This window comes from Nocardioides piscis (assembly GCF_011300215.1).
Lineage (GTDB): Bacteria > Actinomycetota > Actinomycetes > Propionibacteriales > Nocardioidaceae > Nocardioides > Nocardioides piscis.
The window spans coordinates 452,624-507,929 of the sequence record NZ_CP049866.1 but is presented as its reverse complement, the minus strand read 5'-3'; the positions used below and the strand labels follow the sequence as shown (position 1 = coordinate 507,929).

At 69.8% G+C, this 55,306-nt stretch carries 58 protein-coding genes and 3 tRNA genes (2 of these 61 cut by a window edge); 44 read left to right on the top strand and 17 right to left on the bottom strand.

All coding sequences use genetic code 11. The features are described 5' to 3' along the window. Positions 1 to 52 carry the end of an o-succinylbenzoate synthase gene (locus tag G7071_RS02615; RefSeq protein WP_246210607.1) on the top strand. Its footprint begins 821 nt before the window's first position, so the window shows 52 of its 873 coding nt (coding positions 822-873); its start codon lies beyond the left edge, outside the window; its stop codon occupies positions 50 to 52. Then, positions 49 to 1,671, top strand: coding sequence for a 2-succinyl-5-enolpyruvyl-6-hydroxy-3-cyclohexene-1-carboxylic-acid synthase (gene menD / locus G7071_RS02610; RefSeq protein WP_166314578.1), 1,623 nt, complete (start codon positions 49 to 51; stop codon positions 1,669 to 1,671). Before G7071_RS02615 ends, menD begins: the two co-directional genes overlap by 4 nt. Here the strand turns inward: menD and G7071_RS02605 are convergent. Together G7071_RS02605 and G7071_RS02600 are read right to left on the bottom strand one after the other, a co-directional pair. Continuing rightward, positions 1,646 to 3,283 (bottom strand): hypothetical protein, encoded by a 1,638-nt coding sequence (locus G7071_RS02605; RefSeq protein ID WP_166314575.1) that lies wholly within the window; start codon positions 3,281 to 3,283, stop codon positions 1,646 to 1,648. The two genes, menD and G7071_RS02605, sit on opposite strands and share 26 nt — an antisense overlap. A 153-nt stretch (positions 3,284 to 3,436) precedes the next feature. After that, on the bottom strand, positions 3,437 to 4,648 hold the full coding sequence (locus G7071_RS02600) for a glycoside hydrolase family 16 protein (protein WP_166314572.1): 1,212 nt from the start codon (positions 4,646 to 4,648) through the stop codon (positions 3,437 to 3,439). Positions 4,649 to 4,789: 141 nt separating this feature from the next. Here G7071_RS02600 and G7071_RS18945 point away from each other — a divergent pair, with 141 nt between their 5' ends. Continuing rightward, complete coding sequence (locus G7071_RS18945; RefSeq protein ID WP_246210326.1) at positions 4,790 to 5,194, top strand: MBL fold metallo-hydrolase; 405 nt, start codon at positions 4,790 to 4,792, stop codon at positions 5,192 to 5,194. Between the two features lie 233 nt (positions 5,195 to 5,427). On the opposite strand, the gene G7071_RS02590 is transcribed toward G7071_RS18945, so the two are convergent. Both G7071_RS02590 and G7071_RS02585 read right to left on the bottom strand, forming a co-directional pair. After that, the gene (locus tag G7071_RS02590) at positions 5,428 to 6,696 is read right to left on the bottom strand and encodes an isochorismate synthase (protein ID WP_246210325.1); all 1,269 of its coding nucleotides are present in this window, start codon (positions 6,694 to 6,696) and stop codon (positions 5,428 to 5,430) included. A gap of 53 nt (positions 6,697 to 6,749) precedes the next feature. Then, positions 6,750 to 7,766: a L,D-transpeptidase family protein gene (locus G7071_RS02585; protein ID WP_246210324.1), complete on the bottom strand. Its 1,017-nt coding sequence runs from the start codon at positions 7,764 to 7,766 to the stop codon at positions 6,750 to 6,752. 83 nt (positions 7,767 to 7,849) lie between these two features. Between G7071_RS02585 and G7071_RS02580 the strand changes: the two genes are divergently transcribed. The 20 genes from G7071_RS02580 (at position 7,850) to G7071_RS02490 (ending at position 28,693) form a co-directional block, all read left to right on the top strand. Next, positions 7,850 to 8,539, top strand: coding sequence for a demethylmenaquinone methyltransferase (locus G7071_RS02580; RefSeq protein WP_166314566.1), 690 nt, complete (start codon positions 7,850 to 7,852; stop codon positions 8,537 to 8,539). A 133-nt stretch (positions 8,540 to 8,672) separates the two neighbouring features. After that, positions 8,673 to 9,032 carry an NADH-quinone oxidoreductase subunit A gene (locus G7071_RS02575; protein ID WP_166314563.1) on the top strand — a complete coding sequence of 120 codons (360 nt, stop codon included), beginning with the start codon at positions 8,673 to 8,675 and terminating at the stop codon, positions 9,030 to 9,032. 11 nt (positions 9,033 to 9,043) lie between these two features. Next, on the top strand, positions 9,044 to 9,598 hold the full coding sequence (locus G7071_RS02570) for a NuoB/complex I 20 kDa subunit family protein (protein ID WP_166314560.1): 555 nt from the start codon (positions 9,044 to 9,046) through the stop codon (positions 9,596 to 9,598). Continuing rightward, the gene (locus tag G7071_RS02565) at positions 9,595 to 10,374 is read left to right on the top strand and encodes an NADH-quinone oxidoreductase subunit C (RefSeq protein ID WP_166314557.1); all 780 of its coding nucleotides are present in this window, start codon (positions 9,595 to 9,597) and stop codon (positions 10,372 to 10,374) included. Before G7071_RS02570 ends, G7071_RS02565 begins: the two co-directional genes overlap by 4 nt. Continuing rightward, positions 10,374 to 11,723, top strand: a complete 1,350-nt coding sequence (locus G7071_RS02560) for an NADH-quinone oxidoreductase subunit D (RefSeq protein ID WP_166314554.1) — start codon at positions 10,374 to 10,376, stop codon at positions 11,721 to 11,723. Before G7071_RS02565 ends, G7071_RS02560 begins: the two co-directional genes overlap by 1 nt. Before the next feature lie 53 nt (positions 11,724 to 11,776). Then, positions 11,777 to 12,622, top strand: a complete 846-nt coding sequence (nuoE, locus tag G7071_RS02555; RefSeq protein WP_166314551.1) for an NADH-quinone oxidoreductase subunit NuoE — start codon at positions 11,777 to 11,779, stop codon at positions 12,620 to 12,622. A gap of 53 nt (positions 12,623 to 12,675) precedes the next feature. Beyond that, on the top strand, positions 12,676 to 13,995 hold the full coding sequence (nuoF, locus tag G7071_RS02550) for an NADH-quinone oxidoreductase subunit NuoF (protein WP_166314548.1): 1,320 nt from the start codon (positions 12,676 to 12,678) through the stop codon (positions 13,993 to 13,995). Next, the gene (locus G7071_RS02545) at positions 13,992 to 15,677 is read left to right on the top strand and encodes an NADH-quinone oxidoreductase subunit G (protein WP_246210323.1); all 1,686 of its coding nucleotides are present in this window, start codon (positions 13,992 to 13,994) and stop codon (positions 15,675 to 15,677) included. Before nuoF ends, G7071_RS02545 begins: the two co-directional genes overlap by 4 nt. 23 nt (positions 15,678 to 15,700) lie before the next feature. Next, positions 15,701 to 16,408 carry a hypothetical protein gene (locus G7071_RS18940; protein ID WP_246210322.1) on the top strand — a complete coding sequence of 236 codons (708 nt, stop codon included), beginning with the start codon at positions 15,701 to 15,703 and terminating at the stop codon, positions 16,406 to 16,408. Further along, positions 16,408 to 17,853, top strand: a complete 1,446-nt coding sequence (gene nuoH / locus G7071_RS02540) for an NADH-quinone oxidoreductase subunit NuoH (RefSeq protein ID WP_166314545.1) — start codon at positions 16,408 to 16,410, stop codon at positions 17,851 to 17,853. Before G7071_RS18940 ends, nuoH begins: the two co-directional genes overlap by 1 nt. Further along, positions 17,853 to 18,407, top strand: coding sequence for an NADH-quinone oxidoreductase subunit NuoI (gene nuoI / locus G7071_RS02535; protein WP_166314542.1), 555 nt, complete (start codon positions 17,853 to 17,855; stop codon positions 18,405 to 18,407). Before nuoH ends, nuoI begins: the two co-directional genes overlap by 1 nt. Before the next feature lie 23 nt (positions 18,408 to 18,430). After that, positions 18,431 to 19,216 (top strand): NADH-quinone oxidoreductase subunit J, encoded by a 786-nt coding sequence (locus G7071_RS02530; RefSeq protein WP_166320888.1) that lies wholly within the window; start codon positions 18,431 to 18,433, stop codon positions 19,214 to 19,216. Further along, positions 19,213 to 19,506, top strand: a complete 294-nt coding sequence (gene nuoK, locus G7071_RS02525; protein WP_166314539.1) for an NADH-quinone oxidoreductase subunit NuoK — start codon at positions 19,213 to 19,215, stop codon at positions 19,504 to 19,506. The genes G7071_RS02530 and nuoK overlap by 4 nt, the downstream gene beginning before the upstream one ends. Before the next feature lie 64 nt (positions 19,507 to 19,570). Next, positions 19,571 to 21,481 carry an NADH-quinone oxidoreductase subunit L gene (nuoL, locus tag G7071_RS02520; protein ID WP_246210606.1) on the top strand — a complete coding sequence of 637 codons (1,911 nt, stop codon included), beginning with the start codon at positions 19,571 to 19,573 and terminating at the stop codon, positions 21,479 to 21,481. After that, positions 21,478 to 23,094 carry an NADH-quinone oxidoreductase subunit M gene (locus tag G7071_RS02515; RefSeq protein ID WP_166314533.1) on the top strand — a complete coding sequence of 539 codons (1,617 nt, stop codon included), beginning with the start codon at positions 21,478 to 21,480 and terminating at the stop codon, positions 23,092 to 23,094. Before nuoL ends, G7071_RS02515 begins: the two co-directional genes overlap by 4 nt. Next, on the top strand, positions 23,091 to 24,683 hold the full coding sequence (gene nuoN, locus G7071_RS02510; protein WP_166314530.1) for an NADH-quinone oxidoreductase subunit NuoN: 1,593 nt from the start codon (positions 23,091 to 23,093) through the stop codon (positions 24,681 to 24,683). Before G7071_RS02515 ends, nuoN begins: the two co-directional genes overlap by 4 nt. Further along, positions 24,680 to 25,687 (top strand): polyprenyl synthetase family protein, encoded by a 1,008-nt coding sequence (locus tag G7071_RS02505; protein WP_425489409.1) that lies wholly within the window; start codon positions 24,680 to 24,682, stop codon positions 25,685 to 25,687. The genes nuoN and G7071_RS02505 overlap by 4 nt, the downstream gene beginning before the upstream one ends. Before the next feature lie 154 nt (positions 25,688 to 25,841). Continuing rightward, positions 25,842 to 26,216 carry a YciI family protein gene (locus G7071_RS02500; RefSeq protein WP_166314527.1) on the top strand — a complete coding sequence of 125 codons (375 nt, stop codon included), beginning with the start codon at positions 25,842 to 25,844 and terminating at the stop codon, positions 26,214 to 26,216. Between the two features lie 23 nt (positions 26,217 to 26,239). Then, a complete protein-coding gene (locus tag G7071_RS02495) occupies positions 26,240 to 27,532 on the top strand; it encodes an RNA polymerase sigma factor (protein ID WP_166314523.1) in 1,293 nt (430 codons plus the stop codon). A 102-nt stretch (positions 27,533 to 27,634) separates the two neighbouring features. Next, a complete protein-coding gene (locus tag G7071_RS02490; RefSeq protein ID WP_166314520.1) occupies positions 27,635 to 28,693 on the top strand; it encodes a hypothetical protein in 1,059 nt (352 codons plus the stop codon). 22 nt (positions 28,694 to 28,715) lie between these two features. Here the strand turns inward: G7071_RS02490 and G7071_RS02485 are convergent, their stop codons facing one another. Together G7071_RS02485 and rarD are read right to left on the bottom strand one after the other, a co-directional pair. Further along, complete coding sequence (locus tag G7071_RS02485) at positions 28,716 to 29,012, bottom strand: DUF4193 domain-containing protein (RefSeq protein ID WP_166314517.1); 297 nt, start codon at positions 29,010 to 29,012, stop codon at positions 28,716 to 28,718. A gap of 93 nt (positions 29,013 to 29,105) precedes the next feature. Next, the gene (gene rarD, locus G7071_RS02480; protein WP_166314514.1) at positions 29,106 to 30,014 is read right to left on the bottom strand and encodes an EamA family transporter RarD; all 909 of its coding nucleotides are present in this window, start codon (positions 30,012 to 30,014) and stop codon (positions 29,106 to 29,108) included. Positions 30,015 to 30,143: 129 nt separating this feature from the next. Here rarD and G7071_RS02475 point away from each other — a divergent pair, with 129 nt between their 5' ends. Beyond that, a complete protein-coding gene (locus G7071_RS02475) occupies positions 30,144 to 30,569 on the top strand; it encodes a hypothetical protein (RefSeq protein WP_166314511.1) in 426 nt (141 codons plus the stop codon). Positions 30,570 to 30,582: 13 nt separating this feature from the next. Here G7071_RS02475 and G7071_RS02470 read toward each other — a convergent pair whose 3' ends face one another. Then, a complete protein-coding gene (locus tag G7071_RS02470) occupies positions 30,583 to 31,680 on the bottom strand; it encodes a 2-oxoacid:ferredoxin oxidoreductase subunit beta (protein ID WP_166314508.1) in 1,098 nt (365 codons plus the stop codon). After that, on the bottom strand, positions 31,677 to 33,602 hold the full coding sequence (locus G7071_RS02465) for a 2-oxoacid:acceptor oxidoreductase subunit alpha (protein WP_166314505.1): 1,926 nt from the start codon (positions 33,600 to 33,602) through the stop codon (positions 31,677 to 31,679). Before G7071_RS02465 ends, G7071_RS02470 begins: the two co-directional genes overlap by 4 nt. A 275-nt stretch (positions 33,603 to 33,877) precedes the next feature. Between G7071_RS02465 and G7071_RS02460 the strand changes: the two genes are divergently transcribed. From G7071_RS02460 to G7071_RS19915, 3 genes are read left to right on the top strand one after another with little or no spacing between them, the layout of a single operon-like run. Then, positions 33,878 to 34,933 carry a sulfate ABC transporter substrate-binding protein gene (locus G7071_RS02460; RefSeq protein WP_166314502.1) on the top strand — a complete coding sequence of 352 codons (1,056 nt, stop codon included), beginning with the start codon at positions 33,878 to 33,880 and terminating at the stop codon, positions 34,931 to 34,933. Between the two features lie 3 nt (positions 34,934 to 34,936). Continuing rightward, a complete protein-coding gene (gene cysT, locus G7071_RS02455; RefSeq protein ID WP_166314499.1) occupies positions 34,937 to 35,815 on the top strand; it encodes a sulfate ABC transporter permease subunit CysT in 879 nt (292 codons plus the stop codon). Beyond that, entirely contained in the window at positions 35,808 to 37,613 is a 1,806-nt protein-coding gene (locus tag G7071_RS19915; RefSeq protein ID WP_246210321.1) for a TOBE-like domain-containing protein, read from the top strand. Before cysT ends, G7071_RS19915 begins: the two co-directional genes overlap by 8 nt. A 14-nt stretch (positions 37,614 to 37,627) precedes the next feature. On the opposite strand, the gene G7071_RS02440 is transcribed toward G7071_RS19915, so the two are convergent. Further along, positions 37,628 to 38,119 (bottom strand): YajQ family cyclic di-GMP-binding protein, encoded by a 492-nt coding sequence (locus G7071_RS02440; RefSeq protein WP_166314493.1) that lies wholly within the window; start codon positions 38,117 to 38,119, stop codon positions 37,628 to 37,630. A gap of 103 nt (positions 38,120 to 38,222) precedes the next feature. On the opposite strand from G7071_RS02440, the gene G7071_RS02435 reads away from it, so the two are divergent. Then, positions 38,223 to 38,308 (top strand) — tRNA-Tyr (locus G7071_RS02435). A 322-nt stretch (positions 38,309 to 38,630) separates the two neighbouring features. Here the strand turns inward: G7071_RS02435 and G7071_RS02430 are convergent. Beyond that, entirely contained in the window at positions 38,631 to 38,777 is a 147-nt protein-coding gene (locus tag G7071_RS02430) for a hypothetical protein (protein WP_166314490.1), read from the bottom strand. A gap of 148 nt (positions 38,778 to 38,925) precedes the next feature. Between G7071_RS02430 and G7071_RS02425 the strand changes: the two genes are divergently transcribed. Then, positions 38,926 to 39,186: a hypothetical protein gene (locus tag G7071_RS02425; RefSeq protein ID WP_166314487.1), complete on the top strand. Its 261-nt coding sequence runs from the start codon at positions 38,926 to 38,928 to the stop codon at positions 39,184 to 39,186. A gap of 86 nt (positions 39,187 to 39,272) precedes the next feature. Then, the gene (locus G7071_RS02420) at positions 39,273 to 39,986 is read left to right on the top strand and encodes a hypothetical protein (protein WP_166314484.1); all 714 of its coding nucleotides are present in this window, start codon (positions 39,273 to 39,275) and stop codon (positions 39,984 to 39,986) included. Positions 39,987 to 40,123: 137 nt separating this feature from the next. Here the strand turns inward: G7071_RS02420 and G7071_RS02415 are convergent, their stop codons facing one another. The 3 genes from G7071_RS02415 to G7071_RS02405 all read right to left on the bottom strand — a co-directional run bounded on the left by G7071_RS02415 (position 40,124) and on the right by G7071_RS02405 (position 43,388). Continuing rightward, positions 40,124 to 41,053, bottom strand: a complete 930-nt coding sequence (locus G7071_RS02415) for a metallophosphoesterase (RefSeq protein WP_166314481.1) — start codon at positions 41,051 to 41,053, stop codon at positions 40,124 to 40,126. 275 nt (positions 41,054 to 41,328) lie between these two features. After that, positions 41,329 to 42,537 carry a fumarylacetoacetase gene (gene fahA / locus G7071_RS02410; RefSeq protein ID WP_166314479.1) on the bottom strand — a complete coding sequence of 403 codons (1,209 nt, stop codon included), beginning with the start codon at positions 42,535 to 42,537 and terminating at the stop codon, positions 41,329 to 41,331. Beyond that, a complete protein-coding gene (locus G7071_RS02405) occupies positions 42,537 to 43,388 on the bottom strand; it encodes a hypothetical protein (protein ID WP_246210320.1) in 852 nt (283 codons plus the stop codon). The genes fahA and G7071_RS02405 overlap by 1 nt, the downstream gene beginning before the upstream one ends. 66 nt (positions 43,389 to 43,454) lie before the next feature. On the opposite strand from G7071_RS02405, the gene G7071_RS02400 reads away from it, so the two are divergent. Further along, entirely contained in the window at positions 43,455 to 44,849 is a 1,395-nt protein-coding gene (locus G7071_RS02400) for a homogentisate 1,2-dioxygenase (protein WP_246210319.1), read from the top strand. Here G7071_RS02400 and nemA read toward each other — a convergent pair. Then, the gene (gene nemA / locus G7071_RS02395; protein WP_166314476.1) at positions 44,831 to 45,919 is read right to left on the bottom strand and encodes an N-ethylmaleimide reductase; all 1,089 of its coding nucleotides are present in this window, start codon (positions 45,917 to 45,919) and stop codon (positions 44,831 to 44,833) included. The two genes, G7071_RS02400 and nemA, sit on opposite strands and share 19 nt — an antisense overlap. A gap of 38 nt (positions 45,920 to 45,957) precedes the next feature. Beyond that, on the bottom strand, positions 45,958 to 47,082 hold the full coding sequence (locus G7071_RS02390; RefSeq protein WP_166314442.1) for a glycosyltransferase: 1,125 nt from the start codon (positions 47,080 to 47,082) through the stop codon (positions 45,958 to 45,960). A gap of 101 nt (positions 47,083 to 47,183) precedes the next feature. Between G7071_RS02390 and G7071_RS02385 the strand changes: the two genes are divergently transcribed. Both G7071_RS02385 and G7071_RS02380 read left to right on the top strand, forming a co-directional pair. Then, complete coding sequence (locus G7071_RS02385; protein WP_166314439.1) at positions 47,184 to 48,170, top strand: pirin family protein; 987 nt, start codon at positions 47,184 to 47,186, stop codon at positions 48,168 to 48,170. After that, on the top strand, positions 48,167 to 49,162 hold the full coding sequence (locus tag G7071_RS02380) for an NAD-dependent epimerase/dehydratase family protein (protein WP_166314436.1): 996 nt from the start codon (positions 48,167 to 48,169) through the stop codon (positions 49,160 to 49,162). Before G7071_RS02385 ends, G7071_RS02380 begins: the two co-directional genes overlap by 4 nt. A 54-nt stretch (positions 49,163 to 49,216) precedes the next feature. Here G7071_RS02380 and G7071_RS02375 read toward each other — a convergent pair whose 3' ends face one another. Continuing rightward, complete coding sequence (locus G7071_RS02375; protein WP_166314433.1) at positions 49,217 to 49,786, bottom strand: TerD family protein; 570 nt, start codon at positions 49,784 to 49,786, stop codon at positions 49,217 to 49,219. Between the two features lie 191 nt (positions 49,787 to 49,977). Between G7071_RS02375 and G7071_RS02370 the strand changes: the two genes are divergently transcribed. From G7071_RS02370 to G7071_RS02360, 3 genes are read left to right on the top strand one after another with little or no spacing between them, the layout of a single operon-like run. Beyond that, positions 49,978 to 50,490 (top strand): DNA-3-methyladenine glycosylase I, encoded by a 513-nt coding sequence (locus tag G7071_RS02370; protein WP_246210318.1) that lies wholly within the window; start codon positions 49,978 to 49,980, stop codon positions 50,488 to 50,490. After that, positions 50,469 to 50,825 carry a CidA/LrgA family protein gene (locus G7071_RS02365; RefSeq protein WP_246210317.1) on the top strand — a complete coding sequence of 119 codons (357 nt, stop codon included), beginning with the start codon at positions 50,469 to 50,471 and terminating at the stop codon, positions 50,823 to 50,825. Before G7071_RS02370 ends, G7071_RS02365 begins: the two co-directional genes overlap by 22 nt. After that, positions 50,822 to 51,535 (top strand): LrgB family protein, encoded by a 714-nt coding sequence (locus G7071_RS02360; protein WP_166314430.1) that lies wholly within the window; start codon positions 50,822 to 50,824, stop codon positions 51,533 to 51,535. Before G7071_RS02365 ends, G7071_RS02360 begins: the two co-directional genes overlap by 4 nt. Here the strand turns inward: G7071_RS02360 and G7071_RS02355 are convergent. After that, positions 51,516 to 51,890, bottom strand: coding sequence for a hypothetical protein (locus G7071_RS02355; protein ID WP_166314427.1), 375 nt, complete (start codon positions 51,888 to 51,890; stop codon positions 51,516 to 51,518). The genes G7071_RS02360 and G7071_RS02355 overlap by 20 nt on opposite strands. A gap of 91 nt (positions 51,891 to 51,981) precedes the next feature. Here G7071_RS02355 and G7071_RS02350 point away from each other — a divergent pair, with 91 nt between their 5' ends. The 8 genes from G7071_RS02350 to G7071_RS02315 form a co-directional block, all read left to right on the top strand. Continuing rightward, a complete protein-coding gene (locus tag G7071_RS02350; protein ID WP_166314424.1) occupies positions 51,982 to 53,391 on the top strand; it encodes an amidase in 1,410 nt (469 codons plus the stop codon). Positions 53,392 to 53,451: 60 nt separating this feature from the next. Beyond that, positions 53,452 to 53,524 (top strand) — tRNA-Thr (locus G7071_RS02345). A 44-nt stretch (positions 53,525 to 53,568) separates the two neighbouring features. Beyond that, positions 53,569 to 53,645, top strand: a tRNA-Met gene (locus G7071_RS02340). A 39-nt stretch (positions 53,646 to 53,684) separates the two neighbouring features. Further along, positions 53,685 to 53,855, top strand: coding sequence for a 50S ribosomal protein L33 (gene rpmG / locus G7071_RS02335; protein WP_056887613.1), 171 nt, complete (start codon positions 53,685 to 53,687; stop codon positions 53,853 to 53,855). Between the two features lie 65 nt (positions 53,856 to 53,920). Continuing rightward, positions 53,921 to 54,064 carry a hypothetical protein gene (locus tag G7071_RS02330; RefSeq protein ID WP_166314421.1) on the top strand — a complete coding sequence of 48 codons (144 nt, stop codon included), beginning with the start codon at positions 53,921 to 53,923 and terminating at the stop codon, positions 54,062 to 54,064. Continuing rightward, positions 54,040 to 54,321: an FAS1-like dehydratase domain-containing protein gene (locus G7071_RS02325; protein ID WP_166314418.1), complete on the top strand. Its 282-nt coding sequence runs from the start codon at positions 54,040 to 54,042 to the stop codon at positions 54,319 to 54,321. Before G7071_RS02330 ends, G7071_RS02325 begins: the two co-directional genes overlap by 25 nt. After that, positions 54,318 to 54,722 (top strand): MaoC/PaaZ C-terminal domain-containing protein, encoded by a 405-nt coding sequence (locus G7071_RS02320; protein ID WP_166314415.1) that lies wholly within the window; start codon positions 54,318 to 54,320, stop codon positions 54,720 to 54,722. Before G7071_RS02325 ends, G7071_RS02320 begins: the two co-directional genes overlap by 4 nt. Then, a protein-coding gene (locus tag G7071_RS02315) for a UDP-N-acetylmuramate dehydrogenase (protein WP_166314412.1) crosses the window boundary here: on the top strand, positions 54,715 to 55,306 show its 5' portion. Its footprint extends 455 nt past the window's final position; 592 of the gene's 1,047 nt are visible here — the first part of the coding sequence; the start codon lies at positions 54,715 to 54,717; its stop codon lies off the right edge, out of view. The genes G7071_RS02320 and G7071_RS02315 overlap by 8 nt, the downstream gene beginning before the upstream one ends.

The following is a 55,306-nucleotide window of genomic DNA, read 5'->3' as shown; positions in this document are numbered from 1 at the left end:
GTACCGGGTGGCGCACTGGCAACAGCGACTGGCAGGAGTGAGGCAGGCATGAACGATGCGACGAGCCTGGCGCGCGAGGTGGTCTCGTCGCTCGCCGGCGCCGGCGTCACCGAGGTCGTCCTCGCCCCCGGCTCACGCAACGCGCCGCTGGCCTTTGCGTTGTATGACGCGGCGCAGTCGGGCCTGGTCCGACTGCACACCCGCATCGACGAGCGCACGGCCGGCTTCCTCGCCCTCGGCCTGGCCAAGGTGTCGCGGCGCCCGGCGGCCGTGGTCTGCACGTCGGGGACGGCGGTGGCCAACCTCCACCCGGCCGTGATGGAGGCGGCCCATGCCGACCTGGGGCTCGTCGTCGTGACGGCCGACCGGCCGATCCGGCTTCGCGGGACCGGGGCCAGCCAGACCACCGACCAGCTCGGCGTCTTCGAGCCGCACGTGGCGACCCTCGACCTGGCGACAGTCGTGGACGAGGTCGGTGCCGACCTCCGAGCGTGGTTGGCCGGTGGCGGGCCGAGGCACCTCAACATCTGCTTCGACGACCCTCTGGTGCCCGCGGACCGGTGGCAGGCGGTGGCGGCCACCGCGCCGCCGGCCAGCACGGAGCGACCGGCCCCCGCGCCGCACGTCGTGTCGACGGGTCCGCGCACCGTGGTGGTGGCAGGCGACGACGCCGGTCCCCGTGCACGGGTCCTCGCCGAGGCAGCCGGGTGGCCGTTGCTGGCCGAACCGACCAGCGGATCGCGGACCGGTGACCACGCGATCCGCAGCTATCGACTGCTGCTCGAGGGCGATCTGGGCGCCCGGGTCGAGCGGGTGGTGGTCCTGGGCCACCCGACGCTGTCCCGGCCGGTGGGGCGGCTCCTGGCTCGCGGGGACGTCGAGGTGGTGAGCGTGCGCCCGGCCGGCTTCTGGGCCGATCGACCCTTCCCCGTCGACGTGGAGGTCAGTGCCCACGACGGCGTCCACGTGCAGGGTCTCGACGACCGCGCCTGGTTGGACGAGTGGCGCGACCACGACCGGGAGGTCTGCCGGCGCCTGGATGCCCTGCTCGCGGCCGAGCCCGACCTCACGCCCCACGAGGTAGCGGGCGCAGTGAGCCGGGCGGTGCCACCCGGTGGCCTGCTGTGGGTGGGTGCCTCCAGCCCGATCCGCGACCTCGACCTGATGGCCGCCCGCTACCGCGTGGGGATGCGCCGCCTGGTCATCGCCAACCGGGGCCTGGCGGGGATCGACGGCACCGTCTCGAGCGCGATCGGTGCTTCCCTGGGACGACCGCAGAGCAGCCGCGCCCTGGCCCTGATGGGCGACGTGACGTTCGTGCACGACCTGACCGGCCTCGTCCTCGGCCCCCGCGAGGCCCGACCGGACCTCACGATCGTGGTCGTCAACGACGACGGCGGGGCGATCTTCGCCTCGCTCGAGCAGGGCGCCGAGGACTATGCCGACCGCTACGACACCCTCTTCGGCACCCCGCACGGGGTCGACCTGGCCAGCCTGTGCGCGGCCACTCGCACCCCACACCTGCGCGTCGACAGCCTGCCGGCGCTCGAGCAGGCGCTCGCCTCGCCCAACGGTGGGATCGAGGTGATCGAGGTCGGCTGCCGCCGCGACAACCGGCGTGACCTCGACGCCCGCATCCGGGCCCTCAGCGACCGACCGGGACCTCGCTGAAGCTCGACCCCAGGAGCTGGGGGGGCCCCTGCTCGGGCAGGTGGACGACCCCGACCGCGAGGTTGCGCAGGGCAAGCACCCCACCGCGGCTGGCTCGATACTTCGCGTATGGCGGCGCCCAGCCCACCCTCAGGTCCGGCCGCCCGACGAGCCGGGTGGTCACGTCGAGGACGACCAGGGCCAGCGCGCCGTCTGCGATCGAGACGACTCTGCTCACGTTGGTTCGTCCCGCCGGCTCGACCGTGACCGAGGCGCTGCGGAACATGGCCCTCGCGCCGAGGTCGGCGATGTTCTCGCGCCACTTCCGCGAGCCGCTGTCGAGGTCGAGCCGGTCGTCGCGCTCACCCGAGGTGAGGTAGTCGCGCCACGCCACGGTCGCGGCCGCGGCTGCGTCGCTGTCGCCCGCCTGCCGCGGACGTCCTGCGGCCGGCAGCACCCCGTCGGGCAGCTCGGTCAGCGCGGAGCCGCCCGCCCGCAGCCAAGGAGACATGACCGACTCGCGGGTGAACAGGTCGATGCGGGTCTGGCCGGACGCCCTCGAAGCCACGAGCGACCACATGGGGTAGGCCTCGAAGCGAGGGGAGTAGGCCGTGAGTCCCCGGTGGTTCGGAACGGCCTGGCGGCCCAGTCCGGTCAGTCGGGCGACGCGGGTGCCGAAGCGGTCGCTCTCCAGCGCCGGTCCCTGGTCGGCGAGCCGCCACCTGCCCTCGCGATAGTGAGGCGGGCTCGCGGCCTTGACGGCGCGAGCCAGCCGCGCACGGTAGGACGCGAACAGCTCCGGCACCTCGGTGTCGGCGAGCGCCACCTTCGAGGTCGCCAGGGCGCCTGCTGCGCGCTGCGCCGGCAGCAGGTCCGCCGGTGTGCAGCCCGAGAGCGTGAGGGCGAGGACGGTGACCACGATCCCGGAGCGGGTCAGCTTGCGCGAGCCCCCGACCGGGCGCTGGTGGTTGGGCACGAAGGCGGCGATCCGCTCGGCGGCCGACGGCAGCCCGGAGGTGTGCGACCCGGTGTGCGAGCCACGACGGCGACGGGGACGTGTCGGACGGGAACGGAGGAGGACCTCGACGGCGACGAGCAGGAGCAGGACGCCGACGGCGAGGCCGCCGAGCGCCGTGCGGAACAGGCCCGGCCGGGTCACCGCGAACGAGACGGTCGTCGGTCCCTCGCCTGCGAGGGGGGCGATCACCCACTGGGCCGCTGCGGCATCCCGGACGAGGGTGAGCTCGGCCGTCTCCGGTCCGCTCAGCGAGTGGGTCCAGAAGTCGGCCGACGCCGGGTCGACGGGCGGGCCCGACCCCAGCTCCTCGGAGCGGACGCCGGTGCTGGTGACGCTGTCCAGGCGCAGGCGGGAGGAGTCGCCCACGAAGTCCGCCACGTCGACCGGGTGGGCGGTGGCGACGAAGACGCCCTCGGGTGCCGAGGCGCGCAACGTGATCGAGACGCCCTCGTACGCCAGGAGCTCCGGAGCGGTCAGGACGGGCCGGCCGTCCCCACCGATCCGGGCGGGCTCGGTGACGATGGTGTCGTCAGAGCCGACGAGTCCGGCCACGACTGCTGCACCCAGCATGACCAGGAGCCCGAGGACGGCCAGGGCAGCGGCGCCCCATCGCACCAGCCTCGTCAGCCTCCCACGTCCCCGCACCCCGGGATTATCCATCCCTCTGCCGGGGGCGACACATCGCCAGCCGCGGGAAATGAGCGACGCGCCGCCCCGCCGAAGCGGGACGGCGCGTCGCCGTACGAATGACTGGTCAGCCGAGGCTGATCAGGCCTGCCAGACGCGGACCCAGTCCACTGCCATGGTCTGCGGCAGCTTGGAGTCACCGCCCTGCGAGATCTCGTAGTCCGAGGCCAGCAGGCTCAGGATCGGGAACTGCTGCTGGCCGGAGACGCCGACCTTGGTGCGCCAGGTCTCCTGGCCGTCGATGCGGAAGATGTAGGCGCTGGGCGTCCACTCCACCGAGAACACGTGGTAGTTCTTCGACCAGCCGTCCCTGCGGTTCTTCAGGAACGACTTCGAGTCCTTGATCCACGAGCCGGTCTTGACGGCCGCGCCCGAGGAGTTCTGGGAATAGATGAACGACGTCAGGCCGCCCTCGGGGTGCTTGTCACCGAAGTACTCGATGATGTCGATCTCGGCGCCGGTGTCCTTCGGGTTGTTCGAGGACTTGTTGGTGACGCCGGTCGGCTGCATCCAGAAGCCGCCGTGCTGGCCGCGGCTCTTGTGCATCTTGATGCGAGCGGCCGCGAAGCCGTACTTGAAGGAGAAGCTGCCCTCGGTGCCGATGTGGCCGAGGAGACGGTAGGCGTAGCTGCCGGTCGACTTGCCGTCCTTCTTGGCCACGCACTTCTCGTTGAGACGCGCGGGGTCCTTGATGACGCTGAGCTTGACGGTTCCGCCACCGACCGAGACGGCCTTGGCGTCGCCGCGCGAGCACTCACGCAGGCTGGTGGGCTCGTAGCCGGTGCTGCGGTGGATCCAGGCGGGGTTCAACGTCGAGGAGGAGAACTCGTCGGTCCAGGTGGCATCGAGCCACTTCGACGTGCTGACGGGCTTGCTCTTGACGGGCGCGGCGCCCTTGAACTTCCCCGCGGTGACGCGGTACTTGAGCGGCTTGCCGCCCTTGGAGATCGGGGCGCCGAACTCGGCCAGACCCTTCTTGGTCAGCTTGGTCTTGCCGGCGGTCTTCCACGTCTTGCCCTTCTGCACCTGCAGGACGACCGGGCGACCCGCCTTGGCGGGCTTGATCTTGGCGACCAGCGCGGCCTTGGCAGAGCTGGCGCTGGCAGGCTTCTTGCCCTGCTGCACGATCTGCGGCAGCGCCGAGAGCTTGGCCTTGCTCTTGGCCTTCCGGGCGAGCTGCTGGTTGCTGGTCGGGCTCTGGGCCGCGTCGGCGGACGTGGTGACCGAGACCATCAACAGCGACGTGGGCATGAGCAGCGCGGCGAGGCTTCCGGCCAGTGCGCGATGAGACATGAATTCTCTCTTCGTCTTGGGTGCAGGGCTGACCCAGGCATCCGCCCGGGCCGTTCAAACACCATAACGGCCGTGGACGAAGGGGATCGCCACTATGACAAACCAGCAGGCGGTTTGGTTGTCGCGACCTAGGTTTGTCCCATGAGGCTCATCAAGCACGGACACGCCTGCGTCCGGATCGAGCACGCCGGTGCCGTCGTCGTCCTCGACCCCGGGGCGTTCACCGAGGCCGACGCGGTCGACGGGGCGACGGCCGTGCTGATCACCCACGAGCACGCCGACCACTACGACGTCGACCACCTCCGCGCGACCCGGTGCCCGATCCACACCATCGAGGCCGTCGCCGCACACATCCGGCGCGACGCCCCGGACCTGGTCGAGCGGGTGCAGGTCGTGGTCCCCGGTCAGGTGTTCGACGTCGGTGTCGCGGTCGAGGTCGTGGGCGAGAAGCACGCGGTGATCCACCCCGACCTGCCCCACTTCGACAACAGTGGATTCCTGCTGACCGTCGACGGCCGCCGCATCTATCACCCGGGGACGCGCTGACGCTGCCGCCGGCCGACGTCGACATACTGCTGGCGCCCGTGAGTGCGCCGTGGCTCAAGGTGAGTGAGGCGGTGGACTTCGTCCGGGCCGTCGGAGCCCGCGCAACCTGGGCATCCACGACAAGATCTACACCGAGGTGGCGCTGGGCATCGTCGACACCCACATGGGTCGGCTGCTTCCGGCCGAGCAGGAGTTCTTCCGGCGCGCGGACGGCGACGAGCTCCAGGTCTAGGTCAGTCGCTCAGCGCGTCGCGGACCGGCACGAGCTTGGCCTGCGACTCGGCCAGCTCCGACTCCGGGTCGGAGTCTGCGACGATCCCGCAGCCGGCGAACAGGCGGACCGTGCTGCCCTCGATCTCCGCGGAGCGCAGCGCGATGCCCCACTCGCCGTCACCCGCAGCGTCGATCCAGCCCACCGGGCCGGCGTAGCGGCCGCGGTCCATGCCCTCGATGGCGGCGATCAGCTCGACGGCCCGCGCCGTCGGCGTCCCACCGACTGCCGCGGACGGATGCAGGGCCTCGGCCAGCTGCAGCGACGAGACGGTCGCGGCATCGTGGACGACGCCCGCGACGTCGGTGGCGAGGTGCATCACGTTGGGCAGGTGGAGCACGAACGGCACCTCGGGCACGTTCATCGACGAGCAGTGTGGTTCAAGAGCGTCGGCGACCGAGCGGACGGCGTATTCGTGCTCCTCGAGGTCCTTCGACGACCTGGCGAGCGTGCCTGCGAGCGCGGCGTCGCGTTCTTCGTCGCCCGTACGGCGGATCGTGCCTGCCAGCACCCGCGAGGTCACCAGACCGCGTTCGCGTCGCACGAGCATCTCGGGCGTGGCGCCGAACAGCCCGTCGACGTTGAAGGTCCAGCACATCGAGTAGTCGCGGGCGAGCTGGCGCAGCGGCCAGCGCACGTCCACCGGCTCGGTGGCAGTGGCGATCAGGCTGCGTGCGAGGACCACCTTCTCGAGCTCGCCGGCGTTGATCCGAGCGACGGCGTCGGCCACCACCGACATCCAGTGCTCGCCGCTGAGGGAACCGTCGGCGAACGTGACGCCGACGGGCGCCGCGGGTGCTGGCGCAGGGGTCAGGTCGGGCAGGTCCGCCCCCACTGTCGTCACCCAGGCGCGGTCGCCCCGGCGGCCGACGACGACCTGGGGCACGACGAGGACCGAGGAGCCCGGTTCGTCGGCGAAGCCGAACGAGCCGAAGGCGACGAGGCCGGTCCCCGGCTCGTTGACGGCGTCGTGGACCTCGGCGCGGGCGCTGACCTCCGACCACCACTTGTCAGCGTCCCGGAACCGCGCAGTGCCGGAGGTGCGCAGCACTGCGGCGACCCCCCAGCCGACCAGGCCCTCGTCACGCCGCAGCCACGTGACAGGCGCCTGGCCGGTCAACGGATCGGGCAGCAGGTCGAGCATCGAGGACCCCGCGAGGTCGACCCCTGTCGTCCGCACCACGAGGGGACCTGGTGCGGTCGTCGCGGGGATGTCAGCCGGGCTCGTCACGTCCGGGAGCCTACGCCCGCGGTCCCGACGCTCCCCAACGGAGGCCATGCCCGTCAGGAGCGGTAGACGATCACCTTGTCCCCCAGCCGCACCCGGTCGAAGAGTCGCCGGATGCCGGCGTAGTCGCGCACGTTGACGCAGCCGTGGGACGCGCCGTTGTAGCCGGTGGCAGCGAAGTCGGGGGAGTAGTGGACGGCCTGGCCGCCGGAGAAGAACATCGCGAAGGGCATCGGGGTGTTGTAGAGGCTCGAGACGTGGTCGCGGGACTTGCGGAAGACGGTGAAGGCACCCTCGCGGGTCGGCAGCTCGTCGGAGCCGAAGCGGACGTCGAAGTCGCTCAGCACCCGGCCGTCCACCACCCACCGCAGCGAGCGCGAGGTCTTGTCCACGCACATCGCCCGCCCGGTGAGGCAGCGCCGGTCGAGCGACGGACCGGCAGGCTCGATGTTGAACAGCTCGACCTTGGTGGGCCGACGCGTCATGGCCGCCAGTCGATCGAGCGTCCGGCGATCTGCCTCGCCGGTGACGGGGATCCGTCGCCGCGCCTGGAAGCCGGACACCGCCTTGACCGTCCGGGCGTCGAACACCGCGGTGACGTTGCCCGAATACCACTTCAGCTGCTTGAGCCGGGCCTGCAGGCGCCTGACCGCGAGTCCGCGATCGCCCGCCCGGAGGATGGCGGGGCCGGGCTCATAGACGTTGTGCAGGGCTTCGTGGGTGGGCGCGGTCGTGGCCTTCACGAGCCGACGCCAGGTCGATCGGTCGACCACGCCGGTGACGTCCAGCTTGCGTCGGGCCTGGAAGGTGCGCACTCCGGAGCGGGTCTCGGCGTCGAAGCGGCTGGTGACGATCTCCGAGTGCAGGCCGAGCTGGTGCAGCCGGCTCTGGAGGACGCGAACCTTCCACCCGGTGTCGCCGAGGCGCAGGGGCGTGGATGACGCCTGCTTGACGGCTGCTGGGGCGGCGCCAGCGGCGGCAGACGCAGGGCTCGTCGCCGAGAGCTGGCCTCCGGCCATCGGCAGGGCCAGGAGCAGGGCGATGAACAGTGAGACGGGACGAGGCGAGCGCATGCGTACTCCGGGGTTGATGAGGTTGACAATCCTAAGGACGCCCACCGGCATCGCGAAGTTGTCACGGCACTACGCTCACTCAGGTGGCCCGCGCCGAACTCGACAAGCAGCCGACCGACGTCCGACGGATGTTCGACGCCGTGGCCAAGCGCTACGACGTCACCAACGACGTGCTCTCCCTCGGCCAGGACCGGCGGTGGCGACGTGACGTGATCGAGGCAGTCGCCCCGGCGTACGGCGATCGCGTGCTCGACCTCGCGGCCGGCACCGGCACGTCGAGCAAGCCGTTCGCCGACCGCGGCGCGATGGTCGTCCCGTGCGACTTCTCCATCGGGATGCTCACGGTCGGCAAGCGTGCCCGGCCCGAGCTGCCGTTCACGGCCGGCGACGGGACCAGGCTGCCCTTCGCCGACGACACCTTCGACGCGGTGACCATCTCCTTCGGCCTGCGCAACATCGTCGACCCCCTCCAGGGGCTGCGAGAGATGCGACGGGTCACGCGCCCGGGCGGCCGCCTGGTGGTGTGCGAGTTCAGCCACCCGACCTGGCGGCCCTTCCGCACCGTCTACATGGAATACCTGATGAAGGCGCTGCCGGCGATCTCGCGCACGGTCTCCTCCTCGCCGGATGCCTATGTCTATCTCGCCGAGTCGATCCGAGCCTGGCCCGATCAGGAGGGTCTCGCAGCCTTGGTCGCCGAGGCCGGCTGGAGCGCACCGCAGTGGCGCAACCTCTCGGGTGGAGTCGTGGCGCTGCACCGGGCGACGGCCTGACAGGGGTCCTCGGATGTCCACCACCCCCGGACGTGACGCACACCATGGCGCGCCATAGACTGTGCGCTGCGCCACTCGTGAACTAGTTCACAAAGTCACGTGGCTGCGGTGAGGCGAGAGGAAGGAACGCAGGATGGAGCTCTACACGCCGGTGCTGGCGTTGGCCCTCCTGGCGGCCCTGTTCGCGGTTGGCTCCGTGATCATGAGCGCCGCCGTTGGCCCCAAGCGCTACAACCGGGCACGGCTCGACTCCTACGAGTGCGGCATCGACCCGACGCCGCAGCCCGTCGGTGGCGGCCGGTTCCCGGTGAAGTACTACATCACCGCGATGCTCTTCATCGTCTTCGACATCGAGATCATCTTCCTCTATCCGTGGGCCGTGCACTTCGACGCGATGAAGCTGTTCGGGCTCGTCGAGATGGTCATCTTCATCGCCACCCTCTTCGTCGCCTACGCATACGTCTGGCGCCGCGGCGGCCTCGAATGGGACTGAGGAACTAAGTCATGGGTATTGAAGAGAAGCTTCCGAGCGGCGTCCTGCTGACCACGGTCGAGGGCGTCGCCGGCTACATGCGCAAGGCGTCGTTCTGGCCGGCCACCTTCGGCCTGGCCTGCTGCGCCATCGAGATGATGACCACCGGCGGCCCGAAGTACGACCTCGCTCGTTTCGGGATGGAGGTCTTCCGCGCCAGCCCGCGGCAGGCCGACCTGATGATCGTCGCGGGCCGGGTCAGCAACAAGATGGCCCCGGTCCTGCGCCAGATCTATGACCAGATGGCCGAGCCCAAGTGGGTGCTCGCCATGGGCGTGTGTGCCAGCAGCGGCGGGATGTTCAACAACTACGCCATCGTCCAGGGCGTCGACCACATCGTCCCGGTCGACATCTACCTCCCCGGCTGCCCGCCGCGTCCGGAGATGCTGATCGACGCGATCCTCAAGCTGCACGACCAGGTCCAGAACACCAAGCTCGGCAGCAACCGCCTGGCGGAGATCGAGGAGCGCGAGAGCAACGCGCTCCGGGCGCTGCCGACCTCGCACATGAAGGGACTGCTCCGATGAGTCCGACCGGACAGGACAAGGGGCGTCCGAACGAGGGTGGAGCGGACGCGGTGCCGACCGACGCCCCCCACACCCACACCCAGGACCCGTCACACGACCTGGTCGCCGGTGACCAGCAGATCCAGCGCGCAGTCGGCAACCGTCGAGGCATGTTCGGCGCCAAGGGAACGGGCGACACCTCGGGCTACGGCGGACTGGTCACGCCGATCGTCTATCCCGGCGGCGCGCAGCGTCCCTACGGCGGCTGGTTCGACGAGGTCGCGGACGCCCTGGCCGAGCGCCTGCGGGCCACCGACCTCGAGTCGGCGGTCGAGAGCGTGGTGATCCATCGCGGCGAGATCACCTTCCACGTACGCCGAGAGGACCTCCCGTTCGTGGCCCAGATGCTCCGCGACGACGCGGCGCTCCGCTTCGAGTTCTGCTCCGGCGTGAGCGGGGTCCACTACCCCGAGGACGCCGGGCGCGAGCTGCACGCGGTCTACCACCTGCTCTCGATGACCCACAACCGCCGGATCCGGCTCGAGGTCACCTGCCCCGACGCCGACCCGCACATCCCCAGCCTCGTCAGCATCTATCCCACCGCCGACTGGCACGAGCGCGAGACGTGGGACATGTTCGGCATCCAGTTCGACGGCCACCCCGCCCTGACCCGCATCCTGATGCCGGACGACTGGCCGGGGCACCCGCAGCGCAAGGACTACCCCCTCGGCGGCATCCCCGTCGAATACAAGGGTGGCAGCATCCCGCCGCCCGACCAGCGGAGGTCATACAGCTGATGACGCAGGACACGACTAACCCCGACCCGTACGGCGCTGCGAGCGAGACCAGCCAGGGCAAGGTCTTCACCGTCACCGGCCAGGACTGGGACTCCATCACCCAAGGCCTCGGCGACTCCGCCGAGGAGCGGGTCGTGGTCAACATGGGCCCACAGCACCCCTCGACCCACGGCGTGCTGCGCCTCATCCTCGAGCTGGAGGGGGAGACGGTCACCGAGGCCCGCTGCGGCATCGGCTATCTCCACACCGGCATCGAGAAGAACATGGAATACCGCTCCTGGGTGCAGGGGGTGACGTTCTGCACGCGGATGGACTACCTCTCGCCGTTCTTCAACGAGGCGACGTACTCCCTCGGCGTGGAGCGCCTGCTCGACATCGAGGACGACATCCCGGAGAAGGCGCAGGTCATGCGCGTGCTCCTGATGGAGCTCAACCGCATCTCCTCCCACCTGGTCTGCATCGCCACCGGCGGCATGGAGATCGGCGCACTGACCGTGATGACGGTCGGGTTCCGCGAGCGCGAGCTGGTGCTCGACCTGTTCGAGCTGATCACCGGCCTGCGGATGAACCACGCCTTCATCCGTCCCGGCGGCGTCGCCCAGGACCTGCCCCCGGGTGCGCTCGACGAGATCCGCGACTTCGTCGCCCTGATGCGCAAGCGACTGCCCGAATACGCGGCGCTCTGCAACGCCAACCACATCTTCAAGGCCCGCCTGGAGGGCGTCGGTCACCTCGACATCGCCGGCTGCCTGGCCCTGGGCCTGAGCGGCCCGCCGCTGCGTGCCACCGGCTATGCCTGGGACCTGCGCAAGACCGAGCCCTACTGCGGCTACGAGGACTACGACTTCGACGTCCAGACCTGGGACACCGCCGACGCCTACGGTCGTTTCCGCGTTCGCCTCAACGAGATGGACGAGTCGCTGCGGATCATCGAGCAGGCCGCCGACCGGCTGGCCGGTCTCGAGGGCGCGCCGGTGATGGTCGCCGACAAGAAGATCGCGTGGCCCAGCCAGCTCTCCATCGGTGCCGACGGCATGGGCAACTCCCTCGACCACATCCGCCACATCATGGGTGAGTCCATGGAGGCCCTGATCCACCACTTCAAGCTGGTCACCGAGGGCTTCCGGGTGCCGGCAGGGCAGGCCTACGTCCCGATCGAGTCGCCGCGCGGCGAGCTCGGCGCGCACGTCGTCTCCGACGGCGGCACCCGCCCCTTCCGCGCCCACTTCCGCGACCCGTCCTTCACCAACCTCCAGGCCACCAGTGTGATGAGCGAGGGCGGCATGGTCGCCGACGTCATCGTCGCCATCGCCTCGATCGACCCCGTGATGGGAGGTGTCGACCGATGAGCCCGACAGAGCCGAGCGAGGCACGAGCGAGCGACCGAGGGATCGAATCCAACATGACGGACCCCAGCGACGTGCCCGCGGTCGACCCCGGCATGACCGTCAGCTCGGCCCCCTACGCCGCGCCGGCCCCGGACCGCTTCGTCGACAACGACGAGGCGATCACCGCCGAGACGTATGCCGAGCTGCGGGCCATCGCCGCGCGCTATCCCGAGGCCCGTTCGGGCCTGCTCCCGATGCTGCACCTCGTCCAGTCGGTCGAGGGCCGGGTCACCCCCGAGGGGATCGAGGCCTGTGCCTCCATCCTGGGCATCTCCGCCGCAGAGGTGAGCGGGGTGGCGACCTTCTACACGATGTACAAGCGCAAGCCGGTCGGCGACCACCTCGTCGGCGTGTGCACCAACACCCTGTGCGCCGTCATGGGCGGCGACCTGATCTTCGAGCGTCTCAAGCAGCACCTCGACGTCGGCAACGACGAGACCAGCGAGGACGGCAAGATCACCCTCGAGCACATCGAGTGCAACGCCGCCTGCGACTACGCGCCGGTGATGATGGTCAACTGGGAGTTCATGGACAACCAGACGCCCGACTCGGCCGTCGAGGTCGTCGACGACCTCCGCGCCGGCAAGGACGTGCACTCCACCCGCGGTCCTCGCCTGTGCACCTGGAGGGAGGCCGAGCGCGTGCTGGCCGGCTTCTCCGACGACCTCGCCGACGAGGGCCCGGCCGCCGGGCACGCCTCTCTGGTCGGCCTGGAGATCGCGCGCGAGAAGGGCTGGACGGCGCCCCCCGCCAAGGCCTCCGGTGCGACCGAGCGCCCCGAGAGCAAGGCGGAGGCCGTCGAGGAGGCCGACACCGCTCGCGCCGAGACCGAGACCGTCGTGGAGGAAGCCCGTGACTGAGTTTCGTGACGCTCGCTTCGCTCGCTCCTCAACCACCGACCAGGGGACACTTCGTGACTGACACCTTGACCCCCGTCCTGACCGACAACTGGGGCGACGAGCGGGCCTGGACGTTGGCGGCCTACGAGGCGCGCGGCGGGTACGACGCGATGAAGAAGGCGCTGGCGCCTGAATACGGCGGCCCGGACGCCCTTGTCCAGGCGGTCAAGGACTCCGGCCTGCGCGGTCGCGGCGGCGCCGGGTTCCCCACCGGCATGAAGTGGGGCTTCATCCCCCAGGACAACCCCAAGCCCAAGTACCTCGTCGTCAACGCCGACGAGTCCGAGCCGGGAACCTGCAAGGACATCCCGCTGATGATGGCCAGCCCGCACACGCTGCTCGAGGGCGTCATCATCAGCTCCTTCGCCATCCGGGCCAACCACGCGTTCATCTACGTCCGCGGTGAGGTGCTCCACGTCATCCGGCGGCTGCAGCGCGCCGTGCAGGAGGCCTATCTCGCCGGTCACCTCGGCAAGGACATCAACGGTTCCGGCTACGACCTCGACGTCGTCGTCCACGCCGGCGCCGGCGCCTACATCTGCGGCGAGGAGACGGCCCTGCTCGAGGGCCTGGAAGGCCGTCGTGGCCAGCCGCGCCTGCGCCCGCCGTTCCCCGCCGTCGCTGGTCTCTACGCCAGCCCGACGGTGATCAACAACGTCGAGTCGATCGCCTCGGTGCCGAGCATCGTGGCCAACGGCGCAGACTGGTTCGCCTCGATGGGCACCGAGAAGTCCAAGGGCTACGGCATCTTCAGCCTGTCCGGGCACGTCAACAAGCCGGGGCAGTACGAAGCGCCGCTCGGCATCACCCTGCGTGAGCTGATCGACCTCGCCGGCGGCGTCCGCAAGGGCCACCAGCTGAAGTTCTGGACCCCGGGCGGCTCGAGCACGCCGCTGCTGACGGCCGAGCACCTCGACGTGCCCCTCGACTTCGAGGGCGTCGGGGCCGCAGGCTCGATGCTCGGCACGCGCGCTCTCCAGATCTTCGACGAGACCACCTGCGTGGTGCGGGCGGTGCTGCGCTGGACCGAGTTCTACAAGCACGAGTCCTGTGGCAAGTGCACACCGTGTCGCGAGGGCACGTGGTGGCTGGCGCAGACCCTGGCCAGCCTCGAGAAGGGGCAGGGCAGCGAGTCGGACCTCGACCTGCTGCTCGACCAGTGCGACAACATCCTCGGTCGCTCCTTCTGCGCCCTCGGTGACGGAGCCACGAGCCCGATCTCCAGCTCGATCCAGTACTTCCGCGACGAATACCTCGCGCACCTCGAGCACGGCGGGTGCCCCTTCGACCCGACCGCCTCGACCACGTTCGCCAGTGAGGGAGCTTCCGCATGACGACCTCTCCCGAGAAGGTCGGCCAGTCCTCAGACCTGGTCACCGTGACCATCGACGGTGTCCAGGTCACCGTCCCCAAGGACACGCTGGTCATCCGGGCCGCCGAACAGGTCGGCGTGCAGATCCCACGCTTCTGCGACCACCCGCTGCTCGCGCCGGTCGGCGCCTGCCGCCAGTGCCTCGTCGAGGTCCCCGACGCCGGGAACGGCAAGCCGCTGCCGAAGCCGCAGGCCTCCTGCACGCTGCCGGTCACCGAGGGCATGGTCGTCGAGACCCAGGTGACGAGCAAGGTCGCGGACAAGGCTCAGCAGGGCCAGATGGAGTTCCTGCTCATCAACCACCCGCTCGACTGCCCGGTCTGCGACAAGGGCGGCGAGTGTCCTCTGCAGAACCAGGCGATGTCCAACGGCCGGGGCGAGACCCGCTTCGAGGGCGTCAAGCGGACCTTCCCCAAGCCGATCAACCTCTCGGCGCAGGTCCTCCTCGATCGCGAGCGCTGCATCGTGTGCCAGCGCTGCACCCGCTTCTCGGCCGAGATCGCCGGTGACCCGTTCATCGCGCTCGTGGAGCGCGGGGCCCAGCAGCAGATCGGCATCGCCGACGACGCCCCCTTCCTGTCCTACTTCTCCGGCAACACCATCCAGATCTGCCCGGTGGGTGCCTTGACCAGCGCCGACTACCGCTTCCGCTCGCGGCCGTTCGACCTGGTCTCCGCTGACGGGGTGGCTGAGCACGACTCGTGCGGCGCCGCGATCCGCGTCGACCACCGACGTGGCAAGGTGATGCGCCGCCTCGCCGGCAACGACCCCGAGGTCAACGAGGAGTGGATCAGCGACAAGGACCGCTTCGCCTTCCACTACGCCCGCCAGGCCGACCGCATCACGCACCCGATGGTCCGCGACCGTGCCGAGGACGGTGGCACCGGAGAGCTCCGGCCGGCCTCCTGGCCCGAGGCGTTCGCAGTCGCGGCCCGCGGGCTGCGCGCTGCCGGCGCCGCCGCCGTGCTCACCGGCGGGCGGGTCACCGCGGAGGACGCCTACGCCTACTCCAAGTTCGCCCGGGTGGCCCTCGGCACCAACGACATCGACTTCCGAGCGCGGCCGCACAGTGCCGAGGAGGCCGACTTCCTCGCCTCGTTCGTGGCGCTCAGCAACGAGGTCGACTATGCCGACCTCGAGACCGCCTCGGTGGTCGTCCTGGCCGGACTCGAGCCCGAGGACGAGGCCGCGACGATCTTCCTGCGGCTTCGCAAGGCGATCAAGGCGAAGACCCAGGTCGTGGCCGTCGCGCCCTTCCTCACGCGCGGCCTGGCCAAGCTGGACGCACGGGTCATCGCGACTGCTCCGGGCGCCGAGGCCGACGCGCTGAAGGCTCTCGCCGAGGACGGACTGACCGCCCTCGACACCGGCGGCGTCATCCTCGTGGGCGAGCGCCTCGCCACGAGCCACGGCGCGCTCACGGCGGCCCGCGACCTGGCCAAGGTCACCGGCGCCCGACTCGCCTGGGTGCCACGCAGGGCCGGCGACCGGGGTGCGGTCGAGGCCGGCTGCCTGCCCAACCTCCTTCCCGGTGGTCGCCCGGCCACCGACGCGCAGGCTCGCGTCGACGCGGCCGCCGCCTGGGGGCGCAGTCCCTGCCCGACGCCGCCGGCCGCGACGGCGACGCGATCGTCGCAGCGCTGACCAAGGGTGACCTCGCCGGACTGGTGATCGGCGGCGTCGATCCCGACGACACCAGCGACCCGGCCGCCACCCGTGCCGCGCTTGCGGCGGCGCGGTTCGTCGTCAGCCTCGAGCAGCGCATGACCGACGTGGCTGCCCAGGCCGACGTGGTGTTCCCCGTGGCGCCCGTCGCCGACAAGGCCGGGACGTTCCTCACCTGGGAGGGCCGCCCGCGTCCCTTCGAGGCCGTCTTCAGCAACCCCGCGTCCCTGCCCGACCTGCGGGTCCTGGCTGGGATCGCGCAGGAGCTGGGCACCCCGCTCGGCTTCCGCACGGTCCACGAGGTGCGCGCCGAGATGGAGTCGATGGGCGCCTGGGACGGCGACCGACCGGAGCCGACGCTCGGCAAGGAGCCGAAGGCTGCTCGCGCCAAGGCCGGCGCGTTCGCGCTGTCGACGTGGAAGCAGCTGCTCGACCTCGGGTCGATGCAGGACGGCGAGCCGCACCTCGCGGCCACGGCACGCCCTGCCGTCGCGAAGATCAACCAGGCGGCATACGACTCGCTGTTCGGGATGCACGCCGGTGCCCCGCTGGTCTCCCTGACCGGTGACCGGGGCTCGGTCACCCTCCCCGTCGAGGTCGCCGACCTGCCGGACGGCGTGGTGTGGGTCCCGGCCAACTCCTTCGGTCGGGGTGTGCTGGCCGACGTGTCGTCACCTCGCGGCCACGTCTCGCTGAAGGGTGTGAACTGATGACGAGCCAGCTGACGACCCTCGCCACCGCGGTGGCGGCAGAGGACGGGAGGCTCTCCGTCTTCGGCCAGGACCCCTGGTGGCTGATCCTGATCAAGGCCGTCGTGATCTTCATCGTCCTGGTGCTGCTGACGCTGTTCAACATCTGGCTCGAGCGCCGGGTCGTGGCACGCATGCAGCACCGCATCGGCCCCAACGTGAACGGACCCTTCGGGCTCCTCCAGTCACTGGCCGACGGCGTGAAGCTGGCGCTGAAGGAGGACCTCATCCCCAAGGCCGCCGACAAGGTGGTCTTCCTGATCGCCCCGGTGCTGGCGGTCGTGCCTGCCTTCGTGACCTTCGCGGTGATCCCCTTCGGACCAGAGGTGGGTCTGCCGTTCACCGACCGCACGACCCCGCTCCAGCTCACCGACATGCCGGTGGCCGTGCTCTTCGTGATGGCGATCGCCTCGATCGGCATCTACGGCATCGTCCTGGGCGGCTGGTCCAGCGGCTCGACCTACAGCCTGCTCGGCGGACTGCGCTCGAGCGCCCAGATGATCTCCTACGAGGTCGCCATGGGCCTGGCCCTGGTCGCGGTCTTCCTCTATGCCGGCTCCATGTCCACCTCGGAGATCGTGGCGGCGCAGAACCCCGGCCAGGACTACTGGTTCAACGTCGTCCCGGTCCCCACCTGGTATGCCGTGATCCTGTTCCCGTCGTTCCTCGTCTACGTGATCGCCATGGTGGGCGAGACCAACCGTGCGCCCTTCGACCTTCCCGAGGCAGAGGGTGAGCTCGTCGGTGGCTTCCACACCGAATACTCCAGCCTCAAGTTCGCCCTGTTCTTCCTGGCCGAATACATCAACATGGCGACCGTCTCCGCTCTCGCGACGACGCTCTTCCTCGGCGGTTGGCACGCCCCCTGGCCGATCAGCTTCTTCTGGGAGGGCGCCGACTCCGGCTACTGGCCGGTGCTGTGGTTCTTCGCCAAGATGTTCGTCTTCATCTTCTTCTTCATCTGGCTCCGCGGCTCGCTGCCGCGTCTGCGCTACGACCAGTTCATGGCGTTCGGCTGGAAGTGGCTGATCCCGGGCTCGCTGGTGTGGATCGTGCTGGTCGCGAGCATCCGTCTCGTCACCCTGGAGGGCGGCGTGGACAGGACCTACATGTATGCCGCCGCAGGGATCATGCTGGCGCTGGTCGTGCTCCTGTTCTTCATCGGCGACGGCGAAGGCGCCAGCGACACCGACCGGGGTCTCGCAACGACCGACGGCGAGCACGACCTGGCCGGTGACGGGGTGGCCGCCGACGACTTCGCCGGTGGCTTCCCGACGCCGCCGATGCCCACCGGGGGCGCCGTGCGAGGTGCGGCCGCACCGTTGACGTTTGCCGACCGCACCAGTCGCACGGTGGCCGGCAGTGCCGCCGACTCCACCACCACGCGCTCGGACGAGGAGAAGTGATGGCTGAATCAGAGAACCGCAAGGAGCGCTTCTGGGATCCGGTCGCCGGGTTCGGGGTCACGTTCCGCACCATGTTCAAGAAGGTGGTGACCGAGCAGTACCCCTTCGAGAAGACGCCGACGGCTCCGCGCTTCCACGGCCGCCACCAGCTCAACCGCTGGCCCGACGGCCTCGAGAAGTGCATCGGCTGCGAGCTGTGCGCCTGGGCCTGTCCTGCCGACGCGATTTATGTCGAGGGCGGCAACAACACCGAGGACGAGCGGTTCAGCCCCGGTGAGCGCTTCGGCCGCGTCTACCAGATCAACTACCTGCGCTGCATCCTCTGCGGCCTGTGCATCGAGGCCTGCCCGACGCGCGCGCTGACGATGACCAACGAGTACGAGCTGGCCGACACCACCCGGGCCGACCTGATCTATGAGAAGTCCGACCTGCTGGCGCCGCTCCTGCCCGGCATGGAGCAGCCTCCGCACCCGATGCGGCTGGGTGCGGACGAGGGCGACTACTACCGCGGCGCCTACTCCGCGCCGGCCCCGTCCGAGAGGGGCCCGAAGTGACCTTCTGGATCCTGGCCCCCCTGATGGTCGCCGCTGCGCTCGGCATCTTGTTCGTGCGCAAGGCCGTCCACGCGGCGCTGCTGCTGGCAGTCGTCATGATCAGTCTCGCGGTGCTCTACGCCGTCCTCGAGGCGCCGTTCCTGTTCGCGGTCCAGATCATCGTCTACACCGGCGCCATCTTGATGCTGTTCCTGTTCGTGCTGATGCTCGTCGGCGTCGACTCCTCCGACTCTGTGGTGGAGACCATCCGCGGCCAGCGGGTGCTCGCGGTGCTGCTGGGCCTGTTGTTCGGTGCGGTGCTGGTGGTCGGCTTCGCCCAGATCTCGCTGGGCACTGCGGTCGGGCTCGAGGAGGCCAACACGGGTGGCAACGTCGAGCAGCTGGCCAACATCCTGTTCTCCCGCTACGTCTTCGCCTTCGAGGCGACCAGCGCCCTGCTGATCACCGCGGCGATGGGCGCGATGGTGCTCGCACACCGCGAGCGGCTCACCCCCAAGCCGACGCAGGCCTCCATGGCAGCCCAGCGGATGCGTGACTTCGCCGAGAGTGGCAAGCACCTCGGCCCGCTGCCCGCGCCGGGTGTCTATGCCCGCCACAACGCGGTCGACACCCCTGCCCTGCTGCCCGACGGCAGCCCGTCGGAGGCCTCGATCAACCGGGTGCTGGCTGCGCGCGGCACCGTGCGCTCCGCGCCGGCGCTCGCCGACGACATCGACGTCGTGCAGCGCCAGCTCGGGATCGACGCAGGCAAGCGGCCCGAGACCTCCGGCAAGTCCGGTGCCGCCGCTTCCGAGGAGGACCAGAAGTGACGCAGTACGTCGTCTTGTCAGCGATCCTCTTCACGATCGGCTGCGTCGGGGTCCTCACCCGCCGCAACGCCATCGTGGTCTTCATGTGCATCGAGCTGATGCTCAACGCCTGCAACCTCGCGCTCGTCGCGTTCGCCAAGCAGCACGGCAACCTCGACGGCCAGATCGCCGCCTTCTTCGTGATGGTGGTCGCTGCTGCCGAGGTCGTCATCGGGTTGGCCATCATCATGACCATCTTCCGGACCCGACGGTCCGCCTCCGTCGACGACGCCAGTCTGCTGAAGTACTGAGGGGCCTGACGTGACTCTGCAAGCAATAGTGCGCGCCTCGAGCGAGGGCGCCGCCGAGATCCCTGTGATCCACCCCGGTGCGGCCGAGGGGGTCTTCTCCTGGCTGTGGCTGATCATCGCGCTGCCGCTGGCGGGTGCCGTGGTCCTGCTGCTGGGAGGTGCCCTGGCCAAGGGCGCCCTCGACCGGCTCGGCCACTGGATCGGTGTCGCCACGGCTGTCGGATCCTTCGTGCTGAGCGTGATCTTGTTCGTGGCCCTGCTCGGACGCGGCGAGGAGGAGCGGCAGATCGGCCAGCACCTCTTCACGTGGTTCGAGGTCGGTGACCTCAGCGTCGGGATGGACCTGCTCTACGACCCGCTCTCCGCGCTCTTCCTGCTGCTCATCACCGGCGTCGGCTCGCTGATCCACGTCTACTCGGTGGGCTACATGGAGCACGACGCCCGGCGCCGGCGGTTCTTCGGCTATCTCAACCTCTTCGTCGCCGCGATGCTGGTGCTCGTCCTCGGCGCCAACTACCTCGTGGTGTTCCTCGGCTGGGAGGGCGTCGGTCTGGCGTCCTACCTGCTGATCGGGTTCTGGCAGCACAAGCACTCGGCAGCGGCCGCGGCCAAGAAGGCGTTCGTCATCAACCGGGTCGGTGACATCGGCCTCTCCCTGGCGATCGCGCTGATGTTCACCACCTTCCACACCACCGACTTCGCGGCGATCAGCGAGCAGGCCTCGGGCGCCTCGCAGTCGACGCTCAACGCGCTCGGCCTGCTGCTGCTCCTCGGTGCGTGCGGCAAGTCCGCGCAGGTGCCGCTGCAGGCCTGGCTCCTCGACGCCATGGAGGGCCCGACCCCCGTCTCGGCCCTGATCCACGCCGCGACCATGGTCACCGCGGGCGTCTACCTCGTGGTCCGTTCCAACTTCATCTATGAGCTCACCCCGGTCGCGCAGACCGTGGTGGTCATCGTCGCCACCGTCACGTTGCTGTGGGGTGCTGTCCTCGGTTGCGCCAAGGACGACATCAAGAAGGCGCTGGCCGGCTCGACGATGAGCCAGATCGGCTACATGATGCTCGCGGCGGGCCTCGGGACGGCGGGCTACGCCTTCGCGATCTTCCACCTGCTCACGCACGGCTTCTTCAAGGCCAACATGTTCCTCGGCGCCGGCTCGGTCATGCACGGCATGGACGACGACGTCGACATGCGCCACTACGGCGGCCTGCGCACCTACATGCCCGTCACGTTCCTGACGTTCGCGATGGGCTCCCTCGCGATCATCGGCTTCCCGGGCTTCTCCGGCTTCTGGTCCAAGGACAAGATCATCGAGACGGCCCTGGCCGAGAACCTCGTGGTCGGGCTGTGCGCCCTGCTGGGCGCGGGCATCACCGGCTTCTACATGACCCGGCTGATGCTGATGACCTTCTTCGGCCAGAAGCGCTGGGCCAAGGACGTCCACCCGCACGAGTCACCCAGCGTGATGACCATCCCGCTGGTCGTGCTGGCCGCCTTGTCGGTGCTCGGTGGCGTGCTGCTGCTGGGCGACTGGATCGTGGAGTTCCTCGCGCCGGTCACCGGGGTGGCCGAGCACCACGAGCCGCCGCTGCCGGCGATCGTGATCACGATGATCATCGTCGCGGTCGTGGCCCTGGGTGTCGCCGCCGCGTGGTTCCTGGTCGGCAGGCGCGAGATCCCCCGCGAAGCGCCTCGCGAGGTCTCCTTCGCGACGCGCGCGGCTCGCGCCGACCTGTATGGCGACGCCATCAACGAGGGCCTGGTGGTGCAGCCCGGACGACGGCTCACCACGGGACTGGCCACCTTCGACCGGTCCGGCGTCGACGGTGTCGTCGAGGGCGGCTCCGCGGGCGTCGGTGCGATGTCCGGCGTCCTGCGCCGGGTGCAGAACGGTTTCGTCCGCTCCTATGCCCTTTCCCTGCTCGGCGGCGCGCTCCTCGTCGTCCTGGCCCTGCTGGCGGTGAATCTCACGTGAACGACCTCCCTGTCCTCTCCGTACTGATCGCGATCCCCCTTGTCGGCGCGATCCTGACGGCCTTCCTGCCCGCAGGGATGGCCCGGCTGGTGGGCCTCGGCTTCGCGGGTGCCGCGTTGCTCTGGGCCGCGGCGGCGGCGCTGTCGTCATACACCCTCGACGGGGGCATGCAGCTCACCGAGACGCACGCCTGGATCGAGGCGCTCGGAGTCCACTACGCCCTGGGCCTCGACGGTCTCGGCCTGCTGATGGTGCTGCTGACGACCGTCCTGGTGCCGATCGTGCTGGTGGCGTCGTGGCACGAGGCCGACGAGGCTGGCAACGGCGGCAGCCGCAGCTTCGTGGCTTGGGTCCTCGCGCTCGAGGCGATGTCGCTCGCGGTCTTCACCGCCACCGACGTGTTCTTGTTCTACGTCGTCTTCGAGGCGACGCTGATCCCCGCCTACTTCCTGATCGGCGGCTTCGGCCGCTCGGGGCGCGGCCGCGCGGCGACCAAGTTCCTGATCTACCAGCTGGCCGGCGGGCTCGTCATGCTCGCCTCGGTCATCGGCCTCTATGTCGTCTCGGCCAACCAGGGCAACCCGTCGTTCCTGCTCTCCGACCTGGCTGCGCTCGACATCGACCCGGTCACCCAGCGCTGGTTGTTCCTCGGCTTCTTCATCGCCTTCGCGATCAAGGCACCGATGTTCCCGGTGCACACCTGGCTGGCCGACACCACCGAGAAGGCGACCACCGGCACGTCCGTGCTCCTGGTCTGCGTGCTCGACAAGATCGGCACGTTCGGCATGCTGCGCTTCTGCCTCGGGCTCCTGCCCGACGCCTCCCAGTGGGCCACGCCGTTCGTCGTGGTGCTCGCGCTGATCTCGATCGTCTACGGCGCCCTGGTGGCCATCGGCCAGGACGACATCCTGCGCCTGATCGGACTCACGTCGCTGTCCCACTTCGGGTTCATCGTGCTCGGGATCTTCGTCTTCTCCAGCCAGGGGATCGCTGGGTCGATCCTCTACATGGTCAACCACGGCATCGGCACGGCCGCGCTGTTCCTCGTCGCCGGCTATCTCGTCCGCCGTCGGGGCACCGCCTCCATCCGTGCCATGGCGGGCGGTGCCGAGACCGTGGCACCGGTGCTGGCCGGCACGCTGCTGATCGCCGGACTGGCCGCAGCGGGACTGCCCGGGCTCTCCCCGTTCGTGTCCGAGATGCTCGTGATCATCGCCGCCTTCGACCACGCGTGGTGGGCCGGGGCCGTCGCCGTCACTGCGATCGTGCTGGCCGCGATCTATGTGCTGTGGCTCTACCAGCGCACGATGACCGGTCCGAAGGTCGACGTGGCCGGGCCCGCGACCGGCGTCCCGTCCGGCGCGACGGCTGTTCCGTCCGGCCCGACGGCTGTCTCGTCCGGCGCGACCCCGGTCGCGATGCGTGACCTCGACGCCCGAGAGATCGGGACGCTCGCGCCGCTGCTGCTCGCGCTCGTCCTGTTCGGGCTGGCACCGATGCCGCTGCTCGACGTCATCAATCCACACGTCACCGACGTCATGAGCGACGTCGGTGTCACTGACGCCCCGCCGACCGTCACGGGTTCGGTCAGCTCGCAGGGAGGCCACCCATGACCGAGTTCGTGAAGCCAGTCGTCGACTACTTCGAGCTCGCGCCGCTCCTCGTCGTCTTCGGCGTCGCCTGCGTCGGGGTCATGATCGAGGCCTTCGCGCCTCGCGCCGTCCGCTACCTCGCGCAGGTCGTGCTCTCCCTCGTCGGCCTCGTCGCTGCACTGGTGTTCGTGGTGCTGATCGCCCAGGACGCGCCCGTCCACGGCAAGGGTGCGGCCCGCGGGATCCTCGCCCTCGGCGGCACCATCGCGGTCGACGGACCCACCCTGTTCCTGTGGGGGCTCGTGCTGCTCCTGGCGATCGCCGGCCTCCTGCTCTTCGCCGAGCGACACCTCGACGGCGGGGTCTCGGCATTCGCCGCCCAGGCCGCGGCGCTGCCGGGCAGCGACGCCGAGCGCGAGGCCTCCAAGCAGGGGCTGGACCACACCGAGGTCTACCCGCTGATGATGTTCGCGGTCTTCGGGATGCTCCTCTTCCCGGCCGCCAACGACCTGCTGACGATGTTCGTCGGCCTCGAGGTGCTGTCCCTCCCTCTCTACCTCCTCTCGGGCCTCGCCCGTCGCCGTCGCCTCCTGAGCCAGGAGGCGGCCCTGAAGTACTTCCTCCTCGGCGCCTTCTCCTCGGGCTTCTTCCTGTACGGCGTCGCGCTGGTCTACGGCTACGCCGGCTCGATGGACTTCGTGGCCATCGGCGAAGCCGTCCGCAACGACGCTGCCAACCGCAGCCTGCTGCTGGTCGGGATGGGCCTGCTCACGGTGGGGCTGCTGTTCAAGGTCGGAGCGGTTCCGTTCCATGCCTGGACCCCGGACGTCTACCAAGGCGCACCGACCCCGGTCACGGCGTTCATGGCGGCCGGCACCAAGGTCGCCGCGTTCGGCGCGATCCTGCGCCTGTTCTATGTCGCATTCGGCTCCGACCGCTGGTCCTGGCAGCCGATGATGTGGGTCGTCGCGATCCTGACCATGGTGGTGGGGGCGGTCCTGGCCGTCACCCAGACCGACGTCAAGCGACTCCTCGCCTATTCGTCGGTGGCCCACACCGGGTTCATCCTGACCGGCGTGCTGGGTGTCCAGGCCACCAGCGACCTCGCGGCGGGTGAGATCAGTGCGCTGCAGGCGGTGCTGTTCTACCTCGCGACCTACGGCTTCGCCACGCTGGGCGCCTTCGCGGTCGTGGGGCTGGTCCGCGACGCCGGCGGCGAGGTGACCTCGCTCGACCGCTGGGCCGGGCTCGGGAAGGAGTCCCCGATCGTGGCTGGTGTCTTCGCGTTCTTCCTGCTCGCGATGGCCGGCATCCCGCTGACCTCTGGCTTCGTCGGCAAGCTGGCGGTCTTCTCGGTGGCCCTGGCCGCCGGGGCCTGGCCGGTGGTCGTCGTGGCTGTCCTGGCCAGCGCCATCGCGGCCTACCTCTACATCAAGGTGATCCGCACGATGTACTTCGACGACCCGATCGGCGACGGGCCGACTGTCGTCTATCCGTCCGTGCTCACGGCGACGACCATCGCCGTCGGCGCGGCTGCCACGCTGGTCCTCGGGGTGATCCCGGGGCCGCTGCTGGATCTGGCCGGTCTTGCGGGACAATTCGTCAGGTGACCACCTCGTCCCAGCCAGCGCTGGCGCTCCCAGTCGTCGACGAGCAGCTGGCGCGTCGCCTCTCCGAGCGTCTCGAGCGGGTCGAGGAGATGCTCGAGCGCTACTGCCACAGCCGCACCGACTACGTCTCCAGGGCCGCCGCTCACCTGATGGCGGCCGGCGGCAAGAGGTTCCGGCCCCTGCTGGTGCTGCTGGCGGCCGAGACGGGTCCCGATCCCGACGCGGACGAGGTGCTGACGGCCGCGTGCGTCGTCGAGCTCACCCACGTCGCCTCGCTCTACCACGATGACGTGATGGACGAGGCCGACCTGCGTCGCGGCGCCGACACGGCCAACGCTCGCTGGGACAACCACGTCGCCATCCTCACCGGCGACTTCCTCTTCGGCCGATCCTCCGAGCTCACCGCCGACCTCGGTCCGGAGGCCGTGCGGATCCAGGCACTCACCTTCCAGCGGCTGGTCGAGGGCCAGATCCTGGAGACGGTGGAGCCCGCTGCAGGAGAGGACCCGCTGGCCCACTACCTCGAGGTCGTGGCCGGCAAGACCGGTTCGTTGATCGCCACCTCCGCCGAGTACGGCGCGATGTTCGGTGGGGCGACAGCCGAGGTGCGAGCGGCGCTCAAGCAGTATGGCGAGATCGTCGGCTCGGCCTTCCAGCTCTCCGACGACATCCTCGACATCGCCTCGGAGTCGTCGACCTCCGGCAAGACCCCCGGCACCGACCTGCGTGAGGGGGTGCCGACGCTGCCGGTCCTCATGGCTCGCGCGTCGACCGATCCAGGTGACGCCCGCCTGCTGGAGCTGCTCGACGGCGACCTCACTGACGACGACCTGCACGCCGAGGCGCTCGAGCTGCTGCGCAAGCACTCCGCGATGGACGAGGCGCGCTCCTACGTGCTGGCGCAGTCCGACGCGGCGAAGGCCCTGCTGGCGGTCCTGCAACCAGGCTCGGTGCGTGCCGCGCTCGAAGCCTTCGCCGACATCGTGGCCACCCGCTCTGCCTGAGCGCGCCCCTGCGCTTCACCAGGGCCGAGCGGTGTTGAGCCGACGCCCTGGCCTGCTGTCGGAAAAGAATTCTCACCGGCGATGTCGAGAACCGCAGCAGCCGTTCGACATACGTGGGAGAAGCAGCAACCGACAACCAGCAGGAGTGATCGAGATGCCACGTTTCATGGGATTCGTCAGGATGGAAGAGGGCATCGGCATGCCTCCCCAGGCCCTGATGGACGCGATGGGCGACTACATCGGCGAACGAGCCGGCAACGGCACCTTCATCGACGGCGGTGGCCTCTACGGGACCGAGGACGCGGTGAACTTCGTGGTCCGCCAGGGCGAGGTCAGCCGCGTCGACGGCCCCTACGCCGAGGCCAAGGAGATCGTCGGCGGATGGTCCCTGTTGCAGTACGACAGCCTCGAGGCGGCTGTGGCCGACCAGCAGGAGTTCGCCGAGCTGCACGCGAAGCACTGGCCGGAGGTCACCGTGGTCGCGACGCTGCGGCAGATCTCCGACGGCCCTGAGGCACCCGACGCCTGAGCAGGACTCACTACGCTGGCACCGTGCCGGCACACACCAGGACGGACGACCCGATCGAAGCCGTCCATGCCGCGTGGCGGGCCGACTCGGCCCGCCTCGTCGGCGCCCTCACCCGGATGACCCGCGACGTCGAGCTCGCCGCCGACCTGGCGCAGGACGCCCTCGTGGCCGCGCTCGAGCAGTGGCCCACGACCGGTGTCCCGGACAACCCGACCGCATGGTTGATGACGACCGCCAAGCGGCGCGGCATCGACCACTTCCGCCGCGCCGACAACCTGCGCCGGAAGGTCGCGGAGGTCGAGGGCGCCAGCCGTGGAGGGGAGGACGAGGTGCCCGACTTCGTCGGCGCGATCGACCACATCGAGGATGACGTCCTTCGGCTCATCTTCTTGTCCTGCCATCCCTCCCTGACCGCCGAGTCGCGCGCGGCGCTGACGCTGCGGCTGGTGGGAGGGCTGACCACGGCCGAGATCGCGCGCGGGTTCCTGACCACCGAGTCGACCATGGGTCAGCGCATCTCGAGAGCCAAGAAGACCCTGGCCGAGGTGCGCGCCGAGCTCGACCTGCCGACGGGGGAGGAACGGACCAGGCGCCTCGACGACGTGATGGCCGTGATCTACCTGATCTTCAACGAGGGCTACACCGCAACCGCCGGCGAGAGCTGGACACGTCCCGAGCTCACGGGCGAGGCGACGAGGCTGGCACGGATGCTGGCCGCGCTTGCGCCCGACGAACCCGAGGTGCTGGGGCTCCAGGCGCTGCTGGAGCTGCAGGGCTCGCGGATGAGGGCACGCCTCGACGGGCGCGGCGGCGCGGTCCTGCTGGAGCAGCAGGACCGGAACCGGTGGGACCAGCTGATGATCCGGCGAGGGCTGGCGGCCCTGCGGCGAGCCGAGGTGCTTGCCGCCCGCGGGAAGCCGGTCGGCAAGTACTTCCTCCAGGCCGCGATCGCCGAGCAGCACGCCAGGGCGGAGCAGGCCGAGGACACCGACTGGCATCGAATCGCGGCCTTGTACGACGTCTTGTCAGGTGCTGCGCCCGGACCCGTGGTCGAGGTCAACCGGGCGGTCGCCCACGGGCGGGCGTCCGGTCCTGATGCGGGCCTTGCCGTGCTCGAGGCACTGGACCCCGCGGCGCTGGGCGACTCCCCTCTTGTTGCGAGTGTGCGCGGCGACCTGCTCGAGCGCGCCGGGTTGCACGCGCAGGCGGCCGAGGCGTTCGCCGATGCGGCCGCCCGCACCCGCAACGAGGGCGAGAGAGCTGTGCTTCAGCGGCGGGCGGCGGAGAACGAGGCGCGGGGTCCGAGGCAGGAGTGAGTCCGAAGGGCCCCGACTTGCACCGGAAGGGGCCATTGGGCACTGCCCCGCGCTGTGCCGGCGGGCGCACGCTGTGGGAGTGAACACCTCTCAGGAGGAGACATGACCCACCACGGCAAGCACACGGGAGCTGCCCGGCGTATCGCCGTGGCCGCGATCGCCTTCACTGCTCTCGCGCTCGTCCCTGGGCTCTCGGGCGCCGCACCGTCCGACATCGACCCGGCCGCGCTGCCGCGCGGAGCGGACCCGGCGATCGTGCACATGGTGCGCGACACCATCAGGGACGGCGACCAGACGACTCCGGCGACGAGACGTGGCCAGCACCAGGCCCTGTGGGTCGTCGACGGCGGCTATCTCGTCCGTGACCACGACGTCGGCCCTCGCGGATGGACCCGCTTGGTCTACATCACGCGCGACGGCGGCCAGCGCGTCGTCGCCCGGTCGCAGGGGCTGATGCCTGTCGCGGTGTCCGAGAGCGGCAGGAGCGTCGCCGTCCAGCTCCCGTCCACCCCGGACGGCCTCCGCACGGTCATCACCGTGTCCCGGCCGAGGACCGGGGAGGTCGTCGCGCAGCGTGAGCTGCGGCACGCCAACCTGGTCGACATCACCGACCACCGAGCCCTGATCGGCAGACGTGCCGGCTGGCACCGCCCCGTCACGGTGTGGTGGAGCTACCAGCCTGACACCCTGGCTCGCGTCCACGACCAGGCCGCCGTGGGCGCCGACCTCCGACTCGACCGGGTCGTGTTCGAGCAGCCCGGCGCAGGGGAGTTCTGCAACCGGGTCGCGGTGCTGTCCCGCCCGGCGCGAACGTTGTGGCGGAGTTGTCGGGTCTATCCCCACGAGTGGTCGCCGGACGGGCGACATGCGACAGCGACGTACACCTATTTCGACGCGGCAGGAACGCCTCGATGGTGGGTGGTCGACGGACGATCTGCAGAACAGCAGTCGAGCCTCGTGGGGCGGCTCGACAAGGACACGGCCTGGGAGGACGACGCCCACTTCCTGACCTTGGCCCAGAGCGGAGAAGGCAAGGCCGCCATCATCCGTTGCAGCATCACCGGCGCCTGCGAGCGCGCCAGCAAGGTGTGGGACGTGCCCGTGCCCTCGGAGTCCTCGCTGTTCTACGCGAAGCCACCCGTGGTCCTGGCAACCCCGTGAGACGGGCCGGAGCCGTGGATCGTCAGGCGCAGTCGCTGCACAGGTCGGCGGCCGGTGAGGACCGTCGTGACTCGTGCTGGACGAGGAAGCACGACGTGCAGGTGAACTCGTCGTTCTGGCGCGGTGTGACCTCGACGGCGAGCTCCTCGTGGGAGAGGTCCGCGCCGGGAAGCTCGTACGACTCGGCGAGCTCGGTCTCGTCCTCGTCGATTCTTCCTGAGGTCTTGTCCTGCTCGCCCGAGGTCAGGCGGCGGGCCTCTCGGCTCTCCTCCTTCTGTTCGTCCTCGGTCTTGCGGGATGCGTCGTAGTCAGTAGCCATGTGGAGGTCCTCTCGGGGGGAGCGCGAATGCTAGACCCCAACACGGTCGTGACGTGAAGCGCCGACCGTGCGGCACGTCGGTCCGGCAGTCGATCAGGCTGCCGACGCCTCGGTGACCAGCCGCAGCTGCAGACGACGGTGGTTGATCGCTTCGACCGTGAACATGGTCAACGCGATCCACACCAGGCCGAATCCGACCCACCGGGCGACGGGCATGTCCTCGCGGAACAGCAGGACGCCCAGGGCGAACTGGATCACCGGTGCCAGGTATTGCAGCAGCCCCAGCGCCACGAGCGGGACGCGGATCGCCGCCGCCCCGAACAACATCAGGGGGATCGCCGTCACGATGCCGGTCGCGGCCATCAGCAGCGCATGCCCACCGCCGCTGTGACCGAAGGTCGACGCGCCGGTGAAGGCCAACCACGCGAGATAGGCCGCCGCCACCGGGGCCAGGACGACCGCCTCGACGGTGAGGCTCTCGACGGGACCGACGCCGGCCTGCTTCTTGGCCAGACCGTAGGTGCCGAACGAGAACGCCAGCACCAGCGCGACCCACGGCGGGTGACCGTAGTCGATGGTCAGCACCACGACCGCGACCGACGCGACCCCGAGCGCCAGCCACTGGAGCCGGCGCAGGCTCTCGCCGAGGATGAAGACGCCCATCAGCACCGTCACGAGCGGGTTGATGAAGTAGCCCAACGACGCCTCGATCACCCGCCCGTTGTTCACGCCCCAGATGTAGGTCGCCCAGTTGACCGAGATCACCGCGGCGGCCACGGTCAACAGACTCAGCGCGCGCCGGTCGACCACGACGGCCCGGATGGCAGTCGTACGGCGGAACAACGCGACCAGCGCCAGCATAGTGAGCGCCGTCCAGACGATCCTGTGCCCGAGGATCTCGATGGCGCCCGCGGGCTCCAGCAGTGGCCAGAACAACGGGAAGAGCCCCCACAGCCCATAGGCGGCGGTGCCGAACAGCAAACCCTTGCGCACGTCTGGCACCGGGCGAGTGTATGGCGCAGTCCTCGACAACTGTCTGCCGACATCGAGCGTCTACCATTCGTACGACTTGGCCCATGCCGTGGGTGCACACGTCACCCACCACCAAATTCACGTTCCTAGGGGGACCACATGCGGATCATCCGCACCGTCATCGCCGGCCTGCTGGCCGCACTGTTGGGGATGAGCGCGCTCGCCGCGACCCCGGCGCAGGCCGGTCAGGCACTGCCCGAGCGGACCATCGAGGAGAAGGACCCGATGGACTACCAGATCACCTTCGACACCTTCAAGCTCAAGGGCAAGGTGACCGAGCTGCAGGTCGACGGGATCACCTACCTGCCCTACGCCAAGCAGAAGGTGCAGCTGCAGAAGAAGGCCTGCACCAAGCCGGGCTGCCAGTGGAAGACCGTCAAGAAGTTCAAGACCAGCAAGACCGGCAAGTACGTCACCCGGATCTACGCTCCCCGCACCGGCAAGTGGAAGTGGCGGGTCAAGGTCAAGGGTTCCGACGGCTACAAGACCACCAAGGGCGAGGTCTGGACGCTCTTCTTCAAGTAGGAGCCGTTCGTCCTCAGACGATCGTCCAGGTGTCGCCGGCGCTGATAAGGGCGGCCAGTCGTTCCGACTGGTCGCCGCTGGTGCCGCCCTGGGCGGTCGTGACCTGGGCGCGCGCCTGGTCGTCGTACGCCGCTCGCTCCACCTGTCGGAAGATGCCGATCGGTGACTGGTTGAGATAGCCGGAGTCGGTCAACCGGGAGATGGCGAACGCGGTGGACGGGTCGGCGCTGTGTGCGTCGTGCACCAGGATCTCGGCGTCCGCGACCTCCGCGGCCTCGACGATCTTCACGCCGCCGCTGGCCTTGTCGCGCACGAGGGCCTTGGTGCCGCGCCCTGACTCGTCCTGGGCGCCGAAGCGGATCTGCTCGCCGTGCACCAGCGGAATGATCGCGTCGGCCTTGGTGTCAGGGGACTTGATCGCGTCGAAGGCGCCGTCGTTGAAGATCGGGCAGTTCTGATAGATCTCCACGAACGAGGTGCCGCGGTGGGCGGCAGCCGCCGAGAGCACCGAGGTGAGGTGCTTGCGGTCGGAGTCGATGGTGCGGGCGACGAACGTGCCCTCGGCGCCGAGCGCGAGCGAGACGGGGTTGAACGGGTGGTCCAACGACCCCATCGGCGTCGACTTGGTGACCTTGCCGGTCTCGGAGGTGGGGGAGTACTGCCCCTTGGTCAGGCCGTAGATCCGGTTGTTGAACAGCAGGATCGTCATGTTGACGTTGCGGCGCAGCGTGTGGATGAGGTGGTTGCCACCGATCGACAGTGCGTCGCCGTCGCCGGTCACCACCCACACCGAGAGGTCCTCGCGCGCCGTGGCGATGCCGGTGGCGATCGTCGGCGCCCGACCGTGGATGGAGTGCATCCCGTAGGTGTCGAGGTAGTAGGGGAAGCGCGAGGAGCAGCCGATGCCGGAGACGAACACGATGTTCTCGCGCCGCAGCCCCAGGTCGGGCAGGAACGACTGCACGGCCTTGAGCACGGCGTAGTCACCACACCCGGGGCACCAGCGGACCTCCTGGTCGGAGGTGAAGTCCTTGCCGGTCTGCTTCTCGTCCGTCGTGGGGATGAGCTCCACGCCGGAACGAAGGCCGGGCAGGCCGATGTCGGTCGTCATGAGATCTCCTCGGGAATGGGAGTGGCGGGGGTGCTGAGATCGACCTCGATGCCCTCGGCCTCCGCGACGAGACCGCCGATCACGCCGGCGAGCACGGCGGCCTTGAGCGGCAGGCCGCGCACCTCGTTGTAGCCGACCACGTCGACGAGGTACTTCGCGCGGAGCAGCAGCGAGAGCTGTCCGAGGTTCATCTCGGGGACCAGCACCTTGTCGTAGCGCTTGAGGATCTCGCCCAGGTCGTTGGGGAAGGGGTTGAGGTGACGCAGGTGGGCCTGGGCGACCTGGTAGCCGGCCTTGCGCACGCGGCGTACGCCGGCGCCGATCGGACCGTAGGTCGAGCCCCAGCCGAGGACGAGGACCTTGGCCGCACCCGAGGGGTCGTCGACCTCCAGGGGCGGCAGCGAGTCGGCGATCCGGTCCACCTTCGCCTGGCGGGTGCGGACCATGAAGTCGTGGTTGGCGGGGTCGTAGGAGATGTTGCCGTGGCCGTCGGCCTTCTCCAGGCCGCCGATGCGGTGCTCGAGGCCGGGGGTGCCGGGGATCGCCCACGGGCGGGCCAGCGTCTCGGCGTCGCGCTGGTAGGGCCAGAACTCCGCCTCGTCACCGTCGCCGTGGTTCTTCTCGGTGGCGAAGCCGGGGTCGATGGTGGGGAGCTCGGAGACCTCGGGGATCCGCCAGGGCTCGGAGCCGTTGGCGAGATAGCCGTCGGAGAGCAGCATCACCGGCGTGCGGTAGGTGACGGCGATCCGGGCCGCCTCCACGGCCGCGTCGAAGCAGTCACCGGGCGACTGGGGAGCCACGATCGGCACCGGCGCCTCGCCGTTGCGGCCGAACATCGCCTGCAGCAGGTCTGCCTGCTCGGTCTTGGTCGGCAGACCCGTCGAGGGTCCGCCTCGTTGGACGTCGATCACCAGCAGCGGCAGCTCGGTCATCACCGCCAGGCCGATCGCCTCCGACTTCAACGCCACACCCGGACCTGACGTGCTGGTCACGCCCAGGCTGCCTGCGAAGGACGCCCCGATGGCTGCCCCCACACCGGCGATCTCGTCCTCGGCCTGGAAGGTGGTCACGCCGAAGGACTTGTGCTTGCTCAGCTCGTGGAGGATGTCCGAGGCAGGGGTGATCGGATAGGTCCCCAGGAAGATCGGCAGCCCGGACTGGACGCCGCCCGCCACCAGGCCATAGGCCAGGGCGAGGTTGCCGGTGATGTTGCGATAGGTCCCGGGTGCCATCGGTGCCGGCTTGACCTCGTAGCGGACGATGAACGTCTCGGTCGTCTCGCCGAAGTTCCAGCCCGCCTTGAAGGCGGTGATGTTGGCGTCGCGGATGTCGGGCACCTTGGCGAACCGCTTGGTCAGGAAGGCGGTCGTCGACTCGGTGGGGCGGCCGTACATCCACGACAGCAGGCCCAGGGCGAACATGTTCTTGGCCCGGGCTGCGTCCTTGCGGGAGAGGCCGAACTCCTTGACCGCCGCGACCGTCATCCCGGTGAGGTCGAGGGGGTGGACGGCGAACTCAGCCAGGTCGTCGCCGTCGAGCGGGTTGTCGGTGTAGCCGGCCTTGGTGAGGTTGCGAGCCGTGAAGTCGTGGGTGTCCACGATGATCGTGGCGCCCTTCGGCAGGTCGCCGAGGTTGGCGCGCAGCGCCGCCGGGTTCATCGCGACCAGGACGTCGGGGGCGTCGCCTGCGGTGAGGATGTCGTGGTCGGCGAAGTGCACCTGGAACGACGAGACGCCCGGCAGGGTGCCCTGAGGTGCACGAATCTCGGCCGGGAAGTTGGGCAGCGTCACCAGGTCGTTGCCGAAGACGGCCGACTCCTGGGTGAAGCGGTCGCCGGTCAGCTGCATGCCGTCGCCGGAGTCACCAGCGAACCGGATGATCACTCGATCGAGCTGTTTGACCTGCTTGGTCGACTCGGTCACCTCGCGCCTGCTTCCTGCGGTGCTGTGCGTGTCTGGGGCTGTCGAAACGGGGGGATCGTACCGCGGGTATGTCCAACAATAGAACACGTTCTATTGGTCGATCCCGTCCGGAACCCACTGTAGTCGGGCCGTGAGGGCGCAGCCTTCACCCGTCGAGCGATGGACCGGGGCGGCGGTGGGCGACACGCCAAGGCCTCATTGACTATTAAGTCATGTAGTCTGATAGACATAAGGCGGTAAGCCCGTCGTCAAGCTCTGCTGAAAGCGAGATCGTCATGTTCAACCCCCGCAGTGGCTCCCGGCCGCTCGTTGCCGCGTCGCTCACCGGCCTGCTGGCCCTGACCGCCTGCTCGACCGCCTCGGAAGGTGCGAGCGAGGGGACTGGCACCTCGATCGACCTGGTCGCCTACTCCACTCCCGAGACCGCGTACGACGAGATCACCGAGAACTTCTCGACCACCGACGAAGGGGAGGGCGTGGAGTTCAGCACGTCCTACGGCCCGTCGGGCGACCAGAGCCGGGCCGTCGAGGGCGGGCAGCCGGCCGACTACGTCAACTTCTCCCTGGAGAGCGACGTGACCCGCCTCGTGGACGCCGGCATCGTCGCCGACGACTGGCAGGGCGGCGAGCACGAGGGCATCGTCGCCGACTCGGTGGTGGTGATCGTGACCCGTCCGGGCAACCCGCTCGGGATCAACGGCTGGGAGGACATCGTGGAGCCGGGAGTCGAGATCGTCTCGCCCAACCCGGGCTCGTCCGGCGGTGCCCGCTGGAACCTGCTGGCTGCCTACGGGCACGCCCTGGCGGTCAACGACGGCGACGAGAAGGCGGCGCGCGACTACCTCGTGGACTTCTTCACCAACGCCGTCGCCCTTCCCGGCTCGGCCCGTGACGCGCTCACCAGCTTCACCAGCGGGGTCGGCGACGTGCTGATCTCCTATGAGAACGAGGCGATCCTGGCGCGCCAGAACGGCGAGGAGATCGACTACGTCGTCCCCGACGAGACCCTGCTCATCGAGACCCCCGGGGCGGTGACGCAGGACGCCGAGCCCGCGGCCCAGGCCTTCCTCGACTACCTCTACACCGAGGAGGCGCAGGCGAGCTTCCTCAAGTACGGCTACCGCCCCGTCGTGGACGGCGTGACCGGTGAGGTCGAGGGTGCCAACGACCCGGCCGACCCGTTCCCGACGCCGAAGACGCTGTTCACCGTCGCCGACGACTTCGGTGGCTGGCCGGCGGCGTCGGAGAAGTTCTTCGCCGACGGCGAGGACGGGGAGCCCCTCGGCCTCGTGGCCGAGGTGCAGCAGGAGACCGGGAAGCTCGGCGAGTAGGACATGACGACAGCCCTTCTGGGCCCGTCGAGCAGTCCCGCCGGGGAGGCGTCCGCCATACGACCTCCCCGGCGGCGACGCCGGTCCGGGCCGCGCAACACGCTCACTCCGGGAGCCGGGCTGGGCCTGGGCCTGGCCATGATCTGGTTCAGCCTGCTCGTCCTGATCCCGCTCGTCGCCATCGTGGTCACCGCGGGCGAGGGTGGCTGGGACGCCTACTTCCGCGTGCTGGCCAGCGACCAGACCTGGGCTGCGGTGAAGCTGACGGTGCTGCAGTCGCTCAAGGTGACGGCCGTCAACGTCGTCGTCGGGACCGTCATCGCCTGGGTGCTGGTTCGTGACCGCTTCCCGGGCAAGTCGCTCCTCAATGTCGTCATCGACGTGCCGTTCGCGCTGCCGACGATCGTCGCCGGACTGGTGCTCCTGTCGTTGTACGGCCCGCAGAGCCCGCTCGGGCTCGAGTGGGCCAACACCGAGCGGGCCGTGCTGCTGGCCCTCGCCTTCGTGACGCTGCCGTTCATCGTGCGCACCGTGCAACCGGTGCTCGAGGAGCTCGACGTCGACGTGGAAGAAGCAGCGGCCTCCTTGGGCGCGAGCCGTCCGACCATCCTGAGACGGATCATCCTGCCCAGCCTGGCGCCGGCGATCGCCGCCGGCGCGGCGCTCTCCTTCGCCCGTGCGATCAGCGAGTACGGCTCGCTGGTGCTGCTGTCCGGCAACCTGCCGTTCCGCACGGAGGTCGTGTCGGTCCGGGTCTTGAGCTTCATCGAGAACGGCAACACGCAGGCCGCGGCCGCCCTGGCCTCGGTGATGCTCGCGGTGGCCCTCGTGGTCATCGTTGGTCTCGACATCGTCCAGCGGAGGGTGGCCGACCGTGGTTAGGGTCTCCGTCCCGGTGCGCTGGCTGCTGCGCCTCATCGCGATCGGCTACGTGTTCTTCCTCGTCGCCTGGCCGGTCTCGCTGGTCGCGGTGCGGACCTTCGAGGACGGTCCCTCCGACTTCCTGGGCATCTTCTCCGACCCGCACACGATCGCTGCCCTGCAGCTGACCGCGATGGTGGCCTTGTGGGCTGTCGTCATCAACCTCGTCTTCGGGGTGACGATCTCGGTCCTGCTGGTGCGCTACGAGTTCCCCGGCAAGCGGGCACTCTCCGCGCTGATCGACCTGCCCATGTCGGTGTCGCCCGTCGTGGTCGGTCTCGCCCTGCTGCTCGTCTACAGCGGTCGCACCGGCTGGGCTGGTCCCTCGATCGAGTCCGCCGGCTGGCGGGTCATCTATGACTCGCCGGGGATGATCATGGCCACCTGCTTCGTCGCCCTGCCGCTGATCATCCGCGAGGTCGTACCCGTCCTGACCGAGATCGGGGACGACCAGGAGCAGGCGGCCCGCAGCCTCGGGGCCAACCCCCGACAGACCTTCCTGCGGATCACGCTGCCCTCGATCAAGTGGGCGGTCATCTATGGGGTCGTCCTGTCGCTGGCTCGCTCGCTCGGCGAGTTCGGAGCGGTCAAGGTCGTCTCGGGCAACATCACCGGCCGCACCCAGACCGCCACCTTGGTCGTCGAGGCGAGATATCAGAACTTCGACCATGGGCTCGGCCTACTCGATCGCCTTCCTGCTCGCCTTCATCAGCATCGCCTGCCTGATCGTCGTCGCCGTCCTCCGCCCCCAGCACGAGAACCTGAGGTAGTCACCATGAGTATCGACATCGCAGGAGTCACCAAGACGTTCGGGGACTTCGTCGCCCTCGACGACGTCTCCGTGTCCCTGCCCACCGGTCAGCTGACGGCCCTCCTCGGGCCGTCGGGTGGCGGCAAGAGCACCCTGCTCCGGATCATTGCCGGGCTCGACACCGCGGACAGCGGGTCGATCTCCATCGAGGGCACGGACGCGACCAGGCTGCCCCCACAGAAGCGCAACGTGGGCTTCGTGTTCCAGCACTACGCGGCCTTCAAGCACATGACGGTCGCCAAGAACGTCGCGTTCGGGCTCGAGATCCGCAAGCGGCCCAAGGCCGAGATCGCTGCCCGGGTGGACGAGCTGCTCAAGCTGGTGCACCTCTCGCAGTTCTCGCACCGCCTGCCGGCCCAGCTGTCCGGAGGCCAACGTCAGCGTATGGCGCTGGCGCGTGCCCTGGCCGTCGAGCCGACCGTCCTCCTGCTCGACGAGCCGTTCGGCGCCCTCGACGCCAAGGTCCGCAAGGAGCTGCGTGACTGGTTGCGGCGCCTGCACGACGAGGTGGCGGTCACCACGGTCTTCGTCACGCACGACCAGGAGGAGGCCCTCGAGGTCGCCGACGAGATCGTGGTCATCAACGACGGCAGGGTCGAGCAGGTCGGCACCCCCGACCAGCTCTATGACGAGCCGGCGAGTGACTTCGTCATGTCCTTCCTCGGCGAGGTCACGCACCTCGCCGGGGTCGCCGTCCGCCCGCACGACCTCGACGTCTCGCTCTCACCCCAGCTGGCGGGTGCCTGCGAGGGGACCGTGTCGCGGCTGGTGCGAGTCGGCTTCGAGGTGCGCCTGACCGTGCTCACCGTGGCGGGTGAGGTGGTGTCGGTCGTGATGACGCGGACCCACGCGCGCTCCCTGGGCATCGTCGAGGGCGCCACGGTGTGGCTGACGGTGACGGCCGGTGCCGTCGCCATACCAGCCATGCGGCCGGCGTTGGTGGGCTGAGAGAAGCAGACGAGTCAGCGGTAGTTGGTGAACTGCACCGCGAACTCGTAGTCCTGCGACTTCACCAGCTGCTGCACGGCCTGGAGGTCGTCGCGCTTCTTGGACGAGACCCGCAGCTCGTCACCCTGCACCTGGGCCTTGACGCCCTTGGGGCCTTCGTCGCGGATCAGCTTGGAGATCTTCTTGGCGTCCTCGGAGGTGATCCCCTCCTTGAGCTCGATGTCGATCTTGGACGTCGTGCCCGACTGGCGGGGCTCCGAGGCGTCGAGGATCTTCAGGCTCTGGTCGCGCTTGATCAGCTTGTCCTGGAACACGCTGAGGACGGCGCTGGCGCGGTCGTCGGCGGAGGCGGTGATCTCGATCGACTTCTCGCCCTTCCACTCGATCGAGGCTCCGGTGCCCTTGAAGTCGAAGCGGGTGGCGATCTCGCGTGCCGCCTGCGAGAGCGCGTTGTCGACCTCCTGACGGTCGAGCTTGCTGACGATGTCGAAGCTTGAGTCGGCCATGATGGATCCTCCCGCGCCGGTCGCCCGGCGGTTTTCGTCTGGTGTCGTGCCTGCGCTATTGTTTCGTCTCGCCTGTGACCGACTCAAGTCGGGTCCAGGCACCGGCAGATTGCCCGAGCGGCCAATGGGAGCGGACTGTAAATCCGTCGGCTTACGCCTTCGAAGGTTCGAATCCTTCATCTGCCACCAGCGGCCCCGCATTTCGTCGGGGCCGTTCGGCATTTTGGCGCACTGGCCCGGTCTCCCCGGACGCCGCTCTTGAGCGTCTGTTGAGCGGCCCGCGGCAACGTCACCTCCCTCAGCACCACCAACTCACCCAGGGAGAACGACATGACCAGGACACGCACCTCTCGCCGGGCGGTCGGCGTGCTCGTCGCAGCCGCCACCGTCGTCGCAGCGACCATGGCGCCGTCGGCAGCCGTCGAGGGGGACACCCTCAACGTCGCCGGACCTGCCACCGGGACCGTCAACCAACCCGTGGTGTTCACAGCCACGGGGTGCTGGCGGACTACTAGGTGCAGACGAGGTAGGTGCCTGCCATCCGCGGACTCCAGACGATCTGGACGGAGTAGGGCTGGGCATTGCCCGCGTGGACCGACGTCGCCACCAGCTCGCCGCCGATCGGGGAGCTGCCGGATGCCACGGTCGGGGCGTTCATCACCGACGCCGGGCACGAGCTGACCACTGCGGTGGGGAGCGCATAGACCTCGAGCCACCGATCGACGTATCACGCGATCTACACCGACGTCCTGCACCAGCACACGATCACGGTCTCGCAGGGCGGCATCATCGAACCCCCGGTCACCTTGTCCGCCCCCGGCAAGCTCACCGCGCCTCGTCTCGTCAGCCGGGGTCGCCGGCTCGCCTGCTCCCCGGGCACCTGGTCGGGCAACCCCACCTCCTTCAGCTACAGGTGGAAGGTGGGGAACAAGGTCAAGCCGGGCGCGACGGCACCGAAGCTGAGGGTCACCAGGGCGCTGCACGGCAAGAGGGTCTCGTGCGGTGTGGTCGCCGGCAACGCCGCGGCCAGCACGACCGCCTGGAGCCGCCGGGTCACTGTCCGCTGAGCCGTGGCCAATCCGGATGGCGGACGGCTCCGAAGACCGCGTGAGCTGCTGCCGCACGGTGGCGCCGAACCGGAAGGTCACCCACCATGCGCATCCCTGGAATTCGTCGCCCCTCCCCGTCCCTGGCTGTCTCCATCGTCGCGCTCGTGGTCGCCACCAGCGGCACCTCGGTCGCTGCGGCCGGACTCCTCGGCTCGGACGACATCCGCAACGGGTCGATCAAGTCGGTCGACGTCAAGGACCAGAACCTCAAGGGCCGCGACGTCAAGAACGGCTCGCTGGGGTCGATGGACGTGCGTGACGGCTCCCTCAAGTCGCGGGACTTCGCCAAGGGCCAGCTCCCCGCCGGCGCACAGGGTCCCGCCGGTCCGGCGGGTGTCGGTCGTTGGGCTCTCGTCGACGCCTCGGGGGCGATCGTGTCCCAGTCCGGCGGGTTCACCGTGGCCGCCGGCTATCCGGCAGCCCCGGCCGCGGCCAACGGCAACGTCTACATCAACGCCGGCGAGAACCTCAGCAACAACGGCATCCTGGCCGTCATCGCACTCCAGAACACCGTCGACCAGAATGCCGACGGCGTGATGAACGGGCGGGCGCCCGGCCCCGATGCCAACCCCGAGTTCTCGGGCGAGGCAGCCGTCGCCATGTGCCAGCCCGGGGTCGTCAACTGCGCACCCGCCGGCACCAACAACACCAACCACCTCGTGGTGAGCCCGCGCAACAGCGACGGCAGCTTCACGACCGACGGCGCTCGCAAGCGCTTCTACGTCGTCGTGACCGGGGACTCCTCCGACCGATCGTGATCCCCGGGTGGAACGGCCGGCCGGTCGCCGTACGCGTGGACCATCGACGCAGGTGACATGGATCTCGACGCACCTGCGTGGAAGTTCGGGTGCGTCGGGCGAACGAGGGGCGAACTTCCACGCACCTGCGTGGAAGTTCAGGCCTCGGTGAGGTCCGGACTGACGTTGTACGGCGACGTCTTGCTCGACGCCAGCTCGCGGGCCTCCTCGACGCTCATCCCTTCGACGGCCTCCAGGACGTCGAGGCCGATCGCGGACACCTCGGGGCCGGTGTGCAGCGGCACGATCGTGTGGACGAGCCGGTCGTCGTAGGCGTGGACCATCGTGAACGCCTGACCACTGTCGACCCCTGAGACGAACCGGTCGACGGGGGCGGGCTCGCAGGTGTAGCAGCTGGCCGAGGCCACCGAGACCGGGATGCCCGCGAACAGCGAGTATGTCGAGAAGTGCAGGTGGCCGGCGAGGATGCCGCGCACGTCCGACCCCTGGAGCACCGCCGCCAGCCGATCTTGTTCGAGCAGCTCGATGAGCTCGGCGGCCCGCAGCATCGGCAGCGGGATCGGCGGGTGGTGCAGGGCCAGCAGCGTGCCGTGCTCGGCCGGGGTGGACAGCACCTCTGCCAGCCACGTGAGCTGGGCGTCACTGAGCTCGCCGTGGTGATAGCCGGGCACCGTGCTGTCCAAGGAGATGATGCGCAGCCCGGCCACGACGTGGACGCGGTCCTGGGGCTCGTCGGAGGCGTCGCCGAACAGGCCGAGGGAGTAGTCGGCGCGCTCGTCGTGGTTGCCCATCACCCAGATCACCTCCGCACCCATGTCGGCTGCCACCGGCTCGACGATCTGGCGCAGACGGTCATAGGCGGCCGGCTCCGCGCGGTCGGCGAGGTCGCCGGTGAAGACCAGCGCCTGCGGGGGCGGGTCGACGGCGGCGAGCCGCTCCAGGGCCAGGCGCAGGCCAGCCTCGGTGTCGACGGCGCCGTACTGCAGCGCGTTGTCGGCCAGCAGGTGCGGGTCGGAGAGGTGGGCGATGACGTGCCGCGGGGGCGCGTACTGGCCGAGCTGCTTCACGCACTCGACTCTAGACACAAGGCAGCCTGTTCGAGCCGCGTTCACGCCGACTTCGTGACCGCGTCAGCAAGCCTGCCCAGCCTCCCCGCATGCCGACACGGGGGTTCGCCGGCGGGCTCCTGGTCCTCATCGGCGGGGTGGCCATCTCCACGTTGCCTGATTCGGCTGCCCTGGTGCAGATCCAGCTCGTGCGCGAGATCCGCGGTGGTGTGGTTGGTGCTGCTGCTCGTGACGCGCACCGCCCGAGACCGGCTCGAGAAGATCGCGGTGACGGTTCAGGTGGCCGGCACGACCCTGCCGACGACCTCGCCCAGGCCCAGCCTGCTTCCGGACGGCCCGCGGGCGGTGTAGCGCAGTGCCACCTCGTCGCCGTCCTCGAGGAAGGTCCGCTCGACCCCGTCGAGCAGGAACGGCTCCTTGCCACCCCACGAGAGCTCGAGCAGCGAGCCCCGCTGGTCGCGCTCGGAGCCGGAGATGGTGCCCGATCCCCACAGGTCGCCGGTGCGCACGCTGGCGCCGTTGACGGTCGTGTGGGCGAGCATCTGGGCGGGCGACCAATACATCGAGGCGTATGGCGGTCGCGACACCACGACGCCGTTGAGGACGACCTCCACCTCGATGTCGAGCCCCGCGGGCTCGGTCACGGCCAGGTAGTCGAGAGGTCGCGGATCCTGCCCCGGGAGGTCGGTCCACGCCGCCTCGAGCGCGGCCAGGGGAGTCACCCAGTGGCTGATCGAGGTGGCGAAGGACTTGCCGAGGAAGGGGCCGAGGGGGACGTATTCCCAGGCCTGGATGTCGCGGGCAGACCAGTCGTTGAGGCCGACGACACCGAAGGTGTGCGCGGCGAAGTCGGCGGTGCTGACCCGCTCGCCGAGGGCCGTGGGCACGCCGACCACGAACCCGAGCTCGGCCTCGATGTCGAGGCGGCGGGAGGGGCCATAGGTCGGCTCGTCCTCGGTCGGCGCCTTCCGCTGCCCGCAGGGACGCACGATGTCGGTGCCGCTGGCCACGACCGTCCCGGACCGGCCGTGATAGCCGACGGGCAGGTGCTTCCAGTTGGGGAGCAGGGGCTCCTGGTCGGGCCGGAACATCCGGCCGACGTTGGACGCGTGCTGCTCGGAGGCATAGAAATCGACGTAGTCGCCGACCTGGATCGGCAGGTGCAGCTGGACCTCGGCCAGCGGGTGCAGGTGGGGCGCAGTGCGCTCCTGGTGCGCGTCGTCGCGCAGCACCTCGGTGATCCAGCGTCGGGCGACCTCCCACTGCGCGGGTCCCGTCGCCATGAACGCGTTGAGCGAGGGCGTGCGCCACGCGACCGCCAGCTCGGAAGCCGGGTCGCCGAGCTCGGCGACGGGCGCGAGGTCGAGGACCTGGTCGGCGATTCGTACCCCGACACGCGCAGGCTCACCGGGACGGGAGAAGACGCCGTAGGGCAGGTTGTCGAGGCCGAACAGGGAGTCGGCGGCTCCAGGGACCCAGGTCATCAGGGGCGCTCCAGCAGTCCGAGGGCGAGCAGGTCGTCGAGCGGCTCGGAGATCGAGCACGAACCGACGCCGGTGAACCAGCGGCGGGCGCGGGCCAGGTCGAGGTCGGTGGCGAGGGCGACCACCTGGGGCGCGTCGGTGGCGCAGAGCATCTGCGTGACCTCCGTCCCCGACGTGCCCTCATAGGCAGCTGCCGTGGCCGCGAGCACGTTGAGGAAGCCGTGGTGCTCGAAGCCGGTCGCGTCGTCACGGTGACGTATGGCGCTGTGCAGCCCGGCCGTGCACTTGAACGGCAGCTCGCGGTCGAGCGCGGCGTCGATCCACGAGGACAGCTGGTCGGCGCTCGGGAAGAGGTGCGCATCCACGCCGCCGGTGCGGAACTTGAGCCTCAGCTCGGCGGCTGCGACCTCGTCGGCCGCGGCCTGCCAGGAGTGCGTCACGTCGGCAGCGGGCAGCTCCACGAAGACGGGCGTGGCGTCCTCGAGCAGGCCCTCGCCGCGGGCCGCGTCGACGGCCGCCACCACGCGCCGGGCGTTGCCCGGGAGGTCGTCGAGGTCGCGCAGGGCGATCTCGAGCCCCGCCACCTCGTTGCCGGCACGAGCCGCGAGCCTGCAGGCTCCGGCGATCGCGCCGGCCCCGCCGGTGACCACGATCGACAGCGGCACCTCGGCATGGGCGACGTCAGGCACCCGCTGGTCGGTGACGACGAAGGAGGCCACCAGATCGGCATACCACTCGTCCCGGCGCGCGAGGAACGTCGCGACAGCGTCGGCGAGGTCGGTCTCGGTGGGAGGGAAGATCGCGGCGTCGTCGAAGAAGCCGGACCAGATCGGTGGCAGGTCCGTGGTCACGTTCGTTACTGTAGCCACCACGCACATAACGGACGCAATGCACCGATTATCGGACAGTGAGGCACGATGACGTACTACCGCCGAGTCGGTGAGGTCCCGCCCACGCGGCACACCCAGCACCGCGATGCCGAGGGTCGGCTCCGGTTCGAGGAGCTGATGGGGGAGGAGGGCTTCTCCTCCGACTCCTCCCTGCTCTATCACCGCGGTGTCCCCTCCGCACTCGTCGACAGCCAGGTCTGGGAGCTCGCCGACCAGCGGCGCGTGCCCAACCACCCCCTCAAGTCCCGGCACCTGCGGCTGCACGACCTCTTCGTCGCAGGGGAGACCGGGGACGCGGTGGAGGGCCGCCGGCTCCTGCTGGCCAACAACGACGTCCGGCTCTCCTACGTCGTGACGGGTGTCGACCCGAGCCCGCTCTATCGCAACGCCATCGGCGACGAGTGCGTCTATGTCGAGTCCGGTGGCGGCGTCCTGGAGTCGGTCTTCGGCGCCGTGCCCTTCCGCAGCGGCGACTACGTCGTCATCCCGCGGGCCACGACCCACCGCTGGGTGCCCAACCAGAGCTGTCGGCTCTTCGCGGTCGAGGCCAACAGCCACATCCACCCACCCAGGCGCTATCTCTCCCGGTTCGGCCAGCTCCTCGAGCACGCGCCCTACTGCGAGCGCGACCTGCACGGACCCACCGAGCCGTTGGTCGTGGAGGGCGAGGACGTCGAGGTCCTGGTCAAGCACCGGACGAGCGCGGGCGTCGTCGGCACCCGGATGACCTATGCGACCCACCCGTTCGACGTCGTCGGCTGGGACGGCTGCCTCTATCCCTACACGTTCAACATCGACGACTTCATGCCCATCACCGGCAAGGTGCACCAGCCCCCGCCGGTGCACCAGGTCTTCGAGGGCCACAACTTCGTCATCTGCAACTTCCTGCCGCGCAAGGTCGACTACCACGAGCTGGCGGTGCCGGTGCCCTACTACCACTCCAACGTCGACAGCGACGAGGTCATGTTCTACGTCGGGGGCGACTACGAGGCCCGCAAGGGCTCGGGGATCAACGTCGGCTCGATCTCGCTGCACCCCGGGGCTACGCGCACGGTCCCCAGCCCTCGGCGGTCGAGGCGTCGTTGGGCGTGGACTTCTTCGACGAGTCGGCCGTCATGGTCGACACCTTCGCCCCCTCGACCTGTGCGAGGGCGGGCTCGCCGTCGAGGACCCGGCCTATGCCTGGACCTGGGCCGGACGCGGTCCCGAGGGTGGCGACTCGCCGGCGGTGTTCAGCAACTCCTAACCGAGTCGGCGCTTGGCGCGTGCCGAGTCGGCGCCGGGTGCATGCTCAGTCGGCGCGGGGGGCGCGCCGAGTCGGCGCCGGGTGCGCAGGGGTGGTCCACAAGCGCCGACTCGGTCGCTGCCAAGCGCCGACTCGGTGGTTGCTCCGCGCCGACTCGTCAGGCGTGCACCGGATAGTCGGTGTAGCCCGCGTGGTCGCCGCCGTAGAACGTGTCGGTGACCGGTGTGTTGAGAGGAAGCTGCTCCTCGAGCCGGCGCGGCAGGTCGGGGTTGGCGATGAACGTGCGCCCGAAGGCGGCGGCGTCGATCAGCCCGGCCGACAGCAGGCGCTCGGCCTTCGCGGCGTCATAGTTGCCGGCGCCGACGATCGGGCCGGCGTGGGCAGCCCGAAGGTCGCGCCGGAAGTCGTCGTCGAGCTGCGGTCCACCGGCCCAGTCGGGCTCCGAGAGGTGCAGGAAGGCCAGGTCGCGCCTGCCGAGCTCGGCGGCGACGTAGCGTCCGGCCTCGGCGCCGTCGGGGTCCTCGGTGCCGTTGAACGAGCCGATCGGGGAGATGCGCACGCCCACGCGGTCGGCCGACCAGGCGTCGACGACGGCGTCGGTGACCTCGAGCATCAGCCGGGCCCGGTCGGCCAGCGCGCCGCCGTACTCGTCGTCACGCTGGTTGCTGTCGGCGGCGAGGAACTGGTGGAGCAGGTAGCCGTGCGCGGCGTGGATCTCCACGAGGTCGAAGCCGGCGTCGCGGGCGTTGAGCGTGGCGCGGCGATAGTCCTCGATCACCCGGGGGATCTCGTCGAGGTCGAGCGCTCGCGGGGTCGGGCAGTTGACCCGGGTCGGGCGGCCGTCCTCACCGCGCACGGTCGTGCGGTTGCGGTATGCCGATGCGCTGGCCGACACCGGCAGTGCGCCGCCGTGGAACGACTCGTGCGACACCCGGCCCACGTGCCACAGCTGGGCGGCGATCAGGCCGCCCTCGGCGTGGACGGCGTCGGTGACGGCACGCCAGCCGGCGACCTGCTCCTGGGAGTGGATGCCCGGGGTGTCCATGTAGCCCTTGCCCTCCGGGCTGATCTGCGTCCCCTCGGAGATGATCAGGCCGGCACTCGCGCGCTGGACGTAGTAGTCCCTCATCAGCTCGTTGGGCACGTCGCCGCGGGCCGTGGCCCGCATGCGGGTCAGCGGAGCCATGAAGACGCGGTTGCGCGGGGTGACCGCGCCGAGGTCCAGGGGTTCGAAGAGGGAGGGCACGTCCGGGCTCAACCGGTTGGGTCGGACGGCTATTCCTCTCACGCGCCGACGGCCACCCGCGCGCGCCGGGTGACCTGCTCGTGGACCGTCAGCATCGAGTCGACCGTGGCCGACCACGGGAACATCTCCGCCCTGGCCCGCGCGGCCCGCCGTCGCTCGGTCGGGTCCCGCCGGCTGAGGTCGAGGACGGCATCGGCCAGCGCAGCGGGCGTCGGCGCAGCCCAGGCCCCGGAGGCGCTGTCGACCAGCTCGCGAGCGCCTCCTCGGTCGGCGGTGACGACCGGGGTGCCCGACGCGAGCGCCTCGAGCACCGCGAGCCCGAAGGTCTCGGTGGGACAGACCGACAGCGAGATGTCGGCGGCCGCGATCCGGGTGTTGAGGTCGGCGCGGCCCTCGACGAAGCCGTGGAAGGCGACCGGGGCGGCACCCGCGACCTCGACGAGCTCGGCCAGGTGCGGCCCCTCGCCATACACGTCCATCCGGATGTCCACGCCGCGACGGTGCAGGTCTGCGGCGGTGGCCACGGCCAGGTGTGGGCTCTTCTCGCGCGAGAGACGACCGAAGTGGGTCAGCCGCAGGGGTCCCTCGGCAGCCGCGTGGATCCGGCCCGGGCGGAAGGTCTCGAGGTCGACCCCGAGCGGCACCCGCACCATGGGACAACCGACCGCGGCCGCCGCGAGCGCGAACTCGTCGTGGGCGTAGGACGACGTCACCACGACCGTGTCGAAGCTGCGGACCAGGATCCGGTTGAGCAGTGCGATGGACACCTTGGAGGTGGCGTCGAAGCCGGTTCGCATCGCGAACATGTCGCTCAACCGTTCATGGGAGAGGAGCACCGAGCCGACGCCCGATCGGCGCGCCCAGCCCGCGACCGGCAGCAACGTCAGCTTGTCGCTCAGCTCCACGGAGGTCGGCTGCCACTCCTCCAGCACACCGGTGACGCGCCACGGCTCCACGATCAGGCGGTAGCCGCCGCCGACCCTGGGTGCGCGGAGCTGGACCACGTCGCCGACGGCGGTGGCGACCCTGGAGTCGGTCGGGCCGGGGATCACCAGCAGGCGTTCGCACCCGGCCGCCACATATCCCTCGCCCAGCGCTGCGATGGCTGTCTTCATCCCGCCGGAGGCGGGCCCGATGAAGTTGGCGAGCTGGGCGATGCGCATGAGGGCACCGTGTCCCAGCCCGGTGAACGACAGGGGAGTGGCAGGTGGCCGGCGAGCCAAGGGACCTGTCGGGGCCGTCGGTGCCGAGGCAGGATGGGGCCATGACCAACCCCGAACGCGACCCGCAGGAGACGTCGCTCCGCACCGGCGACGTCGACTGCGGCATCGACGTGCTCACCCCGCGCGACGTCCCGCTCGGCGGGCCGAGGGCGATGCGCGTACGCCGAACGCTGCCCCAGCGCCAGCGGTCGCTCATCGGCGCGTGGTGCTTCGTCGACCACTACGGCCCCGACCTGGTGACCGACTCCGGTGGGATGAGCGTCGCCCCCCATCCGCACACCGGCCTGCAGACCGTGAGCTGGCTGTTCGAGGGCGAGATCGAGCACCGCGACAGCACCGGCGTCCACGCGCTGGTCGTGCCGGGTGAGGTCAACCTGATGACGGGCGGACGCGGGATCAGCCACTCCGAGGTGTCCACCGCGACGACGACGAAGCTGCACGGCGTCCAGCTGTGGGTCGCGCTTCCCGACGCAGGCCGCCACGTGGAGCCGGGGTTCTCCCACCACACGCCGCAGCTCCGCACCGGTCCGGGCTGGCAGGGCCGGGTCTTCCTGGGCTCGCTCCTGGGCGACACGTCCCCGGTGCCGACCGCCACGCCGCTCCTGGGTGCGGAGCTCCACCTCGAAGCGGGCGCAGAGCTCGACCTTGACGTGGACGCCACCTTCGAGCTCGGCCTGCTGGTCGACCGGGGCGTGCTCCGCGTCCACGACCGCGAGGTGAAGCAGGACGAGCTCGCCTACGTCGCTCCGGGTCGCTCGTCGCTCACCCTGCGAGCAGGCGACGAGCCGGTGCGGGTCGTCGTCCTGGGCGGTCCGCCCTTCGGTGAGGAGATCGTCATGTGGTGGAACTTCGTCGGTCGCACCCATGACGAGATCGTCGCGTTCCGCGAGGAGTGGCAGGCCCAGATCGAGGGGGTCGAGGACAGCCAGGACGTGCGGGACGGACGGTTCGGCGTCGTCATGGGCGACCACCTGCCGCCGATCCCCGCCCCTGCCCTCCCCAACGCCCGGCTGAGGTCGCGCCGATGACACGAGCGCGAAAGAGCAAGCTCAAGGTGGCGGTGACCGGTCCCACCGGGACCTTCGGGCTAGCCCTGATGCCCCTGCTGGAGGAAGACGCTGAGGTCGACCACGTCGTCGGCATCGCCCGGCGGGCGTTCGACCCGGCCGAGCACGGCTGGACGAAGATGGGATATCGCCGCGGTGACGTCCGTGACGTCGATGCGCTGACGGAGGCGTTCGACGGGGCTGACGTCGTCGTCCACCTGGCTTTCCTGATCCTGAGCGGCAGCAAGGACACGACGCGGGCCATCAACGTCGAGGGCACGCTCAACGCCTTCCGTGCTGCCGCAGCGGTGGGCGCGAAGCGCTTCGTCTACGCCTCCTCGGTCGCGGCCTACGGGTTCCACCGCGACAACCCCGTGGGCATGAGCGAGGACTGGGCGACCCGGCCCGCCGACCGTCTCTTCTACGCCCAGGAGAAGGCCGAGCTCGAGCACCTCCTGCAGCAGGAGGCGGCCGCGCATCCGGAGATCGACCTCTACCTCTTGCGGCCCCCGATCGTCCTCGGCCCCAACGCGGTCGGCGCCAAGGCCACCCTGCCTGCGTTCCTCGCGCCGCTGCTGCGGGGCGGTGTCGGGGCGCTGCGCCGGCTCCCGGGGATGCCGACCCTCGTCCCGGACCTGCCGCTGCAGCTCATCCACCACGACGACGTGGCCGAGGCGCTGCGACTGTGTGTCGTCGGAGCGCGTGCTCCCGGTGCCTACAACATCGCCGCCGACGACGTGGTCAGCAGTGTCGACGTGGCCCGGGAGCTCGGCCTGCGGCCCATCGCGATCCCCGCTGGGCCGGTCCGAACGGCGGCCCGGGCCGCGGTGAGGCTCCCCTATCTCCCTTCGGGCGCCCAGTGGGTGGAGGCGATGAGCCATCCCGCGATCATGGACACGACCAAGGCCAGGACCGAGCTCGGCTGGACCCCGCGGCACTCCGCGATCGCGTCGCTGCGGGCCACGCTCGGCTGAGCACCGACGCGGGGCCGGGCTCGAGCCCGAGCGCCGGCAGCCACTCAGCGCGGCTCATCGATCGACGTATGCCGACAACAGCTCGATCGAGTCCGTCGGCGTCTTGAGTGCGATGCCGGCGCCGATCGCCCCGAGCCGCCAGCCGTCCCCGTCGCGGAACAGCTTGGCCATCACGAGCCCGGTCTCCTGCACGCCCAGGGTGATCGTGAAGCGGGCGAACTCGACGCCTGCGTCATCGATGAGTCGGCAGTAAGCGTTGCGGATGTATTCCAGCGAGTGGCCCTGATAGCTCGTGACGAGGAACAGGATCGTGTCGACCTTGGCGTAGACCCTTGCCAGGTCGACGCTGATCGTCTCGTCGTCGCCCTCGCCCTTGCCGGTGGTGTTGTCCCCGAGGTGGATGACCGAGCCGTCGCGGGTCGCGAGGTTGTTGAAGAATGCGATGTCGAAGAACTGCTCACCGGCGAACTGCACCGCCGAGGCGTCGAGATCGATCGGGGCCGCGCCGCTGCCCATGAACCCGGCTGTCGAGGAGTGCTCCCAGCCGACGGCCATCCGCACGCTCGTCAACGGCTGCCCGTCCTCGGCCAACGTCAGCGACTGGCCCTGGGTCAGCTCGGTCACCAGCTCGGCCTCTTCTGCTTCGGCGGCTGCTTGGGCATCTCCATGTCGTCAGGCTACGACCGAGCACGTCGCGCAGGCGCCCGATGGGCGAGGATGTCGGCCGTGGACGGACCCGTGATCGGCGACGACGGACTCGCACGCTGCCCGTGGGGCGCGGGCGATCCGGTCTATCGCGCCTATCACGACACCGAGTGGGGGATGCCTGTCGAGGGGAGGCGGCACACCTGGAACGCCTCACGCTCGAGGCGTTCCAGTCCGGGCTGTCGTGGCTGACGATCCTCAACAAGCGCGACGCCTTCCGAGAGGTGTTCGCCGGCTTCGACGCCGACACGGTGGCCGCGTTCGGCGAGGGCGACGTCGAGCGGCTGATGACCGACGCCCGGATCGTCCGCAACCGGCGCAAGGTCGAGGCCGCCGTCACCAACGCCCGGGCGACCGTGCGGCTGCGGGAGCAGGGTGGACTCGTCGAGCTCCTGTGGTCGTTCCGCCCCGACCAGACCCCAGCCCCTCGCAGCCTGTCCCACGCGGCGACGAGCAGCCCGGAGAGCCTCGCGATGAGCAAGGCGCTGAAGAGGGCCGGGTTCGCGCACGTCGGACCGACCACGATGCATGCGTTGATGGAGGCGATCGGCATCGTCGACGATCACCTCGTCGACTGCCACCGCCGGGGCAGCAGTGGCGTGTGGACGGGAACCGCGACGTGATCAACGGCCTGATGTGGCTCCTGCTGTGCCAGGTCGCCGGCGAGGTCGTCGTCCGGCTCGTCGGCATACCCGTCCCCGGACCGGTCGTCGGCATGGTGCTGCTCTTCGGTCTGCTGCAGTGGCGGAAGCCGGCACCAGCGGCCGGGGTGTTCCGCGCCGGCGACGCCCTGCTGCGCCACCTCCAGCTCTTCTTCGTCCCGGCGGGCGTGGGCGTGGTCACCTATCTCGCCGTCGTCCGTGACGACGCGCTGCCGATCGCGGGCGCTCTCGTCCTGTCCTGGCTGGCTGGGCTGCTCGTCGTCGGCTGGCTGGTCACCGGGTTGAGGCGCGGATGAGCGAGACCCTCGAGTGGATGCGCACCTCGCCGGTCGCGCTGGTCGCCCTGACCCTGCTCGCCTATCGCATCGGGTGCGAGGCACGAGACCGCAGCGGTGGCCATGCGCTCGCCCAGCCGGTGCTGGTCGCCATCGTGCTGATCGGGGTCGTCCTCTGGGCGGCCGACATCGACTACTCGACCTATCGCCCGGGGACCGAGCTCATCGCCTTCTGGCTGGGACCGGCGACCGTCGCCCTCGCCATCCCGCTCCATCGGCAGTTCGCACGCCTGCGGGGCGTCCTGCTGCCGATGCTGGTCGCCGTCCCGGTGGGGGCAGCGACGTCCATCCTCACGGCCTACGCGCTCGTTCGCCTCCTCGGGGGCGACGACCTGCTGGCCACCACGATGGCGCCGAAGGCCGCCACCACCCCGGTGTCGATCGCCCTCTCGGAGGTCGCGGGCGGGATCCCGCCGCTCACAGCGGTGCTGGCCATCGCCGTGGGCATCCTCGGTGCCGTCATCGGCCCGGTCGTCCTCACGATCGCGCGGATCCGGGACCCGCGTGCGCGAGGCCTGGCGCTCGGCGCGACGTCCCACGGAATCGGCACGAGCCGGGCGCTGGCCGAGAGCGAGGAGGAGGGAGCGTTCGCCGGCCTCTCGATGGGTCTGACTGCCCTCGCGACCAGCCTGCTCCTGCCCGTCCTGCTCGTCATGCTGCGCCAGCTCTAGTTCCCCCAGCGGCTCGTCGGAACAGCCAGGCCGAGGCGCCGAAGAGCGCCGCATACATGGTCGACAGCATGATGACGTCGAGGGCCGACCCACCCTCGTGCAGTCCCGTCGCGACCGCGACGATGCCGACGAGCAGGGTGCCCAGAGCGGTCGCCGCCAGTGCGAGGGCCATCCCGGCGGGACGGAGGCGAGAGGCGAGGGCGAGGACGACCCCGACCGCGACGACGACGAGATAGAGCAGGTCGGGTCGACCTCCGTCGCCGATGACGCCGAGGGCTCCGATGCCGAGGAGCAGGAAGAGCGCGGCGCCCAGGGCCACGGCGAACGCGGCGCGGTAGTACGAGGACTTCGTCATGGACCGAACCTAGGACGCGGAGCGGGCGCAGAAGGCGGAGAAGTCGTGAAGATTCCCGGCCGGTTGCTCCACGTGCCGCTAGGTTGCGCGCATGACTCGTGTGCACTCCTACGCCGATGACGCCCTCTCCGAGCTCGACGCGGTCGGGCTCGTCGAGGCCTACCAGCAGGGCCTCGCCATCCCGGACGTGATCGAGGCGGCCATCGCCCGGGTCGAGGCCGTCGACGAGCAGCTCGGGGCGGTGGCGTACGAAGCGTTCGACCGCGCGCGTGCCGAGGCTGCTGCGCCTCGCCCGGGGTTCTTCGCCGGGGTCCCGTCCTTCCTCAAGGACAACGTCGACGTCGCCGGGATGCCCACCCAGCACGGCAGTGACGCCTTCGTCGCCAGGCCCGCGCAGCGCGACGGTGACTTCGCCCGGATGTTCCTCGCGACCGGCCTGGTCCCGCTCGGCAAGACGCGGCTCAGCGAGTTCGGCTTCAGCGGCGCGGTCGACCACCCGCGCCTCGGCCCGGTCCGCACGCCGTGGCACACCGAGCACTACGCCGGTGCCTCCAGCGCCGGTTCTGCCGCCCTCGTCGCCGCGGGTGCGGTGCCGATCGCTCACGCCAACGACGGCGGCGGGTCGATCCGGATCCCGGCCAGTGTCAACGGGCTGGTCGGCCTCAAGCCCACCCGCGACCGGCTCGCGCAGGACAAGCTGATGCGTGACATGCCGGTGCGCATCGTCTCCGACGGCGTGCTGACCCGCAGCGTCCGCGACACCGCCGCGTTCTACCGCGAGGCCGAGAAGGTCTTCCGCAACCCCAAGCTGGCCCCGATCGGCGACATCACGCGCCCGGGCCGCTCGCGGCTGCGCGTCGCGCTCGTCGTCAAGGGAGTCGGCCGCGATGCCAGCCCGGAGGTGCGCGAGCTGACCTTGCGGACCGGCGAGCTGCTCGAGTCGCTGGGTCACCGGGTGGAGGAGATCGAGCCGCCGGTCCCGAGCCGTTTCGTCGACCAGTTCGTCCTCTACTGGTCGATGCTGGCCATGGCCATCGTCAAGACCGGCAAGAAGACGTATGGCGAGTCCTGGGACCCCTCCCAGCTCGACAACCTGACGCTCGGACTCGCGCGTCACTGCCAGCGCAACCTGCACAAGCTGCCACTGGCGATCGCCAGCATCGCCGCGAGCAAGCGGCTCGCGGCCAAGCACCACGCGACGTACGACATCACCCTGACCCCGACCCTGGCCACCGCCACCCCCACCGTGGGGCACCTCGATCCGATGGCCGACTACGACCAGATCATGGACCGCCTGATGGACTGGGTGGCCTTCACGCCGTTGCAGAACGCCACCGGCGAGCCGGCGGTGTCGCTGCCGCTTGCAGTGACCTCGACGGGGCTGCCCCAGGGGATGATGTTCGGCGCCGGACAGGGTCGCGAGGCGCGTCTGTTGGAGCTGGCGTACGAGCTCGAGCAGGCCGCGCCGTGGCCGCGGATCCAGGACTCGAATCCCGCCTGAGAGCCGAGGATCGAGGCGATTTCGCCTTCACTTGAGCGCTGTGTATTCTTCTCCGTCGTTGCCCCTTTAGCTCAGTCGGCAGAGCGTCTCCATGGTAAGGAGAAGGTCTACGGTTCGATTCCGTAAAGGGGCTCTGGGTTGGAGCATCGTCATAGGATGGCGGAGCCCCTGCCTGGCGGCGGGGTAGCTCAGGTGGTTAGAGCACACGGCTCATAATCGTGGTGTCGCGGGTTCGAGTCCCGCCCCCGCTACCAAAACCCTCGAACGATCAAGCAAACGACGAAGGACTTCCCGTGGCCAGCAAGAGCTCTGACGTTCGCCCCAAGATCACGCTCGCGTGCGTCGATTGCAAGGAGCGGAACTACATCACCAAGAAGAACCGCCGCAACGACCCCGACCGCATCGAGCTGAAGAAGTTCTGTCCGCGCTGTCGCACCCACACCGCGCACCGCGAGACCCGCTGACCTTCTGCTTTCGATGTTGACCCGGCACAACATGTGCCGGGTCGACGTCATTTAGGCTCGCACCCATGCCGGTCGACCAGTCCTTGGTGGGACGCGAGTTCCCCCCCACCCCTGCGGTCGAGGTGACCGCCGACGCCGTGGACGCGTTCGCGCGCGCCCTCGGCGCCTCGTCGACGGGGGCCGCGTGCCCCCGACCTATCCGATCGTGATCGCCTTCGAGGCGATGCAGGCGTTCCTGGCCGCCGAGCAGGTCGACCTCGTCCGGATCGTCCACGGGGAGCAGCGCTTCGCCTACGAGCGCCCGATCCGCGTCGGCGACCGGCTCAGTGCCACCTTGAGCGTCGCGAGCGTCCGACAGATCGGTGGCGCCGACATCATCGGCACCAGAAGCGCCATCCATGACGCCTCCGGCGCCCTGGTCTGTATGGCGAAGGCCACCCTGGTCCACACCGGCGGGCCGGCATGAGGCCCGGCCACGAGTTCGAGGCCCAGACCTATCGCCTCACCCGCGCCGACCTGCTCGCCTATGCCGCCGCGAGCGGTGACCCCAACCCCATCCACCAGGACGAGGACATCGCCCGCAGCGTCGGCCTGCCGGGCGTCATCGCCCACGGAATGCTCACGCTGGGACTCGCGGGCAGGGCCGTGGCGACCTGGACCGACGACGCCGAGGTGGTCGAGCTGGGCTGCAAGTTCACCCACCCGGTCGTGGTGCCCGCCGACACAGGCGTCGACGTCGTCGTGGCGGGCACGGTGAAGTCGGTGACCGACGACCTGGTCATGATCGCGCTCGAGGTGACCTGCGGCGGCGAGAAGGTGCTGACGATGCCCAGGGCCACCGTTCGTCGTGTGACCACCAGTGGCTGAGCGGCTGGCCGACCACACGACCCTGCGGCTGGGTGGACCGGCGCGCGAGTGGGTCCGGGCGACGACCGAGTCCGAGGTCATCGACGCGGTCGCGAGCGCCGACGAGGCCGGCACGCCGGTGCTGGTCCTGGGCGGCGGCTCCAACCTCGTGGTGGCCGACGCCGGTTTCGAGGGTCGCGTGGTCGAGATCGCCACCCGCGGGATCAGCGCCGACGCCGACTCGCCGGACGACCTGGCCTGCCTGGGCGCGGTCACGGTGACGGCCGCGGCAGGGGAGAGCTGGGACGAGCTGGTCGCCACCGCCGTCGAGCGGGGATGGGTCGGCGTCGAGGCGCTCTCCGGCATCCCCGGCAGTGTCGGAGCGACCCCGATCCAGAACGTCGGCGCCTACGGCCAGGACGTCTCCCAGACCATCGCGTCGGTCCGGGTCTGGGACCGGGTGCTCAAGGGTGTGCGCACCTTCGCCGTCGCCGACTGCGGGTTCGGCTATCGCACGAGCCGGTTCAAGGCCGACCCCGGTCGACACGTCGTGCTCGAGGTCAGGTTCCTGCTCAAGCAGGGGACGCTCGGGGCGCCGGTCGAGT

Excerpts from the sequence above, each read along its gene's own strand:
- menD (WP_166314578.1), top strand. The coding sequence starts at position 49 with ATGAACGATGCGACGAGCCTGGCGCGCGAGGTGGTCTCGTCGCTCGCC.
- G7071_RS02600 (WP_166314572.1), bottom strand. The coding sequence starts at position 4,648 with ATGTCTCATCGCGCACTGGCCGGAAGCCTCGCCGCGCTGCTCATGCCC.
- G7071_RS18945 (WP_246210326.1), top strand. The coding sequence starts at position 4,790 with ATGAGGCTCATCAAGCACGGACACGCCTGCGTCCGGATCGAGCACGCC.
- G7071_RS02585 (WP_246210324.1), bottom strand. The coding sequence starts at position 7,766 with ATGCGCTCGCCTCGTCCCGTCTCACTGTTCATCGCCCTGCTCCTGGCC.
- G7071_RS02575 (WP_166314563.1), top strand. The coding sequence starts at position 8,673 with ATGGAGCTCTACACGCCGGTGCTGGCGTTGGCCCTCCTGGCGGCCCTG.
- G7071_RS02570 (WP_166314560.1), top strand. The coding sequence starts at position 9,044 with ATGGGTATTGAAGAGAAGCTTCCGAGCGGCGTCCTGCTGACCACGGTC.
- G7071_RS02565 (WP_166314557.1), top strand. The coding sequence starts at position 9,595 with ATGAGTCCGACCGGACAGGACAAGGGGCGTCCGAACGAGGGTGGAGCG.
- G7071_RS02560 (WP_166314554.1), top strand. The coding sequence starts at position 10,374 with ATGACGCAGGACACGACTAACCCCGACCCGTACGGCGCTGCGAGCGAG.
- nuoE (WP_166314551.1), top strand. The coding sequence starts at position 11,777 with ATGACGGACCCCAGCGACGTGCCCGCGGTCGACCCCGGCATGACCGTC.
- G7071_RS02545 (WP_246210323.1), top strand. The coding sequence starts at position 13,992 with ATGACGACCTCTCCCGAGAAGGTCGGCCAGTCCTCAGACCTGGTCACC.
- nuoH (WP_166314545.1), top strand. The coding sequence starts at position 16,408 with ATGACGAGCCAGCTGACGACCCTCGCCACCGCGGTGGCGGCAGAGGAC.
- nuoI (WP_166314542.1), top strand. The coding sequence starts at position 17,853 with ATGGCTGAATCAGAGAACCGCAAGGAGCGCTTCTGGGATCCGGTCGCC.
- G7071_RS02530 (WP_166320888.1), top strand. The coding sequence starts at position 18,431 with ATGGTCGCCGCTGCGCTCGGCATCTTGTTCGTGCGCAAGGCCGTCCAC.
- nuoN (WP_166314530.1), top strand. The coding sequence starts at position 23,091 with ATGACCGAGTTCGTGAAGCCAGTCGTCGACTACTTCGAGCTCGCGCCG.
- G7071_RS02500 (WP_166314527.1), top strand. The coding sequence starts at position 25,842 with ATGCCACGTTTCATGGGATTCGTCAGGATGGAAGAGGGCATCGGCATG.
- G7071_RS02490 (WP_166314520.1), top strand. The coding sequence starts at position 27,635 with ATGACCCACCACGGCAAGCACACGGGAGCTGCCCGGCGTATCGCCGTG.
- G7071_RS02485 (WP_166314517.1), bottom strand. The coding sequence starts at position 29,012 with ATGGCTACTGACTACGACGCATCCCGCAAGACCGAGGACGAACAGAAG.
- G7071_RS02475 (WP_166314511.1), top strand. The coding sequence starts at position 30,144 with ATGCGGATCATCCGCACCGTCATCGCCGGCCTGCTGGCCGCACTGTTG.
- G7071_RS02470 (WP_166314508.1), bottom strand. The coding sequence starts at position 31,680 with ATGACGACCGACATCGGCCTGCCCGGCCTTCGTTCCGGCGTGGAGCTC.
- G7071_RS02460 (WP_166314502.1), top strand. The coding sequence starts at position 33,878 with ATGTTCAACCCCCGCAGTGGCTCCCGGCCGCTCGTTGCCGCGTCGCTC.
- cysT (WP_166314499.1), top strand. The coding sequence starts at position 34,937 with ATGACGACAGCCCTTCTGGGCCCGTCGAGCAGTCCCGCCGGGGAGGCG.
- G7071_RS02440 (WP_166314493.1), bottom strand. The coding sequence starts at position 38,119 with ATGGCCGACTCAAGCTTCGACATCGTCAGCAAGCTCGACCGTCAGGAG.
- G7071_RS02430 (WP_166314490.1), bottom strand. The coding sequence starts at position 38,777 with ATGAACGCCCCGACCGTGGCATCCGGCAGCTCCCCGATCGGCGGCGAG.
- G7071_RS02420 (WP_166314484.1), top strand. The coding sequence starts at position 39,273 with ATGCGCATCCCTGGAATTCGTCGCCCCTCCCCGTCCCTGGCTGTCTCC.
- fahA (WP_166314479.1), bottom strand. The coding sequence starts at position 42,537 with ATGACCTGGGTCCCTGGAGCCGCCGACTCCCTGTTCGGCCTCGACAAC.
- G7071_RS02400 (WP_246210319.1), top strand. The coding sequence starts at position 43,455 with ATGACGTACTACCGCCGAGTCGGTGAGGTCCCGCCCACGCGGCACACC.
- G7071_RS02390 (WP_166314442.1), bottom strand. The coding sequence starts at position 47,082 with ATGCGCATCGCCCAGCTCGCCAACTTCATCGGGCCCGCCTCCGGCGGG.
- G7071_RS02385 (WP_166314439.1), top strand. The coding sequence starts at position 47,184 with ATGACCAACCCCGAACGCGACCCGCAGGAGACGTCGCTCCGCACCGGC.
- G7071_RS02380 (WP_166314436.1), top strand. The coding sequence starts at position 48,167 with ATGACACGAGCGCGAAAGAGCAAGCTCAAGGTGGCGGTGACCGGTCCC.
- G7071_RS02360 (WP_166314430.1), top strand. The coding sequence starts at position 50,822 with ATGAGCGAGACCCTCGAGTGGATGCGCACCTCGCCGGTCGCGCTGGTC.
- G7071_RS02355 (WP_166314427.1), bottom strand. The coding sequence starts at position 51,890 with ATGACGAAGTCCTCGTACTACCGCGCCGCGTTCGCCGTGGCCCTGGGC.
- G7071_RS02350 (WP_166314424.1), top strand. The coding sequence starts at position 51,982 with ATGACTCGTGTGCACTCCTACGCCGATGACGCCCTCTCCGAGCTCGAC.
- G7071_RS02330 (WP_166314421.1), top strand. The coding sequence starts at position 53,921 with ATGCCGGTCGACCAGTCCTTGGTGGGACGCGAGTTCCCCCCCACCCCT.
- G7071_RS02320 (WP_166314415.1), top strand. The coding sequence starts at position 54,318 with ATGAGGCCCGGCCACGAGTTCGAGGCCCAGACCTATCGCCTCACCCGC.